The following is a 55814-nucleotide window of genomic DNA, read 5'->3' as shown; positions in this document are numbered from 1 at the left end:
GGGCGCGTCGGACAGGGGGCCGATCTCGCGCATCAGCCGGTTGACGATGCCGCGCGCGGGGCGGCCGGTGAACAGGTTGGTCAGGGCGGTGCCGTCATCCGTGGCGCTCTCCAGCGCCTGGCGGTGCACCTCGGGTATCTTGATCTCGGGACAGAACAGGTAGGCGGTGCCGATCTGCACGGCGGAGGCGCCCAGGGCCAGGGCGGCCACGATGCCGCGCGCGTCCGCGATGCCGCCGGTGGCGATGACGGGGACCGAGACGGCGTCCACCACCTGAGGCACCAGGGCGAAGGTGCCGACTTGCGTCGCCATGTCGTCCGACAGGAAGTTGCCCCGGTGGCCGCCGGCCTCCAGCCCCATGGCGATGACGGCGTCGACGCCGTGATGTTCCAGCCAGCGCGCCTCCGCCACCGTGGTGGCCGAGGCAATGACCTTGGCGCCGGTGGCCTTCACCCGCTCCACCAGCAGCTTGCCGGGCAGGCCGAAATGGAAGCTGACCACCGCCGGCTTCACCTCCTCGATCAGGGCGCAGAAATCGGCGTCGAAGGGGGTGCGGCCGCCGACCGGAGGCGTGTCGGCGGGATCAAGGCCCAACTCGACATAATAGGGCGCCAGCCGGGCGCGCCAGGCCATCAGGCGGGCCGGGTCCGGCACCGGCGGGGTGTGGCAGAAGAAGTTGAGGTTGAAGGGCCGGCTGGTGCCATGCCGCACCTCGGCCACCGCGGCCTTCAGGCCGTCCAGGGTGTATTGGGCGCCGGGCAGGGCCCCCAGCCCGCCCGCCGCACTAACCGCCATCGCCATGGCCGGCGTGCTGGCGTTGGCCATGGGCGCCTGCAGGATGGGATGGTCGATACCGAACAGGTCCAGGATGCGGCGGTCGGGCCAGGCGGTCATGGGGCACGTTCCCTCAGTCGGTGGCGACATGCCCCGGATGTGGGGGGCGCGCCGCTGGTATAACACCCCCCTAGTAATGCGGCGGCGGCTTTTCATCCTGGGGGGAGGGGCGCCAGCCGCCCTCCGCTTCCTGCAGACGGGCCAGCAGCCGGCGCACGCGGGCGGTCAGCATGTCGATCATCTGGCCCTGGTCCGCCACCACCTGCGACAGTTCCTCCGCCATGCGTTCATGGTGGGTGATGCGCATCTCCAGGTCGATAAGGCGCTGTTCGACGGAATCCATGGGGGCGGTCCTAAGGGGGTGATGGCGCCTCTATAGCACCATGGGCCCCGGACCCCTCGTGATTATTTTGCCGACGCCGGATGGGCCCGTCAGGCGGCCTGCGGCTCGCCGGTGGCCGCCGTGTCGCCCCGCGAACGGGCGCGCTGATCAGGGTATTCCTGCTGCATGCGTCGCCGCCAAGCTGCCGGTGTCACCCCCATGGTCTGCCGGAACAGCCGCGTGAGGTGCGCCTGGTCGGCCAAGCCGCAGGTTAGCGCGATGTGGGAAAGCGGCTCCGCCGTGGTCGTCATCAGGTGCCTGGCCTGCTCCATGCGCCGATGGATGACATATTGGGTGAAAGGCATACCGAAGCTGATGCGGAAGGCGCGTGAGAAATAGCTGGTGCTGAGGCGGACCAGCACCGCCACGTCACGGATGCGGATGGGCGCCGCCAAATGGTCATGGATATACGTTTCGACCCGGCGCACCTGCCAAGGTACCAGTCCGCCCGTGAGCGGCGGCGCATCGACCGTCAGGTCGCGCAGCATGTCGGCCGCCCGCTGCAGGCAGGTGGCCGCGGCGGCGCCGTCATTGTCCAGGAGGGCCAAGGCGTTGCGCAGCAAGGTGGTAATCTCATCCCGGCGCCGCGCGCAAGCGGTGACGGGCCCCGGTACGACGGTCAACATGATTTCATCCCCGGATTGATCCCGGGGCATTGTCGACGCCTTGGCCGGGCGGTGTCGAATAAATGAGTGCAAATTGATGCAAGCCGGCAGCCAGCCGGCTTAGCTATTTATTTCCATAATCTTCCTTATCGGTTTTCCCTGTGTAGGCAAAGTTAAAATGTCAGGCCTGTGCAAAGTAGAACTATCAGTCTTCCGGTTAGCCAAGGGCGCCGGCCCGCATGACCGGCGTCCTTCTTCGCTCGCAGGGCTGGCACCGTCAGTGTTTGCCGTCGTCCTTGGAAGCGCTGGGGCGCGGCAGCCTGTCTTCTTCCCGGGCGTGGGCTTTGCCGCGCGCCTCGGCCCGTTCCAGGTCTTGGCCTTCAGGGCCATCGAGGGCATCGGCCGCCTCGCGGGCCTTTTCCGCCACCTGGCCCGTCGCCACGAAATCGCGGGCGTGCTTGTCGTAGGCACGGGTCGCGGTGCGGTTGCCCTCGCCTTCATTGCGGTTGGCCATGGGACTGATCTTTCCTTGATGAGGTCCTTGATAAGGTGGTGTCAGCCCACCTTGGCCGGCCCTGACGGTACGGACACGTTGCCCAGCGCCACCAGGGCCGACTTAACCTCGGACAATTGATGGGCGGTCGTCGGCGGCAGGTCGGTGGTCATGTTCTCCTCGCTCGCCACCATCAGCAGCTGCAGGTCATGTTCCCAATGGCGCAGCAGCAGGATCTTTTCCGCCCGGCTCAGGCGGTCGGTGACGACCAGGTCGTGCGGCGTCTCGAAATACCGGGACACGTCGCCCAGCAGCGTGTCGATGTCCGGAAGGGCCTCATGTACGGCGGTCATGATGCGTCTCCTTGTAAGGCCTTTAAGGATAGCTCCGGCTGGCTACACCCTGCCGGTCAGAACCAGCACCAGGACGACAATGAGCACGATGCTCAACAGGCCGCTGGGGCCGTAGCCCCAGCCGCGGCTGTACGGCCAGCTGGGAATGGCCCCCAGCAGCAACAGGACCAGGACAACAAGCAGGATGGTGCCGAGCATGGGGTGATCCTCCGTTAAGGACGGACTGTTTTTGCCCTTCTTGCCGTGGGCATGTCCGTCAGGCGGCGATAGGGGGTGCCGAGGCTTGATGGGGGGGCAAGACCTCTAGTGAAACGGCTTCCAGGGAACGCGCTGGACGCGGAGAGGGCGCCCAACCGCCCTCCCCGGCCCTGTCCCCAACCGGTTCGGCAGGCGCACGGCGCTCGGCCAGGCGGATGGGGGCATATCGCTGGGCCGCCAGCCATTGGGTGGACATGCGTTTCCACTGGTTGGCGTCCCGTGACCAAGGTTTCCTGTCAGGCACTTCACCTAAATCCTTATGCCAAGTGATTGGTTTCGCTTCGTCACGTCAGTGGCTGCTCACCGGATGGCTGGCATCCCAGGCGCTGGAGGTGGCCATGCCCGTGGGGGCGCCGAGGCCGGTGTCGCCCGGGTCCATGCCCATGATGTCGGCCAGCCGGGCCCGGCCGCGGTTCACGCGGCTTTTGATAGTCCCCAGGGCGCAGCCGCAAATCTCGGCCGCCTCCTCGTAGCTGGCGCCGGCGCCGCCCACCAGGACCAGCGCCTCGCGCTGTTCCACGGGCAGCTTCATCAGTGCCGCCTTGAGCTCGCGGCCGGCTATGCCCCATTCCTGCGCGGGGCTGATGGTCAGCCGCGCGGTATGTACACCGTCCGGGTCGCCCACCTCGCGCTGCTGGTGTTTGGCGACGGAGTAGTACCGGTTGCGCAGGATGGTGAAGAGCCAAGCGCGCAAATTGGTGCCTGGGGTGAATTGGCCCGCATGGGACCAGGCGCGGACGATGGCATCCTGCACCAAGTCGTCGGTGTCGGCGGCGTTGTTGGTCAGCGATCGTGCAAAGGCCCGCATGGCGGGGATCAGCTTGACCAAGTCGTCACGAAAGGTGGGCGATGTCTCAGCGGATGGCATGGGTCACACCTTTTTGTGAAAGCCCGCTGCGATTTTATTTTTCTTAAAGAAATCGCATGTGGATGCGGGCGATAATGGGTTCTGTAATCCCCCGAACTCGTCTGTCTTCTAAGATCACTATAAGCAAACACCACCGCCAGCGTCTCTCCGTATTTCGGGAAGAACGCTAGGTTTATCGCTGTATTTATTCGGTCTATTTAACGGATGGACTATGACCATCCGATTATCCGGCATGCCGCTTTGATGAACGCTGGGATAGTCTGTTCAAAGCAGGGGAAGGGAAATTTTGCGGTACCGGCCGGCCCCTGCCCTACGCCCATCGCGGCAGTCCCCTGCCGGCCGGCTTACACGGGAAGGGCGGCTATCCCGTTGCCGCCGTGGAACAAAGCCGCCGCTGGCCGCTTTAGTCATGGTGCGAAGGGCATAGGCCCGGGTTTTTGGGAAGGATGTCATGACCAAGCGGCAGAAAAGTATTGAGTTTCAGCGCACTCCGGCTCTGACGCCCATTGTGGCGGCGGGATATTCGACGGCGGCGGCCTATGCCACCCCCTTCGACATCGTCCAAGACGCGGTGGATGAACGGATCCGGGAGATGTTCTGTGACGCCGTTGCCGAGCCCCTGCCGCCCGAGATCCATGTCCTGCTGGCCCGCCTGCAGGGGAAAACCCTGCTGAATTAAGCCGTCCCTCACTCCTGGTGACCGTCGCCCCGGTGGCGCCTGAAAATCGAAAGGCCGGTCCCGTTGCCGGGGCCGGCCTTTTCATATTGGGGTGTCGGGCGGGGCTCAGCGCGTGTGCCGGCCCTCGCCCACCTCCTCGATGATCTTGGCGACGAAGGCCGGCAGGTCGTCTGGGGAACGGCTGGTGATGACGCCGTTGTCCACCACAACCTCTTCGTCCACCCAGTCGCCGCCCGCGTTCTCGACGTCCTTGCGTATGGATTTGTAAGAGGTGACGCGGCGGCCGCGCAGGGCGTCGGCCTCCACCAGCAGCCAAGGGCCGTGACAAATGGCGGCCACCACCTTGCCACTGTCCAGAAAGCCCGTGACGCGGCGCATGGCGTCCGGGTTCACCCGCAGCAGGTCGGGATTGATCTGGCCGCCCACGGCCTGGTAATCCTCCACCTTGGTGTCGGCGATGCGCAGGTCGGCCTCCACCGTCTCACCCCAGTCGGTGTGGTTCCAGCCGCGGATGGGCTTGCCATCCGGGGTGGCCACGTCAACCTTGGCGCCGGCTTTGCGCAACTCATCCCGGGGGACGGTCAGTTCGGATTGTTCAAAGCCGTTGGCGGCCAGGATCAGGATGCGGGCGTCGTGGATGTCGGCCATGACCGGCGTTCCTTATCTTGATGGGCGGGGAAGTCGTCCGAACAACCCCGGCCCATCCGCACCGGTTCCCCGACTATCAGGACGTCGCCAGTTGGTGAAACGGACGTCAGGCGGCCGGCTGCGCCCGCGCCAGATAGTCGTCCAACTGGTCCAGCGTGCCGTTCCATCCCTGGCGCATGCTCTCGGCCCCAGCGGCGAAGGTCGCCTCCTCCTCCGTCGTGGCGTTGACCGGCACGGCGGTGCAGTCCAGGCGGGTGCCGCCCTTGTCCGCGATGAAGGCCGTGGTGCTCAGCATCTCCAGGGGCCAGGTGGGGCTCATGGGATGGCGCACCGGCGTGCCGTCGGCGTCGGTGAAGGAGACGAGGAAGGACATCAAGCCGGGCGTCGACGGTGTGGGCGGCGTGATGTCGCGGAAGGTCCACTTGCCCCACATGGTGAAACCGCCGGCCTCCGCCGGCGGCTTCATGCCATAGAAGAAGGTCCCGCCGGGCCGCAGGTCCAGGTCGCCGCGCACCCAGGTGAAGCCCTTGGGCCCCCACCACAGGCGCAGCCGCTCCGGCTCCGTATAGGCGGACCACAGCAGGCAGGGGGTGGCGACGAAGCGGCGGGAAATACGGAATTCTGGCGTTTCGGTCATGGTGCCGGGTCCTTCCTTTGTTGGTTCGATGTCGGGCCGCCTTAGGGAGCCGCCTGGCCGGCGGCCAGCGGGCATGGCTCGCCGGGGGCGCCCAGCGGGTGGGCGAAGCTCCACAGGTGGCCGAAGGGATCGGCCACCTGGCCATAGCGGGCGCCCCAGAAGGCGTCGATGGCCGGCATGGTGACCGTGGCGCCGGCGGCGACCGCCCTTTCCATGGCGGCGTCGCAGTTGGGCACCTCCAGGTGCATCACCACGCTGGTGCCCTTCAGCAGGCCCGGCGGGGCGCTGGTGCCGCCGTGCTCCGCCCGGTACTCGGGGAAATCATCACGCAGGAACAGGCGGGCGCCGTTCACGCGGATCTCAGCGTGCAATAGTCGGTCGCCGTCCTGGGCCGGCATGCGGAACACCTCCTCCGCACCCAGGGCCTGGGCGTAGAAGGCCAGCGCCGCCTTGGCATCGCCAACCACCAGGTGGGGAATGATGCCCTGCTGCATGGGCTGCATGGGCTGCGTGGGCTGGACGGCATCGGACATGGTCGTGCTCTCCCGTTTGTGACTGGTTGGGCCACGCCGGACGCGGGCCTGTCCCAAGGACGAGGGCCATGGTCCCGTCCCGACAGGGGGGAGAATTTATTTCTCAAGTCGGCGCCGCGTCGCGTACCAGCCGGTCCAGATGCTGGCGGATGTGCGCGGCCTCCGCCGGGGTATGGGCCAGGGCGATGGCGCGGTCGAAGGCCACCCGCGCCTCGGCCGTGCGGCCCAACTGGGTCAGATAGGCGCCCTTCACCCCGAAGAAGTGGAAGTAACCCGCCAGCCGCTCACCCAAGGGCTCGATCATGGCCAGGGCCGCCGCCGGCCCCCGCACCTTGGCCGTGGCAACCGAACGGTTCAGTGTCACCACCGGCGAGGGCTGGATGTGTTCCAGTGTGGCGTACAGCAGGTCGATCTGCGTCCAGTCCGTTTCGGCCGCCGTGGCCGCCCGGGCGTGCAGGGCGGAGATGGCCGCCTGCACCAGGTAGGGGGTGGGCTGGCCGTGGCGCATGGCCTTGTCGATCAGGGCCAGGCCCTCCGCGATCATCGGGGCGTTCCAGCGGCCGCGGTCCTGGTCCTCCAGCAGCACCAGGTTGCCCTCGCCGTCGAAGCGGGCGGCGGATCGCGCCTGTTGCAGCAGCATCAGCGCCAGCAGGCCCATGATCTCCGGTTCCGACGGGAACAGGCGCAGCAGCAGGCGGGCCAGACGGATGGCCTCATGCGCCAGGGGCGCCCGGCGTTCCGTCGTGTCGCCGCCGGCGGAATAGCCCTCGTTGAACAGCAGGTACAGCATGGCGGCGACGGCGCCCAGCCGCGCCGCCCGCTCCGGCGCGCCGGGGGTTTCGAACGGCACGCCGGACCGGGTGATGCGCGCCTTGGCCCGGGTGATGCGCTGTTCCATGGCGCTGTCGCTGACCAGGAAGGCCCGCGCGATCTCCGCCACGCTGAGGCCGGAGACGATGCGCAAGGCCACGGCGATCTGCTGCGTGGCCGGCAGGTCCGGCGGGCAGCAGATGAACAGCAGGCGCAGGATGTCGTCGCGGTAGCCGGCGCCGTCCAGGCGCTCCGCCAGTTCGGCCTCGGTATCCCCCTCGCCGCCGTCGCCGTCGGCCAGCGTATCCTCGTCCGGCAGGGGCTGCTGGCGCGCCAGGCGGCGCACGGTGTCCAGGGTGGCGTTCCGTCCGACGAAGATCAGCCAGGCGGCGGGATCGCGCGGCGGACCGTTGCGCGGCCAGGCCTTCAGGGCGCGCAGGGAGGCTTCCTGGAAGGCCTCCTCCGCCGTGTCCAGGTCGCGGAAATAGCGCAGCAGGGCACCCATCGCCTGGGGCCGGGCGGCCGTCAGCGCGGTGTTGATCCAGGCCATGTCGGCGGCCTCGGCCATGATCTCATGCCCCGGTGGAAACAGGGGCCGGTGCCGGGTGGTAGAGCCCCACCGGGCGGATCTCATAGCTGCCGCCCGGGTTGGCGCGGCCCAGCTCGCGGGCGGTGTCCAGGATCTGCTCCAGCGTCTCGCCCTCCACCAGGTAGAAGCCCAGCAGCTGCTCCTTGGTTTCGGCGAAGGGCCCGTCGATCACCAGCGGCGGGTCGCTGTCCTTGCGCAGCGTGGTGGCGGCCGTGGTGGGCAGCAGCCGGGCCACGGGGCCCAGGCGGCCCTCGCGCGCCAGCTTCTCATGCACCACCGACAGCTTGGCCATGACGGCGTCATCCTCCTCCTTGGTCCAGGAACCGACGACGTCTTCGCGGTGATAGCACAGGATGGCGTACAGCATGGGTGATCCTCCAGCGGCGGGACGGCCGGTTTGCAACCGGTTCTTCCCCAGGACGGCCGAGTATGCCCGGATCCGACACCGCCGCCGGAAAATCTTCGGTGTAGTCCCGACTTCAGGCCCCATGCCGGTCAGGATTGCCCGCGCAGGTAGGCCAGGAAGGTGGGGCTGGCGCCCAACGTCTCGAACACCGGCAGCACCAGTTGGAAGCCGTTGTCGCTGTTGGTCAGGAACACCGCCCCCTTGCGGGTGGTCGGGCTGTACCACGCGAAGGTGGCCACCCCCTCGTCCCGGCCGGTGTGCATCATCACGGTTTCGCCGTTGAACTCCAGTACCTGCCAGCCCAGGCCGAAGCCGGCCTCTGCCGGGCAGGTGGCGGCCTTGGCGCCGGCGCACATCTCCGTCCTCTGGCTGACCTGGATGTGGCGGCGGTCCGCGGCCAGGCTTGGGGTCACATCCTGGTCCTTCATCACGCTGGTGATGAAACGGGCGTAGTCGCCGGCGGTGGTATAGATCAGGTCGGCGGCGTTGTACGTGGTGGCGTAGCCCGGCTGCAGCGCTTTGCCGGACGCGTCCGTGGGCACGGCGACGCGGCCATCGAACCAGGGCTTGTGCCCGCTGGCGGTGTCGTTCATGCCCGCCGGCTTGAACAGGACGGCCTGGGCCAGGGCCTCGAAATCCTGCCCCGTCTTCTTCTCCACATAGCGGGCGACGTACTGGTAGCCCTCGCCCGAATAGCCGTAGGAGGTGCCCGGCGTGAACTGGAAGGCCAGCGGCTTGCCCGGCGCGCGCCAGTTGGGGAATCCCGTCTGGTGGCTGAGCGCCAGGCGTGGGGTCAGCAACTGCCGGCGGTCGTCATTGGCGATGTCGGGATCGGTCCAGTAGTCGGCCATGGACGCGTCCAGCGACACGGTCTTCCGCGCGGCCAGGCGCAGCACCACTTCCGCCGTGATGGGCTTGGTCAGCGAGGCGATGTTGTACAGCGTGGCCGGCGTGGCGCGCACACCGGGACTTTGCTCGCCATAGGCCGCCGTCAGCGTGACCTTGCCATCCCCGATCTCGGCGATGGAAACGCTGGGTACCTTGGCGCTGGCCAACAAGCCTGGAACCGCCTGGTCCAGCGCCGCCCGAACCTCCTTGGGCTCCGCCGCCAGGGCGCCGCCGCCCAGGGCCAAGGCGGCGGCTATCACCGGCATCCCCCACATCGTCCGTCTCATGGTCACTCCCCACCTCAAGAAAAGGCCGTGTGAGGACAAGACACCATGAGGCGGCGGGACCGGGAAGCCCAAGAAACGCAAGCGTTGCAATACCGTAGCAATTTTCCCTGGCCCAGCAACAAAGGCCGCCGCCGGTTACGGGCGGTTACTTGGCGAAGATCAGGGACTCGTCACGAAACGCCTTGAATTCCAAGGCGTTGCCGCTGGGGTCGTACAGGAACATGGTGCCTTGCTCCCCCACCTGGCCCTTGAAGCGGACATAGGGCTCGATGACGAAGGCCTGCCCGCCGCCGCGCAGGCGATCGGCCAGGGCGACCCAGTCGTCCCAGGCCAGGATCAGGCCGAAGTGGGGCACCGGCACCTCGTGGCCATCCACCGGGTTGTGATCGTCGCTGGGCGCCGCCGCCTTGCCCGGCACCAGATGGGCCACGATCTGATGGCCATAGAGGTCGAAATCCACCCATTCCGGCGAGCTGCGCCCCTCGGGGCAGCCCAGCAGCTCCCCATAGAAGGCGCGGGCGGAGGCCAGGTCATGAACCGGGAAGGCCAGGTGGAAACGCGGGCGCTGGGTCATCTTCATCTACTTTCTTAAGATTGGGTATTCTGCAGATAAATCAGTGAATTGGCCGATTAGTCTCAGGTGAGAATTCACATTAGCTGCGACCGGCTGTCGACATGATCCACGCTCATCAGGCCGGTCTGGCCGGTCAGGCCCAAGGCGCGGGCGAACCAGCGCTGGTCGCGGGCCCGGCGGAACACGACGGCCACGGTGCCATCGGCGAGGGTGGCGACCGCCGGGAAGGAGGCGGAGTAGCGGTCGTCCCGGTACAAGGTCAGATGGCGCATCCGCAACCCCTTGATACTGTGCCCTGCCAGGGACGGGTTCACTTATCCGATAGGACGTATACGACAGGCAGTCGGAAAACCGGTAGAACTCGCCCCCTGTTCCCTGCCATTACCTGGCCCCTGACTACTGGGATAGACGCCGCTTTGGTCATCATGCCTGACGCCCCCCGCCCCACCTTGCTGTTCGTCGTGACGGAGGACTGGTATTTCCGGTCCCACCGCCTGCCCACGGCGCGGGCGGCACGCGACGCCGGATTCGACGTCGCCGTGGCCTGCCGGGTGGCCAAGGATGGGCCGGCCATCGCGGCGGAGGGGTTCCGCGTCATCCCCCTGCCCTGGCGGCGCGGCAGCTTCAACCCCTTGAGCGCCCTGGGCGACATCCGCCGCCTGGCGCGGCTCTACCGCCGGGAACGGCCCACCATCATCCACCATATCGCGGTGAAGCCCACGGTGCTCGGCGGCTTCGCGCTGTTCCTGGCCGGCCTGCGCGACACCCGGGTGGTCGCCACCCTGGCCGGGCTGGGCTTGGGCCTGTCGGGCACGGGAACCAAGGCTGCCCTGGGCCGGGTTTTCCTGCGCCTGGCGCTGAACGCCGCCGGTTGGCACCGGGGCCAGGCCCTGGTGGTGCAGAACGGCGATGACGCCGCCCTGCTGGCCGCCGGTTGGCCACGGTCGCCGGCGTCGCGCCTGATCCGCGGCTCTGGCGTGGATCTCACCCACTATGAGGAACTGGCGGAACCCATGGGGCCGGTCACTTGCGCCCAGGTCTCGCGCATGCTGACCCTGAAGGGGGTGGAGGATCTGGTGGCCGCCGTGCGTCTCGTGCGCGCCCAAGGCACCGACCTGCGCCTGATCCTGGCGGGCGCGCCCGACACCGACAGCCCGGCCGCCATCCCTGAAGCGACCCTGAACGCCTGGGCGGCGGAGCCCGGCATCGAATGGCTGGGCACCGTCAGCGACGTGCGCACCGTCTGGGCGCGCGCCGGCATCGCCGTGCTGGCCTCGCGCGGCGGTGAAGGCGTGCCCAAGAGTCTGCTGGAGGCGGCGGCCTGCGGCCGCGCCATCGTGGCGACCGACGTGCCGGGCAGCCGCGAGGTGGCGGTGGAGGGACGCAACGCCCTGCTGGCCCCGCCCCGCGATCCGGTGGCGCTGGCGGCCGTGCTGGCCCGCCTGGCGCAGGACGCGGCCCTGCGCCGCCGTTTGGGCCTGGCCAGCCGTGGGGTGGTGGATCCGGAGTTCGGCGAGGCCGAGGTGGGCCGGCGCATGCGCGACCTCTACCTGGGCCTGGTGACCCCGGTGCCGGTCCCGCGCCGGGATGGCGGACGGTAGGCGGAGGACGGATGATGCGGGCACGGCATTGGAAACGGGTTCTGCTGCTGGTCGCCTTGCTCACCACGGGCCGGGCCGGCGCCATGGAGCAGGAGGTCACGATCAACGGCGGCCCCGGCCCTTTGGCCGGCACGCTGCAGATGCCGGACGCGGCGCCACCCGGGCCCATCCCCGCCGTGCTGATGGTGCCCGCCTCCGGTCCGGTGGACCGCAACGGCAACGGCCCCTCGCTGCGCACCGACGCCCTGCGGCAGCTGGCCCAATCCCTGGCCCTGAAGGGCATCGCCAGCCTGCGCATCGACAAGCGCGGCGTGGGCGCCAGCAAGGCCGCCCTGACGCGGGAGGAGGACCTGCGGCTGAACACCTATGTGCAGGACACCGGCCAGTGGCTGGCCTTCCTGCGCGCCCAGCCCGGCATCGGTCCCGTCTTCCTGCTGGGCCATAGCGAGGGCGGGCTGACGGCCATCCTGCTGGCCGAACAGGCGCCGGTGTCGGGCCTGATCCTGGTGGCCGCCCCCGGACGCACGTACGGCGACATGATGCGCCAGCAACTGCCGCGTACGGATTTGCCCCTGGACATACAACGGGCGGCGCTGGACGCCATCACCCAGCTGGAACAGGGCCGGCCGGTGGCCAAGGTGCCGCCGCCCCTGATGAGCCTGTTCCGCCCCAGCATACAGCCCTACCTGATTTCGGAGCTGACCATCGATCCGGCGGCGGAACTGGCCCGCACCAGCCCGCCCGTACTGGTGTTGCAGGGAACCAACGACATCCAGATCGACATGTCGGACGCCGTCCGCCTGTCCCAGGCCCGCCAGGGCGTGCGGCTGGAGCGGCTGGAGGGTGTGAACCACATGATGAAGAACGCGCCCCTGAACGACCGCGCCGCCAACCTGGCCACCTACACCGACCCCGGCCTGGCCATCAACCCCGGCATCACCACCGCCATCGTCCGCTTCATGCGGGGGAATGGGACCGTTGGTCAATGATTTAACTCGAAGGAGTGGGTTTCCCTTCCCGAAGGATAGGGCGGAATGCCGCAGGCCTTGACGGTTCCGGCGTAGCCGCCACTTCGTTCGCACCATGCACGAGCACGAGTCCTAAAGGCTCCAAGGGAGGGTAAGGATGTCTACCGCTGTTGTTTCATCCGAACGCCTTTTCGTTTTCGATGAGAAAAATACACTGCGCCTCTGGCTTGAGGAAAAGGTCGCCAGTCATGACCTGACTCCGACAGAAGCCGATCAGATGCTTAGGGAGTATGAGACACAGGGAAAACTATGGACCGGCCCCTTTAAGGATACATTTGGCGGCGTTAAACTGATCTATAAGCTGGCCAAGGACATGAAATCCTGGAAAGGCGCCCGAGTGTATTTCACCCAGGGGAAAACGGGTGATCTTGTCACTATTAAGGGGTGGCCCGGGGGACGGAATATTCTGAGCGGCACTCGATATAAAGTTGATAATCCAAAGATTGTAGAACTTCAGATCGGCAAGCCAGGAATTCGCGCGGCGGCCAAGGAATCCGCCCGGTTCGGTGTTTATCTGGTGGTCGCAGTCGATGTGGCCGATTACATCCTGCGCGACAACGCGACGCTGGGGCAGTTGCTGGGCAGCCTTACGGTGGATATTCCTTCCGTGGTGCTTGCTTCGGTCGCGGGCGCTGCCGCAGGTAGCTATGTCGCCGGCAGTTCGGTGGCAGGTCTTGCCGTTATTGGCAGTTTTGCCTGCGGGCCGTTCCTTGTGGCCCTGGCGGTTGGGGTGGTGGTCGGCTATGGCCTCTATAAGCTTGACGAGTATTTCCATCTGACAGACAGGCTCAGTGACGCGTATGACCGAGGCTTGACGAAATTGAGCCAAGCTTTCCAGCAGTTGGGAGAGGAAGCGGAGCAGCGCTTCCATCAGTTGGCCACCAGCAAGATGGTTCATGATCTGTCACAGGACGCGCATGACATCGCTACAAAACTGGCGCGCCAGGCGGACTGGGTACGATGGGAGTTGGCGCATTGGTAATGGAAACCCCCGCCTTGCGGGAACGGCTTCGGGCGATTCCGGTGTTTCTGGGTTTCGCTGTTGTCGGCGGCGGTGTGCTGTGTCTAGCCCTGTTCAGCCTGCTTCCCCTTATTCATGACATTGGTGCTGGCGCCCCGTTGATCACATTGGCGCCCCGGGATGCTATTGGGCTGCCCTTGGCCGTAACCCTCTTCGCATTCGCGGCGATGACGCTGTTCCGCGCGCCGGAGGTTGGACCCGCCAAACGCACCAAGACACGGGCCAAGCGCTCAGCCGGTCGGGTCAGCGGTCCGGTTGTTTGTTTGGGCGTGGCGCTGTTGGGGATCGTATTCGCGTTTTTGGCATCGCCTATAACCACGGTCATTGTGGAAATGGCGGTGAGCAGCCGGGGCTATGTGGCCTGCCCAGCCCTGCTAGGAGAACGTCCGGCCCATTTGCGCTGGACGCACGACACATTGGACCGCTGCCCTTTGCCGGCGAAGAAGGGAGCGCCGGAAGACCGGGGCTAGCGGCCCTCACCCCTCCAGCAGCTCCGCCTTGTAGCGCCGGCTGGCGGTGACGGTCAGGCCGGTGGTCAGGGTGATGTCCAGGTCGCCGGAGGGACGGCTGTCCACGCGCTGGATGGTGGCGCGGTTCAACAGGCGGGAACGGTGGACGCGCACGAACAGGTGGGGCGGCAGGTCGGACTGGATGTCGGCCAGGGAGCGGCGCACCAGGTGCACCCGCTCCGCCGTCATGATCTCCACATATTTGCCGGCGGCGCTGACCTGAATGATCTCCTCCGGCGCCACGAATACCCGGCGGGTGCCGACCTTCAGTTCCAGGCGGGCCGGCGGTTCCACCACGGCCGGCGCGGCCGACGGCGCTGGAACGGGGGCGGCCTGCTGCGCCTCCACCAGCGCGACCACGCGCGACAGCCGCACCAATTGCCGGCCCATGGTCAGGATGGCGGCTGCGATCAGGTACGTCAGCGCGTCCTTGCGAAACTCATAGAGGAAGATGTCGGCCCAGCTGCCGGCGCTATGATAATGGCCGCCCACCAGGGCGTACACGAGGACACGAAGGCCCATCATCAGGCTGATGTGCACCACGCCATAGGCGATCATCAGCAGCAGATGCAGGCCCAAGGTGCGCAGCGGCGCCCGCGCCCAGCCCGGCGCCCGCCTGATCCCGAGATAGACAAGCGGCAGCGCCGCCAGGCCGCCCAGGGCGCTGGAGTATTCCCAGCACATCGGTTCCCAAGCGGCGATAGGGCGGCCGTCGCGCTTATGCTCTGACAGGACCGACAGCACGTTGATGGTGGTGGGCAGGAAATAGAAAACCAGCCACACCAGCGCCCAGGTGGCGCGCGCCGACAGCCGCCATCCCGGCAGCATCACCGCCTGCGCCGTCCCTTCCGCCGCTGGTACCGTGGACATCGCCGTTCAATCCCCATCCGCGCCCTTTATCCCGCCGCCCGCGCCCTCGCCTCTTGGGGGTACCGGCGGCCGGATGCCAGCGTAGCGCCATCGCCGGTGCCCCGGCCAGCCTGATCATGAGGATGCGACGCCGATGTCCGTTTCCGCCCCTTCCCCCCTCTCGACGCGCCGGTATGACCTGGACTGGATCCGCGTCATCGCCTTCTTCCTGCTGATCCTCTATCACGTCGGCATGTTCTACGTGCCGTGGGATTGGCATGTGAAAAGCCCCCACACGGTTCCGGCGCTGGAACCCATCATGATGCTGACCAGCCCATGGCGGTTGACGCTGCTGTTTCTGGTTTCGGGCGCCGCGACGCGACTCATGGCGGACAAGATGGTCATGGCCGACAAGATGGCGGTGGGGGCGCTGACCCGTGCCCGGGTGGCCCGGCTGCTGCCGCCCCTGCTGCTGGCCATCTTCGTCATCGTTCCGCCGCAGAGCTTTTTCGAGATCGTGGAGAAGGTGCCGGATCAGGCCCTGCCCTATGCGGCCTTTTACCTGAAATACGTCACCGGCAGCGGCCACTGGTGCCGTGGGACGGACTGCCTGGCGACCCCGACCTACAACCACATGTGGTTCGTGGCATATCTGCTGGCCTACACTCTGGTGCTATGCGGCCTGCTGGCTGTCGCGGGGGCTCTGCTGAAGCGGTTGGAGCGCGGCATGGAATGGGCCTTGGACGGCTGGCGCCTGCTGGTGCTGCCCCTCCTGTTCCTGGGCCTGATCCGCTACGTCCTGTTGGATCGCTTTCCCATGACGCATTGGATCGTCAACGACTGGTACGACCACGCCCTGTCGTTCAGCGCCTTCCTGTTCGGTTTCCTGATGGCGAAGTCGGAAACGCTGCGCCAGGGCTTCCTGCGCCTGCGCTGGCCGGCGCTGCTGGTGGCCCTGCCCGCCTACGCCGTCTTCGCCACCTACGCCTGGGCCTACCGCGCCGACGACGCCGTGCCGCCCGAGGCCTTGCGCGCCGTCATGCGCTTCGTCTACGCGGCGGACCAATGGGCCGCCATCGCCGCCGTGCTGGGTTTTGGCGCCCGCCATTTGACCCGCGACAGCGCCGCCCTGCGCTATCTGGTGCCGGCCGTGTTCCCCTTCTACCTAGTGCACCAGACGGCGACCGTCGTCCTGGGGCATTACCTGGCCAAGGCGGGACTGCCTCAAGGGCTGGAGGCGCCATTGCTGATCCTGGGCACCTTCGCCACCTGCCTCGCGGTCTATGAGGCGGTGCGCCGGGTGAACCCGCTGCGGCCCTGGTTCGGGCTGAAGCCCCGGCCGGCGGCGCACTTGGAGACACAGGCGCAGCCGGCGTGAATGTATCAGATTTCCCTCAAGTGCAGCGGCATGGGCGGATGCTCATGCCGCCGGCATAACCGGCGGGTGTCAGTTCATCAGGTTGGCGCGCGGCAGGCTGATGCCCAAGGCCAGACCGCCCTCCTGCCAGTCGAAGTCCAAACGCCCGCCCAACTGCCCCGCCAGCAGCAGCTGGCACACGGTCAGGCCGAAGCCCTTGCGCATCGGCGGGCGGATGTCGTGCAGGCCCCACTCGCGCCAGTTGACCGAGAGGGCGCTATCGTCGCTCTGCCACGACAGGTCGACATGGCCGTCCGGGTGGTTCAGGGCGCCATAGCGGGCGGCGTTGCCCGCCAGCTCATACAGCGCCAGGCCCAGCGCCTGCGAGGCCTGGGGGCCCAGCACCGTCTGCGGTCCGCTGCGGGTGACGCGGGCGCCGCTGGGGTCGAAGGGATCGAAGGAGATGTGGGCCAGGCTGTCCATGTCGGTGCCCACCCACTGGCGGCTGGCCACCTGGCTGTGGATGGCGGCGAGGGCGGAGATGCGTCCCTCCACCAGGGCGACGAAGTCGTCTACCGAGTCCGCCCGCGTCAGGCGCAGGATGGATTGCACCACCGCCAGCGCGTTCTTGGCGCGGTGGTCGACCTCCTGCATCAGGAAGGAGATCTGGCGTTCGGAGCGGCGATTCTGCGAGATGTCGCGGGCGATCTTGGACGCGCCGATCAGGTTGCCGTCACTGTCGCGCACGGGCGAAACGGACAGCGAGATTTCCAGCGTGTGGCCATCCTTGTGACGGCGCAGCGTCTCAAAATGGCTGACGCGCTCCCCCTGTTTCAGGCGGTCGAGGATGCTGGGCATCTCCGCCTCGCGCCCAGGGGGGGCCAGCACCGCAATGTTGCGGCCGATCATTTCATCGGCGGTGTAGCCGAACAGACGCTCCGCCGCCGCGTTCCAACTGGTGACGGTGCCATCCAGCGACTTGCTGATGATGGCGTCGTCCGACGAGTCGACGATCGCGGCCAGAATGGCGTGCGGGGACAAGGCTTCCATCGGTCGGCAGTGCCTCCAACCAACCAAAAAACAAGGTTAACGCCGACCAACGCCGGCTGGGCCGGATTTCGGGCGCATGTCGCCGTGGACACTTTGGAGGAAGGTGTGAAACCCGCTAGAAAAGTGAGGTCCCCGTCGACGTCGCCAGTCTGGCCCAATGCATGGCCGCACTTCAAACGGACCTTAGACCTATACCCCCGGCAGGTGCCGTATCGGGGCAGATAATCGCTTGGACATACGTCTATTCTAGAACAGCTCTGATTTATAGCGGCGGCTGGCTGGGACGGTGGCGCCGTTGGTCAACGTCAAGTCCATGTCGCCGGAGGGCCGGTTATCGATACGGACGATGGCGCCCCGGTTCACCACATGCGAGCGATGGACCCGCGCGAAGCTTGGCGGCGGCAATTCCGCCTGGAAATCCGCCAGTGTGCGGCGTACCAGGTGGACGGCCCCGGCGGTCACCACCTCGATATAATTGCCGGCGGAGCGCACCAGCAGGATGTCCGCCGGCGCCAGGTAGACCCGTCGCGATCCCACCTTCAGTTCTATGCGCGCCGGTTCCGCCGCCATTGCCGGTGGGGCCTGTCCCTCGATGGCGTGGGTCGCCGCGCTTGCCGCCGCCGCCTCGACCAGGGCCAGCGACCGCGACAGGCGAATGAGGTGCCGCACGCCCACCACCACCAGCACGATCAGCAGGTAGGTCAGCAGGTCCTTGCGGAATTCATACGGCAGGTCGTCCCGCAGGTCGTCTATGGCGTAGCTTTGCCCCAGCGCGCCATAGGCGGCCATGCGCAGCACGGTCATCGCCGCCAGGTGCAGCGTGCTGAAGGCCAGGGCCGTACCCAGGAACTGGGCGACACAGCGCAGCGGCGCCTCCGCCCAGCCCGGCATGTGGTTGATGGACCAGCGCACCAGGGGCAGCACCAGCAGCAGGGCCACGCCGCTGGAATACTCCCGCAGGAAGGGTTCCCAAGCCGGGATGTCCTGGTTGGTCCGCTGATATTCCGTCAGCAGCGCGAAGGCGTTGATGGTGGTGGGAAGAAAAGCGAAACCCAGCCACACAAGGGCCCAGGCCTTCAGGCTGGGCGTACTCCAGAAGACTGACAAACGATCCACCGCCGGTCTCATTTTTTCATCCGCTTGACCCTGCCGACCCGCCATCCGTCCCCATCGGCCTCGGAAAACCCGCCGTTCGCGTCAGGGAAATGGCCAGCTCTCCTCCTTAAGGTCAGCCTAGGGCAGTGGCGCGGCCAGTCGCCACATGTCTTACGACCAGGGGCCGAAAGATCATGATGCCTTCCCGTCCTGCGCCAGCCGTCACCCGCCGCCCCGACTTGGACTGGATCCGGGTTCTGGCGTTCTTCACCCTGATCGTGTTCCACGTGGGCATGTTCTACGGGCCGTGGGAATGGCATGTGAAAAGCCCGCACGAGGTGCCGGCCATGGCGCCGGTGCTGATGGCGACCAGCCCCTGGCGGCTCAGCCTTTTGTTTCTGGTGTCGGGTGCCGCGACCCGTTTCATGGCCGACAAGATGACGGTGGCCGCCCTGACCAAGGCGCGGCTGGCCCGCCTTGTGCCGCCCCTGGCGTTCGCCGTGCTGGTCCTGGTGCCGCCGCAGACCTACTACCAGGTGATCGAGCAGGCGGTGACGCCGGTGGAGACCTACTATCCGGCCTTTTACCTGAAGTACCTCAGCGGCACGGGCCACTGGTGCCGGGTGAATGATTGCCTGACGACCCCCACCTATAACCACATGTGGTTCGTGTCCTATCTGTTGGCCTACAGCATGGCGCTGTCGGTGCTGCTGGGGCTGGCGGGGGATCGGATGCGGGCGGCCGGGGCCCGGCTGGAGGCGCGGCTGGCGGGCTGGCGGCTGATGGCCCTGCCCTTCCTGGCGCTGTGCGCGCTGGACATGCTGCAGCTGCGCTTCCCCATCACCCACTGGATGCTGCACGACTGGTACAACCATGTTCTGTCGTTCACCGCCTTCCTCTTCGGCTTCCTGATCGCCAAGTCCCTGCCCCTGCGGGACGGCTTCATCCGCTGGCGCTGGTGGGGGCTGGCCCTGGCCGTGCCCGCCTACGCCGTGGTGGCCTATTACACCTGGGCCTACCCCTTCGGCGCGCCACCCGCCCCGCTGGGCATCCGCGCCGCGATGCGCCTCGTCTATGCCGCCCAGCAGTGGGGCGCCATCGTCGCCGCGCTGGGGTTTGGCGCCCGCCACCTGAATCGTGACGGTCCGGTGCTGCGGTACCTGGTGCAGGCGGTCTTCCCCTTCTACCTGGTCCACCAGACCATCACCGTGGTGGCGGGGCATAACCTGGCGCCCCTGGGCCTGCCCCAGGGGGTGGAGGCGGCCATCCTGGTCGTCATCACCTTCGCCGGCTGCTTCGCCACGTACGAGGTTGTTCGGCGGGTGAATTTCTTGCGGCCTTGGTTCGGTCTCAAGCGTCTCGCCCGACCGGTGAAGACAGAGACGGTGCAGCCGCAAAGCCAGACGCAACCGGCGCAGGCGTGAGCATTGGATACCCTATCCTGAAGATAGGATTGCATTTTATGGAAACTGTTGGGTGTTGTCGCAAAGTTTAAACCCAAATTTAACACGGCTGTGATTATTCGGTGGCCGGGCCGGTTTGTAAGGTGGGTCCGCCCCGGCCGCCCGCCGGCCTTAGGGGCCCTCCGCCCCTGCCAGGATGGCCGCCCCCCATGCGCCAGACGCCCCCCGCCCGCCTTGCCTTTCCCGCCGCCCGCTTCTCGGCCCTCCGGACCGCCCTGCGCACCCGCCTGTCCCCCGCGCTGAACAGCCGCGCCGGTGCCGCCGTTGGGCGGTTCCTGGCGCGCCTTGGGCGCGTGCTGGGCCGCTTGGTGCCGCATCCCACGCGGCTGCGGTCCAAGTTCATGGCCGTGGGCGGCACGCTGCTGTTCCTGGTCCTGCTGCAAAGCGCCATCGGCATCGGCATCGCCCGTCAGTCCCGCGCCATCCTGGAAGGCACCACCGCCCAGACCGACGGCGCCATGGCCGACCTAGGGCTGGCGGCCACCTTGAAGAACATGCAGGTGCAGGTGCTGCTGACCCAGACGCTGATGGGTACCCTGTCCGTGGCGGAACCGGCGGAGCTGAACAACTCCCTGCGGGCCATCGCCACCACCTATGCCGCCGGTATGGAGGAGGTGCGCCGCGTCGCCGCGCGGGAGCGCGCGGGTGGCAGCACCGAGAACAGCCCGTTGGGAGACGTGGCCACCAAGGTGCAGATGGCCAAGACCCAGTTCGACGCCCTGCAGGAAACCGCCATGGCGCTTAAGCCGCTGGCGGGCAAAAGCGCCGCTCCGGCGGATCAGCTGCTGAAGCTGTCGGCCCAGGTCGACGGCCTGAACGACCATCTGGACCGCATGGCGGAAGCCATGAAGCTGGTGGCCAAGGGCGACCAGGCCCAGGTGCGCGCGGGCAACCAGACGGCCCTGGGCGTCATCGACGACCTGAACCATGGCATCCAGGCCAGCACGGCGCTGGGCTTGATCTTGTGTGGCCTGGCGGCCCTGTTCCTGATGCGCGGCGTGCTCTCGCCCCTGCTGGCCGTGGCCGGGGCCACCCGTGACCTGGCCGGCGGGCGGCTGGACGTGGCCCTGCCCGCCGCCCGCAAGGATGAGATCGGGGAGATGGTGGACAGCCTGTCCGTCTTCCGCGACAACGCCCGCGCCGTGGAGCGCCTGAACGTGGAGCGGGACCAGGAGCGTGCGCGGGCCGAGGAAATGCGCCGTCGCGCCCTGGAGGATACGGCCCATAGCTTCGAGACCAAGGCCGGCCGCATCCTGGGCTCGGTCACCGAAGCCGCCCATGGCCTGGTGGAGACGGCGCGGGCCGTGTCGCGCACCGCCGCCGGCGCCTCTACGGCCGCCAGCGCCGCCGAGACGGCCGCCCAGTCGGCCAACGGCACCATCCAGGGGGCCGTCAGCGCGGCGGAGCAGCTGCGCGCAACCACGGCCGATGTGCTGGAAAGCGTGGCCGAGGCCGCCAAGCTGGCCCGTACCACCGCCGACAGCACCAAGGGCACCAGCGAGTTGATCGAGCGGCTGACGGTTGCCTCGCGCCGCATCACCGATGTGGTCGCCCTGATCCAGACCATCGCTGGTCAGACCAACCTGTTGGCGCTGAACGCCACCATCGAGGCGGCGCGTGCCGGCGAGGCCGGCCGCGGCTTCGCCGTGGTGGCCAGCGAGGTCAAGGGCCTGGCCGGCCAGACGGCCCAGGCCACACAGGACATCCAGCAGGAGATCGCCGCCATGCAGGCCGCCATCGCCCAGGCGGTGCAGGCTTTCCGTGAGATCGTGGCGGCGGTGATGCGCATCGACCAGGTGAATGACGGTATCGCCCGCACCATCACCGACCAGGCGCGGGCCACCCAGGCCATCGCCGTCACCATGACGGACGCGGCGCAGGGTGTCACCCGGGTCGGCGGCGACATCGGCACCGTGGCCCGCGCCGCGAACGACACGGGCCTCGCCACCAACCAGGTGTTCACCGCCAGCAGCGACCTGTCGGTGCAGGCCAAGGAACTGCAGCGCGCCGTATCCGACTTCCTGTCGGCCATCGTCGCGGCCTGAGCCACGGCCGTCCCCCGGGGCGGCATCACCTCATATCTTGCGAGTCGGGACGGGGCGCGGCGAAGGTCGCGCCCCGTTGGCGTTTTGGGACCGTTCGGCGCCCAGCGCGTTCGGCGGGGCCTATACCCTTTGCCCGCGCACGCGCGGCGATGTGCTGCACCTTTTTGGTGGGGGCGGCGCCATGGGACCCCGCAGCCGGCGGGGGAAAGAACTACCTCTGCAGGACAGGGATGCCGGCAGCGCCCCTATCCCCTACTTTGTAGTCTATCAGGAATAAGGGAATTCACTTATTTACCGTATGTAAACTTGTTTACGATGTCCTTATATGGACTGCCCCGGTCGGCCCTCCTTTCTTTATTCGCGGCGTCGCCTTCCCTGATGGCTGAGCGCGGATACCAGAGTCGGGTGGCGGACCCGGGCGGCGGAATTGGCGACGATCCCGTGCTGGGGGTGCCGTGTATCGGCCCTTGATGGCGGTGGTCAGAGAGGCCAAGTCCCTAAGATGGCCACAATTCGCGTGGATATCCTGGGGAGACTGCCTTGCCCCCTCACGAGCGATAGGATTTAGGAAATGACGACGACGGACAAGCCGAACACCGGCCGGGGCAAGACCCGCAAGCGCACCATGCTGGCGGCCGAGGAAGAGAGCGGCACCAGCGTGGATAGTTATGTCGGCGGGCGTGTGCGCCTGCGCCGTACCCTCATTGGCATGAGCCAGGAGAAGCTGGGCGAGGCCATCGGTCTGACCTTCCAACAGGTGCAGAAGTACGAGCGTGGCGCCAACCGCATCTCCGCCTCCATGCTGCACAAGATCGCCCAGGTGCTGGACGTTCCCATCAGCTTCTTCTTCGACGGCCTGGGCCCCCAGGGCCAAATCCCGGCGCCGGCCATCGAGGCGGCGGTGGAAGGCGGCCGCCCGCCCAGCGAGCGGCGCGAGACCCTGGAACTGGTACGGGCCTATTCCCGTATCACCGAAAGCTCGGTGCGCGACAGCATCATGGCCTTGGCCAAGTCGCTGGCCAACCATAACGGCTGATGCCAAAGGCGGCCTTCAGAGGCCGTTAAGCCTATCCGTTTTGCGTTGCGGCATGGTTCGGAACCATCCACGGCGCGGATCGATTGAAAAAGCCGGACGATGACAGGACTGTCATCGTCCGGCTTTTTGTTTGGGGTCGCCGTGTTGGCCGCATGTCTTTACGCTCTTGGTGCAAAAGGTTGACCAAGGCCAGCGATCATTGTCCGCTCTGCAACGCGCGCGCAGCGGACATGCAGGCAGAAAGCGGGAAGACTGCGGGGGCCTGCCGTTACACGTGAGCCTTGTAAAACTTTCCTTAACCGCTGGGGCAGATAGTGATGCTCATGGGGCACGACGATACCGAACAGGGGTCGCTACCAGCCACTTCCATGCCATTACTCGTTTCGCTTCCGGTTTCTTAACGTTTTTCGTTCGTCACCGCCCTTGCGGTGGGGGCGGAATTTGACCGGTTGGCACGGCCTTGGCGTGCGAAGGCTCGGGTCATGCACGCTGGTTAAATCAAGGCTGCATCAAACGAGGGCTTGGAACTGACTTTCTGGTTGCGGCACCGCAGCAAAAAGCTGGTATCGTTGCCTTGAGCCGGGATGGATGCCATGACAACTTTATCTCTCAAGAAGCCGCTGGGCTTTGAAACTAAACTAACTCTCGACGCCGCGCAGCGCGGCACCGTCGGTGACCGCGGCGCAACAAAACGCGTCGTCGTCCTGGAGCGGGCCCCTGCGCCGGTACGCAGCCGCAGCGGCGGCCACGCCGATCGTGACACCGGTCGCTTCGACCGGGGCGACCGCCAGCCGGACCAGGAGTTCGGGGAGCGCCGCCAGTCTCGCGGTGACGCGCCCTATCGCCCGGCGCATCACGATTATGAGCGTCCGGACAGCGATTTCCGCCCCAACTACCGGGCCCTGGAAAACCGTTTCCAGGACAACCGCGATGGCCGCCCCCACGGCGGCGAGCAGCGGGGCCGTCCCGGTGGACGCCCCGCCCATGGTGGCCGTGGCCGTGAGGATGACGCCAGCGACCGGCCGCACGTCCTGTGGCCGCCGCACGTCCTGTGGCCGCCGCGCGTGGTGGTGAACGATTTCGACGGCGCCACCATCTCCCTGCCCCGCGTCGCGGGCACGGCGCTGGAACTGCCGGAAGAGCTGGCCAAGGTCCATGCCCAGCTGAGCCGCCGCTTCCCCGAGGCCTTTCCCCAGGATCCGGTGCCGCTGAGCCTGACGGTGGAAAAGGAATTGGCCCGCGCCCTAGGCGACGCCGAGCTGATCGCCACCGCCGAGTCCTTCCTGTTCGTCTACCGCGCCCACCCGGCCTATCTGGCCGCCGTGGTGCGCAACACCCGACGCGTCACCCTGGATGGCGGCCGGGCGGAACGCATCGAGCCCGAGGAGCGTGAGCAGGCCCTGTGGACCCTGCGCGCCCTGGACACCACGTTCCAGTAAGCATCGTCCTTCAAGGCATCCCGGCCTCATGAACCGGCCTCCCCAACCACCGGGGAGGCCGTTCTTGTTTGTTGCCCCCGTTTTGTTGCCCCGGCGTCGTCAACCCGCGCCGTCAGCTCACGTCGGCGGCGGGGGCGGTTCATCGACATCGGAGAGGAAGCGTTCGCGCAGCAACTCCCAATCCTGCCGCCCGAACTCCACCGCCGACTGGGCGACGGCCACCGCACGGTCCAGGTCCGCCGCCACGCAGGCCTCATGCAGGGCCATGGCCAGATCCTGCAGGCGGATCAGGCCGCAGGTGCCGGCGGTGGCCATCAGGTCGTGCGACTCCGCGCGCAGGGCCTTCAGGTCGCGGTTGCGCGCCGCCTCCGCCAGCGTTTCCACCCGCTGTTTGCCCAAGGTGAGGAAGCCGCTGACGATGCGGATGAAGTCCGGGCGTGCCGCCATGGCGGCCAACTCACCCAGCCTGTCCTCTGCCAAGATGCCGAACAAGGGCGGCACGGAGGCCACGGGTTCCGGCGGAGTCTCCGGTTCGGCGGCCTGGCCACAGGCCCAGTGCACCACCTTACCGATGAAATGGCCCCGGTCGAAGGGCTTGGCGACATAGTCGTCCATGCCGGCGGCCAGGTATTCCTCGCGCATGCCCGCCATGGCGTTGGCGGTGATGGCGATGATAGGCATGCGGGCACCCATGGCGCGCATGCGCCGGGTGGCCTCGATGCCGTCCATGCGCGGCATCTGGATGTCCATCAGCACCAAGTCGAAGCGGCGGCAGCGCACCGCCTCCAGCGCATCGACCCCGTCCTGCACCAGCACCGCCTCGAACCCCTCCTTGGCCAGCATCAGGCTGGCGACCTCCTGGTTCACGGGATTGTCCTCCACCAGCAGGACACAACGCCCTACGCCGCGGCCTTCCGTCGGCGTGGGCGGGGCGCCGCTACCGCCCCAGACCGCGGGGGACGGGCGGCTGGCGGGCAAGGGTGCCGTGAACCCCTCCTGGAAGGGCTGTTCCGCCGGTTCCAGCGGTACCGTGAACCAGAAGGTGCTGCCGGTGCCGGGCTGGCTGGACACGCCGATGGTGCCGCCCATCAGTTCCACCAGTTGGCGGCAAATGGCCAGCCCCAGGCCCGTGCCGCCGAAGCGCCGGGTGATGGAGGTGTCGGCCTGGCTGAAGCTTTCGAACAGGCGGGCCGCCTGTTCGGCATTGATGCCGATGCCGGTGTCCCTCACCTCCCCCCGCAGGCTGAGGCCGGCGCGGCCGTTGGTGCGCGTCTGCGGCGTCAGCGCAAGGCTGACGTTGACCTCGCCGCGCAGGGTGAACTTGATGGCGTTGCCCACCAGGTTGACCAGGACCTGGCGCAGGCGGGTGGGATCCCCCCGCACCAGCACCAGCCGGCCGCCGGTGTCCAGATCGCCACCCTGGTCATCGCCCCCCAGCAGTTCCGTGCGGAAGGCCAGGCCCTTTTCCCGCGCCCGGGGCGCCAGGATGGTGGCGACACCGTCCAGCAGGCCGCCCAGGGAGAAGTCGACGATGTCCAGGTCGACCTTGCCCGCCTCCAGCTTCGAGATGTCCAGGATGTCGTCGATGACCCCCAGCAGGGCCTCGGCGCTTTCGCGGATGGCCTGGGTGAATCCCCGCTGCTCTTCGCTCAGCGGCGTATCCAGCAGCAGTTGCACCATGCCCATGACACCGTTCATGGGCGTCCGGATCTCATGGCTCATATTGGCCAGGAATTCCGATTTGCTCTGGCTGGCCGCTTGGGCCTGGACGCGCGCGCGGTCCAGGTCGCGGGCCAGCACCGCCAGATCATGGGCCTGACGCTCCAGCCGCTCCTGCTTCTCCGTCAGCATGGCGTTGGTGGCCTTCAGGTCCCGCGTGCGGCGGGCCACGTCGCCCTCCAGCCCTTCCAGCAGGCTGACATTGTCGAAGCCGGCCGGAATCTTGGTGGCGAACAGCTCCAGCAGCCGCTGGTCCATGTTGGAGGGCGGGTCCTGCGCCTTGATCAGTACCACCGTGCGCCCCACCTCGCGGCTGGAGATGTGCAGCACGCTGAGGTCGTTCACGAACAGGGACCGTTTGGTGCCGAGCGCCTGCTCGATCAGGTCGGCGCCGGGTATCGGCGCGTTCACCTGGTCGTTCAGGTAGGCGTAGACGCCGCTGGCGGCCAGCACGCCCAGCGGCTGCCCCTCCAGCGCGTGCACGCAGACCACCCCCACGGGACCGCAACTGAGAAAGCTGCCCACCTGGGTCAGGACGCCGGTGGCGAAGTCGCGCATGGACCGGATTTGGAACAGGGTGGCGGCGCTGTCGATGATGCGTTCCAGCCCGCGCTTGTTCTCCTCCAGCGCCATGATGTGGCCATAGGACCGCAGGGCGGTGATGATGGTGGTGGTGAGGCGCGCGGCGCTGAGATCCGCCTTGGGGCGGTAATCGTCGATGTCGTAGTCGACGATGACCTGCTCCTCCGGCGCCATGCCCGGCTGCCCGGTGCGCAGGATGATGCGCGTCGCCTCATTGCCCAGGTCGCGGCGGATGCGGCGGGCCAGCACCAGGCCGGCGTCGTCGGTTTCCATCACCACGTCCAGCAGCACGACGGCGATGTCCGGCACCTCCGCCAGTATCCGGAACCCCTCTGCCCCGGAATGGGCGGACAGGATCTCCACCTTGCGGTCGCGGAAGCGCAGGCGGTTCAGGACCATGCGGGTCAGGGCGTGGACTTCGTCATCATCATCGATGACAAGGATCTTCCAGGGGGGCAAGACGTCCGGCCGCCGTGGGTTGGCTCCGCCGTCATCCTCGTCCCGCCACATGGGCTCCTCGTCCATACCCTGCATCGGCCCTCTTCCCCTTGGGGAAACACGCCTTTCTGCCGGCGGTCCCCCCTATGCGCCACCTCTGTATCGCGAAGCGGCTTGTCACATCAGACTAACGCAGATACCCCAATCGGGACATTCCTCTTAAGGTTTCATCAGCGTTCGGCGACAGTTTTTCCACGTTGGCCCGTATATCCGCTTAGCCGGTTCTAGAACGGCGAAGACGAACCTGACGAGGCTTGTAGATCCATGTCCCGCTTCCGTACCCAACTCCTTTCGACCTTGGCGGTCGGTGTCTTTGCCGTCGGTGTGGCGGCAGGCGCTTTCGCCCAGGACACGTCCCATCCGGCCCCGCCCCATCCGGCACCGATGGCGATGATGCATGAGCACCATCGCGGCGGCCCGTGGGAACATGTGGATGGCCGACTGGCCTTCTTGAAGGCCGAACTGAAAATCACTGCCGCCCAGGAAGGGCAGTGGAAGAAGTTCGAGGCCGTCGTTCGCGCCAATGCCGAGGAAATGAAGCAGAAGGCCGAGAAGTTCGAGGCCGAGCACAAGGCGCGCTGGGAGCAGATCGAGGCCGCCCGCAAGGCCGGCCAGCCGGTCGAGCGCCCCGCCCCGCCCTCGCTGACCGAACGCCTGGACCGCGCCGAGAAGATGGCGGCCGAACACGCCAAGCACATCAGCGAGATGAAGGCCGTGCTGGCGCCGTTGTACGCCAGCTTCACCCCGGAGCAGAAGGAAAAGGCCGACACCATGCTGGCGCGGGCCATCGGCCCGCATCATGGTCCGCACGGCTTCGGCGGCCATCACGGCTTCGGCGGCGGTCGCTTCGGTGGCCCCGGTCCCGGTGACCAGGGCATGCACGGCGGCCCCGGCCGTCCGGGCCCGGACGGCGATGACGACGGCGACATGCCGCCCCCGCCGAACCTGCCGGACGATGCCGACTGATCCTGACCGGATGGTTGGGACACTGTGAATGAAGGCGGCGGCGGATCGTTGGGATCAGCCGCCGCTTTTATTTGTGTGCGGATCACCTAGGCGCGGTTGGGCACCAGCGACACCAGGCAGGCGATGGCGCCGGGCACCGCCATCAACAGGAACAGCCAGTGGGCGGCCGACTGGCTGCCGGCGATGCCGCCGGGGTCGACCAGGCCGGCGCTGTTGGCGATGACGCCGGACAAGGCGGCGCCGAGAGCCCCGCCCAGCGACTGCATGGTGGCGATGGCGGCCGATGCCTTGTCCTGCTCCGCCTCCCCCGCCCGCTTCAGGACGCCCGCCACCAGGTGGGCCCAGCACAGGCCCACGCCGCCGCCCATGGCCAGCATGGCCAGGATCGCGGGCAGCAGGGTCATCGGGCCGTCCCAGGCCTCGGAACCACCCAGCACGGGGGCCAGGGCCAGCGTCGCGCCCGCTTCCAGCGCGCAGCCGGCGCTGATGGCCAGCACAGCCCGGCCGCCGCTGAGCGTGCCGGTGAAAAAGGCGGTCAGCGTCCAGCCCAGCGCCACCAGCGCCACCAGATACCCTGAGGCCAGCGGCGCCACACCGTGCAGGGTCTGCAGGAAATAGGGGATGTAGACATCGCTGGAGACGGTGACGATCAGGCTGAACATGACGAAGTACAGCCGGGCGATGGGCTGGCCCAGCAGCGCCGCGCCCTGGGGCAGCAGGCGGAGGGGGGCGCGGCGTTCCACCACCAGCATGGCGGCGAACAGCGCCAGCGACCCTGCCAGCAGCCCGGCCTTCAGATCCCCGCGCTCCTCCGTTCCCGCCGTGCTGACCAGCAGCACCGCCGCCAGCAGCAGGCCGATCTGCATCAGGGGCGCGCGGGCGTCGGCACGCTCATCCGCCACCCGGGGCAGCAGGCGCGGGGCGGAGAGCGCCATGATCAAGGCCGGCGGCAGCAGGATGAAAAAGCCCCAGCGCCAGGCGGATCCATCGGCGAACAGGCCGCCGGCGGTGGGGCCGAGGAAGGTAGCCACCCCCCAGATGGCGGCATAGAGGGTCGAGGCCTTGCGCCACAGCGGCTCAGGATAGACATGCCGGATGAAGGCGTAGGCGAGCCCCGACAGCATGCCGGCCCCCAGGCCCTGCACCGTGCGCCCCAGCAGCACCACGGGCATGGACGGCGCCAGGCCGCAGACCAGGCTGCCGGCGCTGAACACCAGGGCGCCCACGGTATAGACGCCGCGCAGGCCCAGCGCCCGCGGCCGCAAGGCCACGAACAAGGACCCCAGCACCGCCGCCGCGACATACAGCGTGGTGACCCAGGCGAACAGCTCCAGCCCGCCGATGTCGCGCACGACGGAGGGCGCCACCGTGGCGGTGACATAGGTCTCCACCGCGAACAGGGTGACGCCGCCGCCCAGCATGAGGGTGCCGGGCAACAGCCTGGGGGAGAACAGCTGGAAGACCGAGATGGCCGGGGGCTGGGGCGTCTCGGCGGGGTCGGGTCGGGGGTTCACGGACATGGGGTGGCTTTCCTCGCGGGCTTATCCTTGACCTGCCGGATAATTTTTTCCAAGTTATTAATTGGAAAATATGCCCGGCCCGGATTTAAGCAAGCTGAAACTTGGAATATGACCCGCCAGTCGCCCGTGAACCGCATCCTGCTGCTGTTGAAGACGGAAGGGCCCCAGCCCACCGCGACCTTGGCCGCCGCGCTGGGCATCACCGGCGAGGCGGCGCGGCAGCAGCTGTCGCGCATGGCCGAGGATGGCCTGGTGGTCAGCGTCGGCGAAGGGCCGGCCGGCCGGGGCCGCCCCCGCCAGCTATGGCGCCTGACGGCGGCGGGCCATAACCAGTTTCCGGATGGCCACGCCGCGCTGACCACCACCCTGCTGTCCACCCTGGTGGCGCAGCTGGGCGCTGGCGCCCTGGATGCCGTCATCGCCGCACGGGAGGCGGAGACCCTCGCCCGCTATCGCGCAGAGTTGGCGGATGCGCCGGACCTGCCCGAGCGCGTCCGCCGCCTGGCCGCCATCCGCTCGGCGGAAGGCTATATGGCTGACAGCTGGATGATGGATGACGGCAGCTGGCTGCTGGTGGAGAACCACTGCCCCATCTGCGCCGCCGCCACAGCGTGCGCCGGCTTCTGCCGGTCGGAACTGGAAACCTTCCGCGCCCTGCTGGGTGCCCAGGTGGAACGGACGGAACACATCCCACAGGGCGCGCGACGGTGCGCCTATCGCATCATTGAGGCATGAGGACGTGAGACGGCTACAGGCCACTGAACTGAATGATTTGAACGTCAACGCCAGCCCGTATCTTCAAGTCATTTGTCAAAAGTGAATCGCACCCCGCTTCGATGGCGGTGGCGACATGAAGCGCATCCATAAGCTTTATCTGATGGTGGGCGCCAAGACGGGCGGCGGCTTCGATTGTTTGGAGTTTGATTGGGACGAGCTGGAATATGCCCAGTTCGTGAAAGAGCTGTCTGTATCCCTCGACCAGAGCTTGATTCCCCGCTTTGTGGGGGCCGAACAGGCACTCCGCGACGGTCAACTCGCTGGTGATGAGAGGGATGCGATTGGCCTGTGCGTAGGAGAACGCCTCAATCGCCTTCTGCTGAAGGACGCCGCCGGCCTTGAAGAAATAGATGATGATGTTGGCATCAACGTAGAGACGTCGGGCTGTGAGCATGGTCAGCGGTCGTCTCTGAAATCCCGGATACCGGCGTCGATGTCCGCCTGGGTTCGCGCACCCGCCGTTCGTACGCCCAATCCGGCCAGTGCCAGGAAACGGTTCATTCGTTCCCGCTCATCACCAATGACCGTGGATGGAGATGGGGGCGCCTCGGGCGGATCGGTGATCACGATGGCGAAGGGTTGATCAGGCGCCAAGCCGGCAGCGTGCGCGACCTGCGGAAAGGTTCGCACCGTAACCCCCTCCATCACGCGTTTCATGCCCGACCCCTTGGTCATGGTCACTCCGATCTCCTAGACGTGATTCTGGGCATCACTCCCCAGGGTGTCACCTTCTTAACGTTTTCCGGCAAACCCGGAGAACGTCCGGGCATAGGCGTTTGGCGCTTGCTCCTGCCCGCTGCAATCGTTGCGCGCCTTGCCGTCGCCGGGGCAGGTGCCAGTGTCCCGGCCGATTTGCCAGAACGACAGGCCGGCCAGGCCATGCTGGTCGGCGAAGGCGCGCAGCAGGGCGGCGTCGGTCAGGGTGAAGACCTCGTCGCCGGCGTCGTTCTGGCCGATCATGGGCGTGGCCGCGATCATGGCCCAGTATTGGGCGTCGGTTCGGCCAGGCAGCAGGCTTTCCAATTGCCGGCGAACATGGACCAGCCCTTCCACGGACCGGGGGCCCATGCGGCCGGCGGACTTGCCATCGCGGTAGTCCATAGTCATGAGGTTGACGACATCGAAGCGCACGCCAGCCGCCACCGCTGACCGCAGCACCGCCAGATCAATGGGGCGCATGCCCAGGTCCGGGCGCACCGCCAGGGTGAAGGACAGGTGCAGGGCCTTGCCCCTGGCATCCCAGCGGTCTTGAAGGCGGCGTAGACCCTGGGTGCGCGCCGCGACGACGGCGGGACGCAAATTGTCGTGTACGTCGCCATCCTCGGCATCGATGTCGAGATGGTCGATGCCCAGGCGGGCCAGCGCCGCGTCATACTGGTCGGCGATGGCGTCGGCGCCGGTGCAGCGCTCCGCCAGGTCGTCGGCGTTCCAGCCGCCGCTGGACAGGATCACCGCGCCCCCGGCGGCGCGGAAGGCGGCCACCCGCTCCATCAGTCGCGCCTCGGGGATGGGCCAGCCGCCCTGGCAGGCGCCCTGGGCGTTGAAGAAGGCCAGCGTCAGGCCCTTCTGGCCGGTGGTCTTGGCCCAGGCGGCCAGGTCAGGGTCGTTGGTGAGGTCGACATAGGGCGCGAAGGCCAAGCGGGTGTCGGCGGCGTGCGCCGTTCCCGCTGCGAACGCCAAGACGGGCAGCGCCAGCAGGATGGGCGGCATCCGCCCCGCGCGCCGCAAGAAATGCCCCAGGCCCATGCCTCATCCCCCCTTTTATCCCTACCCGTCGGCCGTGGCCGTCGGGCAACCGTAGTGGAGGGGGTGCTGTCCTATGCACCGGATATTCCGGCAATATCGTCATTTGAAGGAAATTGGGGGAAGGCTAGCCCGCCCTCCCCCTTCTCGGTGGTCCTTACTTCGCCCCGGGCGCGCGGAAGGTGCCGCCGGCCTGCATGGCCAGCCACAGCACGCTGGCGTAGGCCGCCGTGGACTGGTCGATGGTGGGGCGGTCGATCCGGTCCAGGGTGTCGTCGGCGGTGTGATGGATGTCGAAGTAGGTAGTGGCGTCCAGCGACAGTTCCGCCACCGGCATGCCGGCCTCGGCCATGGGGCCCAGGTCGGAGCTTTCGCCCTCTCCATCGGCACCCTGGATGACGCGCAGGGGCTTCAGCGCCGCGGCCATGGCGGCGATGGCGCCCTCGGCATTGGCGTTGGACTTCAGCTTGAACTGCCAGACGGGGCCGATGCCCAGGTCGGCCTCGGTGCCGAGAACATAATGCGCGGCGTCGGCTGCGTGGGCCTTGCCATAGGCGACGGCGCCGTAGGTGCCCTCTTCCTCCGCTGCGAACAGCACGACGCGCAGGGTGCGCTTGGGCTTTTCCGGCAGGCCCTTGATCAGCCTGGCGGAGGCCAGGGCGATGGCCACGCCGGCACCGTCGTCGATGGCGCCTGTGCCCAGGTCCCAACTGTCCAGATGCGCGCCCATCACCACGATCTCATCCGGCTTTTCCGTGCCCTTCAGATCACCCACGACGCTGTAGGTGGTGATGGGATCCAGCGGGCCCACATCCAGCACCAGCTTCATCTTCACCGGCCCCCGCTCGAGCAGGCGGTCCAACTGGCCGGCGTCGATGGTGGAGATGGCGCCGGCCGGGATCTTGGCCACGCCGTCCTCATACCGCGTCATGCCGGTGTGGGGTGTGCGGTGGGCGTCGGTGCCGACGGAACGGATGATGACCGCCGCCGCACCCTTCTTGGCCGCCGCCGCCGGGCCGGCCAGGCGCATGGCCACGGCCTCGCCATAGCCGCTGCCGTCCTGGGTGCGGGCCATGGGCAGGGCGATGTAGGCGATCTTGCCGGTCAGCGAGCCGGCCGGCGCGGCCTTCAGGTCCGCCAGGCTGGCGAAGCGCACCACCTCGGCCTCGATGCCCTCCGGCCCGGTGCCGACGCTGGCACCCAACGCCGCCACGGCCACCGGCTGCGGCATGGGGGCGATGATGCTGGCGCGTTCCAGGCCGCGCCGCCAGCCGGGCATGGGCACGGCCTCGGTGTGCACGTCCTGCAGGCCCATGTCCTTCATGGCCTTGACCGCCCAGGCCACGGCCGCCGCGTCATTGGGCGTGCCGGGTAGACGCGGTCCCACCTGGGTGGTCAGCGATTCCACCACCTCATAGGCGCCGCTGCCGGCCAGCGCGCGCTTCTGCAATTCCTTCACGCTGCTGAGCGCCGAGGCCGGAATGGTGGCCGGGCCGGCATCGGCGGCCCACGCCGCGGTGGCGAGCAAACCCGCGATCCCGCCCAGGGCCACGCCCAGGGCAACGCCCGTGCCCAAGGTCTTGTTCTTCAATCCCAACACGCCCTTGTCTCCCATCCATCGCATTGTCCCGGGCGCGGCCCCCGCCATCGCCCCGGTCCCCGTCATTAAATAGAAAACTGCCACGGCGTGAGCCTGAAAGGCCACCACCCAGTTGTAACGATGACATGTGTTTTTACAGGCTGGGTTCCAGCACCGGCGGCGCCTCGCTGGGCTGGAAACTGCCCAGGGCGATGTGGATGCGCGTCCCCTCACCCGGCAGGCTGTCCAGGGTCAGTTCTCCGCGCAAGGGCCCGGTCACCAGGTTGTGCACGATATGCAGGCCCAGGCCGGACCCGCCCGCCCCCTGCTTGGTGGTGAAGAAGGGTTCGAACGCCTGGGCCGCCAGGTCGGCCGTCATGCCCCGCCCGTTGTCGGACACGGTGACGGTGGCTTGGCCGCCCGGCGTGCCCGCCACCTGGATATGGATGGCCGGCCGGTCCACCCCGTCGAAGGCATGGACCACGGCGTTCTGCACCAGGTTGGTCAGCACCTGGGCCAATTGCCCCGGCCGGGTGGGCACGATCAGGCCGGCGGGCCCCTCCACCGTGGCCGTCACCCCGTGGCCCTTCAGCAGTGGATCCAGGCTGACCAGCGTCTCGCGCAGGTATTCCGTCAGGGGGATGGCGCGCGCCCGCTCGCTGGTCTGGTCCACCGACAGCTGCTTGAAGCTCTGCACCAGGTCGGCGGCGCGGCGCAGGTTGCGGTTCAGGATCTCGCACTCATCCCGGGCCTGGGACAGGAATTCGTCCAGGTCGCCCCGCCGCAGGCGCTTCTCCGCCACGGCGTCGGCAAGGGACTCGACTTCCCCTTGCAACTGCGAGCCCAGGGTGACGGAGACGCCCAACGGCGTGTTGATCTCATGCGCCACCACCGCCACCAGGTTGCCCAGCGAGGCCAGCTTTTCCTGCTGCACCAGGCGGGTCAGGGCGTTTTCCAGGTTGGCCAGGGTCTGCGCCGTTTCCTCCCGCGCCTGCTCCACCTCGCGGAAAGCGGCGGCGTTGGTGATGGCCACGGCGGCGAAGGCGGCCATGGAGCGCAAGGCCTCGACATGGCGGGGCAGCGCCGCTTCCGGCCGGCTGATGCGCACCTCCACCACGCCCAGGCGGCGGCCGCCGACGCGCAAGGGGGCGTAGAGCGCGGTATCGTCGGGGCCGCTGCTGGTGGAGGCGCCCTCCGCCGCCCGCTGGTACAGCGGATCCCCCGGTGACAGGGGCCCCAGGCCCGTATCCGCCGTGCCGGCGGCGTAGACCAGGGAGAGGCTGGAGGCCTCAGGCTCGGTGAACAGGGCCACGCGCAGGGCCGCGGCCGGCATCAGCTCCGCCACATGGGCATGCAGGGCGCGGCAGATGGCCTCGCGCTCCAGCGAGGCGGACAGGTCGCGGCCCGCGTCGCCCACGCGGCGCAAGGTGGCGGCGGAGGCCGCCAGATCGGCCGTGCGCGCGTCCACCAGTTCCTCCAGCTCACGCTGGCGGCGGCGGTGCCAGGCCAGGCGGGCCCAGACCGCCAGGGCCACGGCGCCGATGACGCTGGCCCCCGCCAGGATGCGGAACCACCAGGTTTGGTACCAGGCGGGCAGCACCGTCACGGGCAGCGACAGGGTTTGCGGGTTCCACTGCCCGTCCTTGTTGCTGCCCCGCACCAGCAGGCGGTAATGGCCCGGGGCCAGGTTGGTGTAGACGGCGCGGCGCCGCTGCGCGTCCTTGTCCAGCCAGCCGCTGTCGAAGCCTTCCAGCATCACGGCATAGCGGTTGCGATCAGGGGCGGAGAAGTCCAGCGCCGTGAATTCCACCTCGAATCCCCGGTCGCCGGGATGCAGGATCAGGGGAACGCCCTCGATGGCGGCGGGCGGCACGCTCTGCGTTCCCACCCGCACGTCGGTCACCGCCAGGGGCGGGGCGAAGCGCCAGTCGGTGATGGCGTCGGGCGACACGATGGTCATGCCGCCATCACCGGCGAACAGCAGCTTTCCGTCCGGCGTGACGGCCGAGGCGTTTTCCCAATATCGACGGATCAGGGCGTTTTCCGCCGGGCCCAGCACGCGTACCGCCAAGCTGCCCACGTCGATGCTCACCAGCTCATCCGCGGTGGTGGCCCAGACATGGCCGTGACCGTCATAGGTCAGGTTGTTGACGCGCAGGCTGGGCAGGCCGTTTTCCCGGTCCAGGGTATGGAAACGCGGTTTGCCGCTGTCATCACGCCCCTCCAGGATGGCGATGCCGCCCTGGGCAGTCCCCACCCACAGCCGGCCCCGCCCATCCTCGGCCAGGCTGTTGATGTAATCATGCGGCAGGGAACTGGGATCGTTCTTGTCATGGGCCAGGCGCTCCACCGTGCCGGTGGCCGGATCCAGGCGGTTCAGCCCGTGTTCCGTGCCGGCCCACACCGCCCCGGTATGGTCGATCGTCAAGGCGATGATGCGGTCGTCCACCAGGCTGGCGGGATTGGCCGGGTCGCGCCGGTATAGCGTCTTGGCGCCATCGGCATCGACGCGCACCAGGCCGGAGAAGGTGCCCACCCAGGTGGCCCCGCCCGCGGTCACCACGCGGGAGATGTAGGGATAGGGGTTGGGGGTGGGCAGCGCCTCCCGAGCCACCGCCCCCGTCGCCTCGGCGACGCGGTAGAGGCCGCGGGGCGTGCCCGCCCAGATGTGTCCTGGCGCGGCGCCGTCCCCGCCCGCGTGCCGGGCCATGGCCAGCACGTCCAGTTGCGGCAGGCTGTGTTCCGGATCGGCTTGCGCGCCGCCGGCCAGGATGCGGCGCACCTGGCGGGTCGTGGGATCGAACACCAGCACGGCGCCATCGCCGCCCAGCCACAGCGTGCCTTGGGGGGCCACGGCCACGCTCTTGATGGTGGGCAGATCGCCGAGCGGCGGCCGTCCGTTGCCGGTGAACAGCGTCACCAGGGCGGCGTTGGTGGGATTGTGTATGTCCAGGCCGGAGTCGCCGCCCGTCCAGATCAGGCCGGAGCGGTCCTTGAGGATGGCGCGCAGGGCGTTGCTGGACAGGGTGGCGGGGATGTCCGGCTCATGCCGGATGGTGTGGTAGACGCCCTTGGCGACATCCACCTCGGCGATGCCGTTGCCCAGTGTCGCCACCCACAGCACACCCGGCCGCACCTCCACGGCACCCCGCATGGTGATGGCCGCCAGCGGTGGCTCCCCCTCGCCTTGCGGTCGGATGATGGTCAGGGAATGGTCGCGCGGGTCGTAGACGCCCAGGCCGCTGCGGTCGCCGCCCAGCCATAGGCGGCCGTCCGCCCCCTCCTCGATCTGCCAGACGCTGTCGGCCAGCAGGGCGCCGGCGGCGGGGGACAGCGTCGCCACCGGCGGCGGGGCGAAGCGGTCGCCGCGCGCCGCGCGTACCACCAGCCCCTTGGCGGTTCCGGCCCACAGGGCGCCGGTGCGGTCCTGGTGCACGGTGAAGACGGTACTATGGGGCAGCGCGTCGTCGCCGGGGCCCTTGTCCTTCACGTCCTTGTCGGCGTGGCGGAAGCGTTCCAGCACCCGACCGTCGCCGTTCAGATGATCCATGCCGCCGCGGGTGGCCACCCAGACGCCGCCGTCGCCGTCGTCGCTGATGTCATAGATGGTGGCGGCGCTGACGCCCGCAGGGCCGGGGGCGATGGTGCGGAAGCGTTCCGTCACCGGATCATAGAGGGCCAGGCCGCCCACATGGGTGCCGATCCACAGCCGGCCGGCGGGATCGACGTGCAGCGCGCGGATGACGCCGTCCGGCAGCGAGCCCGGCACCTCAGGATCCGGCTGGAACACCCGCATGTGATAGCCGTCGAAGCGGGCCAGGCCGTTGGTGGTGCCGATCCAGATGAAGCCGCGCTGGTCCTGCGCCAGGGAGAAGATGGTATCGCTGGGTAAACCCCGGCTGCGGTCGATATGCTCGAACGCCGTCTGCCCCAGCGCCTGCCATGGTCCAGGCTCCGCCCGCGCCACGCCCCACGGGACGCAAGCGGCCCCCAGGGCGGCCAGCCACACCACAACGAACAAGGACACTACGCGCATCAGCACAACCACCAGGGTGACGGCAATCGCCGGAGTCACCGATACGGGTGGCCCGAACAATCCTGGATTTTATAGGAAAGGTGGCGCGGCGCCACAAAATCAACGATACCGGTTCCAATGGGTCCTGCGGCAAAGGGACTGTCCGAGGGTGGTGAACAAGCCTATTGTGGCGGCAACACAGGCTTGCGCCCCAGGGCGCGCCTCCTGCGAGGAGCCGAGGGACTAACCGTAATGAGTATCCAAAATACCGGCGCCGAAGACCCCGCCCCCGGCCTCCGCGTCCTGGTGGCGGAGGACAACCGGGTGAATCGGGAGTTGGTCCTGGCCGTCCTGTGCCGCCTGGGGTACCAGGCGACGGGCGCCGCCGATGGGGCTGAGGCCATCGCCCTGTTCGACGCCGCCGAAACACCCTTCGACTTGGTGTTGCTGGATCTCAACATGCCCGGCGTCGGCGGGGCCGAGGCCGCGCGGGAGTTGCACGGCCGTCCCGTCCCCGCCGGTCGCGATCGGTCCGTGCCCCTGGTGCTGATGACGGCCGAGACCGACGTCATCGACCATCTGACCACGGGCCTGTTCTCCGGCTACGTCGCCAAGCCGCTGGCCTGGAACGACCTGGATGCCCTGATCAAGCGGCTGGTGGCTTTGTCCTAAGGCGTTCCCTCAAGTGCCGGGGACCTCCGACTCTCTTTGCCACCCCCTATGCAACCGTCCCAAAACAGCACGGGCCCCCAGGAATGTCCTGGATGCCCGCCCGTTTCCAGCGCGGTGGTGAGCGATGGTCAGTTGACCAGTTCCGGCACCTTCTCCTCCGGCTTTTCCGCCTGCGGCGGGCGTGTGCCGCCGGCGGCGTAGTCGAAGGACAGGGCGTCGTCCTTCACGGTGACGCGGACGGCGCCGCCCTTTACCAGCTTGCCGAACAGCAGCTCCTCCGCCAGGGGCTTCTTGATGTACTCCTGGATCGTGCGTCCCAGGGGGCGCGCACCGTACAGGGGATCGTAGCCCTTCTTAGACAGCCACTCCCGGGCCTCGTCCGTCAGTTCGATGGTGACGCCGCGATCACTCAGCTGCGCCTCCAGCTCCATGACGAACTTGTCCACCACCCGGCCGATGATCTCCGGCGACAGGCCGGAGAACGCGATGATGGCGTCCAGGCGGTTGCGGAATTCCGGGGTGAACAGGCGGTTGATCGCCTCCTCGTCCTCGCCCAGGCGCTGCTCCCGCCCGAAGCCGAAGGCGGGCTTGGCCAGGTCGGCGGCACCGGCATTGGTGGTCATGATCAGGATGACGTTGCGGAAATCGACCGTCTTGCCGTTGTGGTCGGTCAGCTTGCCGTGGTCCATCACCTGCAGCAGGATGTTGTACAGATCCGGGTGCGCCTTCTCGATCTCGTCCAGCAGCAGCACGCAATGCGGATGCTGGTCGATGGCGTCGGTCAGCAGACCACCCTGGTCGAAGCCGACATAGCCCGGGGGGGCGCCGATCAGGCGGCTCACCGTGTGCCGCTCCATATACTCCGACATGTCGAAGCGGGTGAGCTCGATGCCCAGGGTGCGCGACAGCTGGCGCGCCACTTCGGTCTTGCCCACGCCGGTGGGGCCGGAGAACAGGTAGTTGCCGATGGGCTTTTCCGGATCGCGCAAGCCGGCGCGCGCCAGCTTGATGGCGCTGACCAGGGTGTCGATGGCCTTGTCCTGGCCGAACACCATGGTCTTCAGGTCGCGCTCCAGATTCAGCAACACCTCGCGGTCATCGCGGCTGACGCTCTTCGGCGGGATGCGGGCGATCTTGGCGACCACCGCTTCCACATCCTTGACCTGGATGGTCTTCTTGCGCTTGCCCGGCGGCAGCAGCATCTGGGCGGCGCCCACCTCGTCGATGATGTCGATGGCCTTGTCCGGCAGCTTGCGGTCGCCGATGTACTTGGCCGACAGCTCCACCGCCGAGCGGATGGCCTCGCGGGTGTAGCGGACGTTGTGGTGCTTCTCGTAATAGCTCTTGATCCCTTCCAGGATTTTCACGGCGTCGTCCAGCGAGGGCTCGTTGACGTCGATCTTCTGGAAGCGGCGGACCAGGGCGCGGTCCTTCTCGAAGTAGCTGCGGTATTCCTTATAGGTGGTGGAGCCGATGCAGCGCAGGGCGCCGCTGGCCAGGGCCGGCTTCAGCAGGTTGCTGGCGTCCATGGCGCCGCCCGAGGTGGCGCCGGCGCCGATCACCGTGTGGATCTCGTCGATGAACAGGACGGAGCCCTCGACCGCCTCCAGCTCCGACAGCACGGACTTCAGCCGTTCCTCGAAGTCGCCGCGATAGCGGGTGCCGGCCAGCAGGGCGCCCATGTCCAGCGCGAAGATGGTGGCGTTCTGCAGCACCTCCGGCACCTCGCCGTGGACGATGCGGCGGGCCAGGCCCTCGGCGATGGCGGTCTTGCCCACGCCGGGGTCGCCCACGTACAGGGGGTTGTTCTTGGAGCGGCGGCAGAGGATCTGAATGGTGCGGTCGACCTCCTGCGCGCGGCCGATCAGGGGATCGATCTTGCCGCTGAGCGCCTTCTTGTTGAGGTTGACGCAATAGGCCTCCAGCGCCTCGGTGCCCTTCTTGGGCGCCTTTTCGCCGGCGGGCGTTTCCTCCTCCGCGCCACTGACGCGCTTCGTCTCCGACCGGCCGGGGGACTTGGCGATGCCGTGGGAGATGTAGTTGACCGCGTCGAACCGCGTCATCTCCTGCTCCTGCAGGAAATAGACGGCGTGGCTTTCCCGTTCGGAGAACAGGGCGACCAGCACGTTGGCGCCGGTCACCTCCTCCCGCCCGGAACTCTGGACGTGGATGGCGGCGCGCTGCAGCACCCGCTGGAAGCCGGCGGTGGGCTTGGCGTCCTCGGACCGGCTGGAGATCAGGTTGCTCAGCTCGTTATCCAGGTACTCGCCCAGTTCGACGCGCAGCTTTTCCACGGTCACGCCGCAGGCGCGCAACACGGCCAGGGCGTCCTGGTCTTCGGTGAGGGCCAGCAGAAGGTGTTCCAGGGTCGCGTACTCGTGCCGACGCTCATTGGCGTAAGCTAGGGCCCGGTGCAGCGTCTGCTCGAGGTTACGCGAGAGCATGCCTACTAATCCTTCTCCAAGGTGCATTGCAGGGGATGCTGGTTCTGGCGCGCGAAATCCATCACCTGGGTCACTTTCGTTTCCGCCACCTCGTAGGTGAACACGCCGCACACGCCGACGCCGCGGCGATGGACATGCAGCATGATCCGCGTCGCTTCCTCTCGGTTCTTCGAGAAGAAACGCTCCAGGATGTGAACGACGAACTCCATGGGGGTGTAGTCGTCATTCAACATCAAGACCTTGTACATGGAGGGCTTCTTGGTCTTGGGCTTGGCTTTGACCACGACACCGGTGTTGGTGCCGTCGCCGCCAGTGCCGCCCTCATTTCCCTGACTATCGAACTCCGTCATGGCCTTCCAGGTACGTGTCTCTCGGGGTGGTCATCCCAGGAATAATATGAGATCGCGGCGGGCCGTTGGAAGACCCCTGGTAACCTTATTCATGCCTGGAGTGCGATTGCCGCACGGAAATCACCCGGGCGCAAGCGAACCTTGCGCCATGCAACGGTGGCCGTCACAGCGGGCAAAACAAAACCCGGCAGGCGCGGGCCTACCGGGTTCGTCAGCATCGGCGATGTCGCCGGGCCGCATGGCGCGGCCCAGGCCGTCACTCAGGCCGCCAGGCGCGGCTTGCCGAACTTGGTCACGACCGCGTTGACGCGGGCGGAAATGGGCTCGATCGCCTCGTTGGCCAGCTTCACCGACAACTCGGAGGTCTTGGTGGCCTCGCTAACCAGGGTATCGAAGCTGGTCTTGGCAAATTCGGACTGCAGGTCCACGGCCTCGCGCAAGGTCTTCACGGCCAGCAGGGCCTTGGTGGCCGACACGCTGCTCTCCAGCGAGGACTGGGCGTAGGCGACGAAGGACTTGGACAGGCTTTCCAGGCCCTTGGCCAGGACGGTGGAGGACAGGACCAGGGCGTCGACCGTCTCCTTGTTGAAGGCGGTCAGCTCCTCATAAGCCTCGAAAGCCTTCTTGCTGGCCTTTTCGACCTGCTCCTTGGTGAGGGCGACGGCCTGCTCGTAATTCTTGGTCACGGTGCCCTGCGCGGCGGCCGCGGTGGTCTCGGCCGTCTGCTTCGTGGCGGCGGCGGTGTTCACGACGGCGTCGGTGACGACCTTCTTGGCGCGCGCAACGGTAGCGGTGGGGGCGGTAGTATTCGCGGTGGTCATATCAGTGCTCCTTCCAATGATCGCTAATGATCCATCGGCCGCCCGATGCGGCCCGTACCCGGGTCAGGCAAACCGGCATCGGCCGGGTGGCGTGCCTGCGGCGAACGGCCCATTTCGCGGCACCGTCATGTTGCGTCGCAGCACAATGCCTTATCTGGACCCGCAAAAGGGGATTGTCAACCGATTTTTGTGCACCGCAAAAATTTGGTCACATGGGATTTAGGCGTTGCATACGAGTGTAATTCGCGGCGTTTCGGCGTAAAATCGGCTTTCATAGATCAAACCGCCTAGCCACCGATGCCTCGGAAGGGGCGCCTATGTTGCGGCGCAATATGTCATACGAATGAGCATGACCACCCCGGTGGGGGTAGCGGATGTGCCGGAGTCGCGGCGCATCATGTAAAGGCCGCAGTCAAAATCCATGCATCCTTCGCCCTTAACCGTATTTTCAATACTGGACAGCGAATCATCGTGCCTTTACTTTTGTCGCCACCAACGACATGGCATCGGCGGAAGGGGCAGTTCACCGTGACCCATTGGAATCGCACACACCTGGCGCGACGCCCGGGTTTCGCCGCCCGGCGCTTGCGCTGGGCCGCCCTGGTCCTGATGGCCTGCTGGGCCCTGGCGCCGGTGAGCGCTTTCGCCAAATACGCCGCCATTGTCGTGGATGCGGAAACCGGCCAGGTGCTGCACGCCGCCGGTGCCGACACCCAAAATTATCCGGCGTCCCTGACCAAGATGATGACGCTGTATTTACTGTTCGACGCGCTGGACGCCGGCCGCGTCACGTTGGATACACCCTTCAAGGTTTCCGCCCACGCGGCCGCCCAGGCGCCGAGCAAGCTGGGCCTGGACGCGGGCGACACCATCCGCGTGCGCGACGCCATCCTTGCGTTGGTCACCAAGTCCGCGAACGACGTGGCGGTGACGGTGGGCGAGAACCTGGGGGGCAGCGAGCCGCGCTTCGCCCAGATGATGACGGCCAAGGCCCGGGCCCTGGGCATGAGCCGCACCACCTTCCGCAACGCCTCGGGCCTGCCCAACACCGGCCAGGTCACCACGGCCCGCGACCTGGCCCGCCTGGCCCAGGCGCTGATCCACGACCACGCCAAGCAGTACACCTATTTCAAGACGGCCAGCTTCACCTACAACGGTGAGACCATGGCCAATCATAATCACCTGATGTCCCGCTACCCGGGTATGGACGGCATCAAGACCGGCTTTATCAACGCATCCGGCTTCAACCTCGTGGGGTCCGCCGTGCAGGACGGCCGTCGCCTGATCGCCGTGGTCATGGGCGGCAGCAGCGCCGTGTGGCGCGACAACCGCATGGCCGACCTTCTGGACGAAGGCTTCGCCACCAAGCCCGGCGAGGTGCTGACGGCCGAGGCCCCCATCCGCGCCCCGCGTGGCCGCGACGCCGTGCAGGTGGCCAGCGCCGATACGGCCGGCAGCCAGGACGGCGCCACCTCCGAAGGCGATGAGGACGAGGCCGACGAGACCCCGGCGCCCAAGGCCACGAAGGCCGGCACGGGCGTCCGGCTGGCGAGCGCCGCCGGCAAGGCCGCCAAGGCCGTGGGCAAGGCGGCCGAAAGCGTGGCCGACCATACGCTGCTGGCCGCCCCGGCCGAGGCCGCGCCCGCCGTCGCCACCGGCGCCAAGGGCAAGACCATTCCGGCGGGGTGGAGCATCCAGGTGGGCGCCTACAACGACCGCGCCGCCACCCAGGCCGCCATCGCCCGCGCCACGCAGAAGGGCAAGGGCCTGCTGAACGCCGCCGTGCCCAACGTGGTGGAGATATCGTCCGCCAAGTCCACGCTGTACCGCGCTCGCCTGGCGGGCTTGAGCGAGAAGAACGCCCGCGCCGCCTGCGTCCAGCTGCGCCGCCAGGGGCAGGGATGCATCACCATCGCTCCGGGCGCCAGCTGATCCCTTCCCCGGTGTCGCGAGCCCATCACGCGGTGGCCCCTTTCGCGGCAGGCGGTGAGGCCGCCGTACCCTCCCTCCTGGCCCTGGCCCGCCAACGGCGCGAGCCGTGGTGGGCCTTTCTCGGCGGCTTGGTCATCGTGATCCTGGGCGCCATCCTCATCGCCGTGGTGCTGGTGAAGGTGCCGCAGTGGGCCCATCTGGACCGGGCGATGAAACGGGACGACGGGCTGCGCGCCATCGTCGACCTGTTGACGATGCTGGGCAGCGTCGCCGCCGCCCTGCTTCCCCTGGCCTTGGCGGTGCGCTGGTTGCACGGGCGCCCGCTGCGCAGCCTGTTGTCGCCCCTGCCCGGACTGGATGTGGGCCTGGCCCTGCGCTCCGCCCTGCTGTGGGGCGGGCTGGTGCTGCTGGCCGTCGTGGCCAGCGGCTTGGTGGATGTCTGGAACGGGGAGCCCTTTGCCCCCGGCGGCCAGCCCTGGCCCCAGGTGCTGGCCTTCGCGGTCGCCACCGGCTGGATGGTCGTGCTGCAGGTCACGGCGGAGGAGGCGCTGTTCCGGGGCTACATCAGCCAGGGCCTGTACGCCGTGACCGGCAGCGCCTGGGTCACCGCCCTGCCCGTTGCCCTGATGTTCGCCGGCCTGCACACCCAATCCTGGGGCAACGCCGTGTGGGACCAGCGCGCGCTGTATTTCACCATCTCGCTGCTGCTGTCGGCGGTGACGGCCCGCGCCGGCCGGCTGGAGGCCGCCATCGGCATCCACCTGGGCCAGAACCTGACGGCCATCTATGTCATGGGTGTGCTGGGTCCTCCCTTCCCTTCCCTGCTGGGTGTGGGCGCGCCGGAGAACAAGCCAGCGGGCCTGGAGGACGTGGCCGGCGTCCTGATGACCATGGGCGCGCTGACGGGCCTTTACTGGTATTTGGGCGTGCGCCGGGGCTGGGTGGTGCGCCCATGAAAAAGGACCGCGATCCGGTTGGATCGCGGCCCTTTTCTAAACACGGATACCTGGGATCAGAAGCCTTCCGGCGCCTGGATGCCGCTCTGGCTCAGCTGGTCACGGATGCTGCCCTTCAGGCGTTCCAGGCCGGCCTCGCTGAAGGCCTCGGCGCGGGCCACCAGCACGTCCTGGGTGTTGGAGGCGCGCAGCAGCCACCAACCGTCCTCGGTCTTCACGCGGACGCCGTCGATGTCGTTGACTTCGATGCCCTTGCCCGCCAGGGCCTTGGCGCGGGCCACGATCTCGTCCACCGCCTTGAACTTGCGTTCCTCATCCACCTGGAAGCGGACTTCCGGGGTGTTGAACACGGGCGGCAGCACTGACTTCAGCTTGGCCAGGCTGCCTTCGCGGCTGACCAGGCCGGCCAGGCGCACGCCGCAATAGGGCGCGTCGTCGAAGCCATAGTACTTGTCGGCAAAGAAGATGTGACCGCTCATCTCGCCGGCGAGGGGGGAGCCCGTCTCAGCCATCTTGGCCTTAAGCAGGCTGTGGCCGGTCTTCCACATCAGGGGCTTGCCGCCATTCTTGGCGATGTCGTCGTACAGCGTCTGGCTGGACTTGACGTCGGCGATGATGGTGGCGCCCGGGTGGGTTTTCAGCACGTCGGCGGCGTAGATGGCCAACAACTGGTCACCCCAGATGATATCGCCGTGCTCGTCCACGGCGCCAATGCGGTCGCCGTCGCCGTCGAAGCCGATGCCGATGTCCGCCTTGTGGGTGTGGACGGCATGGATGAGGTCTTCAAGGTTCTCCGGCACGGTCGGGTCGGGGTGGTGGTTGGGGAAATTGCCGTCCACCTCCTCGAACAGCAGGATGTGCTTGCCCGGCAGCTTGTCGGTCAGGCGACGCAGGACATGGCCCACGGCGCCGTTGCCGGCGTCCCACACGATGGTCAGGTCGCGGGTGCCGTCATAGTCGGCCGCCAGGCGGTTGATATAATCGTCGCTGACGTCCAGCTGGCGGGAGGAGCCGGCGCCCGTCGCCAGGTCCTGGCCGTGCACCAGGCGGCCGATCTCCTGGATCTGCTCGCCATACACCGGGCCTTTGCCCAGCATCATCTTGAAGCCGTTGTAGTCCGGCGGATTGTGTGAGCCGGTGATCATCACCCCGGCATCCAGCTCCAGGTGCCGCACGGTGAAGTACAGCATGGGCGTGGGGCCGAGCCCGATGCGGATGACCTCCAGGCCGGTGGACATCAGGCCCTCGACGCAAGCCTGCTCCAGTTCCGGCGAGGACAGGCGGCCGTCATAGCCGATGGCCACGCGGGTGCCGCCGGCGCGCACCACCAGGGTGCCGAAACCTTGGCCGATGGCGCGGGCGTCGTCCGGGCCCAGGGTCTTGCCGATGACGCCGCGGATGTCGTACTCGCGCAGCACCGTGGGGTGGAACCGATGATTAGCGGTCATGACTTGCACCTGCTCCCTTGCTGCTTTGACTTATCGACGCGCCGGACGGCCGATGGACGTGTAGGTGAAGCCGGCGGCGCTCATATCGTCAGGATTGTAGATGTTGCGTAGGTCGACCAGGACCGGCGCCTTCATGGACCGGCGCACCCGGTCCAGATCCAGCGCGCGGAATTCGTTCCATTCGGTGATGATGGCCAGGACGTCGGCGTCCTGGATGGCGGCATAGGCGTCGGCGCACCAGACCACCCCCGGCAGCAGATGCTCCGCCTCCTGCATGCCGGCGGGATCGTAGGCCTGGACGGTGGCGCCCAGACGCTGCAGTTCCGGGACGATGTCCAGCGACGGCGCGTCGCGCATGTCGTCGGTGTTCGGCTTGAAGGTCACGCCCAGGATGCCGATGCGCTTGCCCTCCACGGTGCCGTTGGCGGCGGCCACGATGCGGCCGGCCATGGACTTCTTGCGCTTGTCGTTGATGTCGATGACCGTCTCGACGATGCGCAGGGGCGATCCCACGTCGGCCGCCGTGCGGGCCAGGGCCAGCGTGTCCTTGGGGAAGCACGAGCCGCCGTAGCCGGCGCCGGCGTGCAGGAACTTGCGGCCGATGCGGCCGTCCAGGCCGATGCCCTTGGCCACGTCGTGGACGTTGGCGCCCACCTTCTCGCACAGATCCGCCACCTCGTTGATGAAGGTGATCTTGGTGGCGAGGAAGGTGTTGGCCGCGTACTTGATCAGCTCGGACGTTTCCAGGCTGGTCATGACGATGGGCGTCTCGATGAGGTAGAGCGGCCGGTACAGGGCCTTCATCACCGCTCGGGCGCGGTCCGATTCGGCCCCGATCACCACGCGATCGGGGCGCATGAAGTCCGCGATGGCGGCACCCTCGCGCAGGAACTCGGGGTTGGAACAGACGTCGAAGTCCAGGCCGGACCGCGTCTCCCCGATAATGCGCGCCACCTCGCGACCAGTGCCCACGGGCACCGTCGACTTGGTCACGATGACCGTGTAGCGGTCGGGATCCAGCGCCAGCGCCACTTCCTGGGCGGCGGCGTAGACATAGGACAGGTCGGCGTGGCCGTCGCCCCGGCGCGACGGCGTGCCCACGGCGATGAACACGGCGTCCACGCCCTTGACGGCGGCGGCCAGATCCGTGGTGAAGCTGAGGCGTCCAGCCTTGGCGTTCTTGGCCACCAGATCATCCAGCCCCGGCTCGAAGATCGGGATTTCGCCCCGGTTCAGGCGCTCGATCTTGCTGGCGTCCTTGTCGACGCAGACCGTGGTCACGCCGAACTCGGAAAAACAGGCGCCCGAGACCAAGCCGACATAGCCTGTTCCGATCACCGCAATGCGCATACCGATCCCCTATCGTCACGTAGTCCCGTTTCCCGCGCCCAGTATAGGCCGTGTGGGCACGCCACAGGCAGGGGGCATCGGGATCAGGGGCGGCGCCGGCGACTGGACCGGACCGCGCCCTTATTTAAGGCGACATGGCTGTGCCGCGCATGTGACCTTTTAGGGTCTTTCCTATTGGAATTAAAGCCCCGGGACAGCCCCCAAATTTCTGTCGGGGCGCGTGAAGCGGCGGCCCGGGCGATTAACCCGGGCCTGCCCCCGCTCAGAGCATTTCCTTGAGGGCGGCGCGCACCTTGGCCGCCATGTCGGGGCGCTCCAGGGCATAGGCCACGTTGGCCAGGACGAAGCCCAGCTTGTCGCCGCAGTCGAAGCGCTTGCCCTCGAAGCGGAAGCCATGGAAGGGCTGCGTGCCAATCAGCTTGGCCATGGCGTCGGTCAGCTGGATCTCGCCGCCGGCGCCGGTCTCGAACCGTTCCAGGTGATGGAAGATCTCCGGCTGCAGGATGTAGCGGCCCTGGATCGACAGGGTGGACGGGGCGGCGGCCGGATCCGGCTTTTCCACCAGACCCTTCACCTCGGCCAGGCGGCCATCGTCCTTGCCGATGTCCAGGATGCCGTATTTGTTGGTCTGCTCGCGCGGGACCTCGAACACCGACAGCAGGTTGCCGCCGACCTGGCTGTAGGCATCCATCATCTGCGCCAGGCAGGGACGATCGCCCAGCACCTGCTCGTCGGGTAGCAGCACGGCGAAGGGCTCGTCGCCGATGAATTCGCGGGCGCACCATACGGCATGGCCCAAACCCAGCGGTTCGGACTGGCGGACGTAGGCGATCTTGCCGCTGTCGATCTGGATTTCCTCGACCACCTTCAGGAGGTCGAGCTTGCCGCGATTCTTCAGCGTCTGGTTCAACTCGTAGTTCAGGTCGAAATGGTCCTCCAGCGGGGTCTTGCCCCGGCTGGTGACGAAGCAGAACATTTCGATGCCGGCCGCCTTCGCCTCATCCACCGCGTGCTGGATCAACGGCTTGTCGGCCAGCGGCAGCATTTCCTTCGGTATGGCCTTGGTCGCGGGCAGGAATCGCGTGCCCAGACCAGCAACCGGAAACACCGCTTTGCGTACGCGCTTGACCATAGACCGACCCCTGGAGTTCAAGCCCCGGATTACCCGGGGGATTATTGGAATTGGTGGGTGGGACGCCCGATTCCGGACAGCCCCGTCCGTTGGGCCCTTCTGCCACATCGACATCCAGGCACGCAATCAAGCTGACGAGACTTTCTGACGCTTTCGTGGCAAGAAAAACCGCCATTCCGGCCCATGATGGCCTATGCCGGTGTCTATATCCATGGTCGGGGGCGGCGCCCGTTGGTTGGATGAATCTCCCCTCCAAACGATAACTTTCGCCTCAATCACACCTAAATCCGTTGCTTAAATTAACCAACCCAAGTCAAATCAGCGTGACAGGGCCGGGCGGAATTTGTAGTAGTTTAGCTTAAAGTTTTGCGCCCCAATATTCCCGAACCGGGTCTGTTCATCCATACGGCGGCTGGTTTCTGCCACCAGGCAGACGCTAAAGCCGCCGCAGACGTGCCTACCGCACGTAAACAACATAATCGTCTGGGTTCGCTGGCAACCTTGGTTCCCTACTACCTCTGAACGAGAGTCGGACATGAACATCCTGATCGGTGACGACCACCTGCTGTTCCGCGAAGGCCTTTGCCGGCTGCTGACCCAACTCAGCGCCGATGCCACCTTTACCGAAGCGGGCACGTTCAACGAGGCGCTGGAGTTCGCGCAGGGCGAGCAGGAATTCGATCTGATCCTTCTGGACCTGCAAATGCCCAACTGGCCGGGCTTCTCCGGCATACAGGAAATCTGTGAAATCCAGGCCGGCACGCCGGTGGTGATCGTCTCCGCCTCCGAAAGCCAGGCGGACGTGCGCGCGGCGCTGGACGCCGGCGCATCCGGTTACATCCCCAAGTCCTCCAGCGTGAAGATCATGCTGAGCGCCTTGAACCTGGTGTTCTCCGGCGGCATCTACGTGCCCCCGGCCGCCATCCACGGTGAGGGCTCGGCCCCGGCGAGCGGTGGCGGCGGCGTGTCCAGCGGCGGCGGCGGCGGTGGCAACACCCCCGCCCTGACCCAGCGCCAGCGCGATGTCCTGCGCTGCCTGCGCGAGGGCAAGTCCAACAAGCAGATCGCCTATGAGCTGGGCCTGTCGGAAGGCACCGTGAAGATCCACGTGACCGCCGTCATGCGCTCCCTGGGCGTGCGCAACCGCACCCAGGCGGTTATTGCGTCGGCCGACATTCTGCCCTAAAGGCAGGGTATCGCTTTCCGACCTTTCAGAAGTACCGACATGACCGGTCATCCGGATGGAACCAACGCCCCGGCGAGCGCAGCTCCCGGGGCGCCGTCTTTTGACGGCGGCGAGTCGCCTGTTCCCGGCGCCGCCTACCTCGCCGCCGACGGCTTCCTTGAGCCCTTGCTGGAGGAACTGGCCGATTCGACGGCCACGGTGCATGGCCGCCTGGTGATCACCCAGGCGCCGCCGCGGCCGGCCGCCTGGTCCATCAACACCTGGCTACAGCCCCGCCGCATCGCCATCGCGTCCATCAAGGACGGCGCCCGCAGCCTGCGGGCCATCCAGCGCAATTGGGCGGTCTATGAGCATGGCCACCATCGCCGGGCCAAGCTGATCCAGGAGCAATTGCCGCACGTCTCGGCCAAGCCGCTGGTCTTCCCCGCTCCCGCCCCCACCGCCCCCCTGGGCGCCTGGACGCTGCTGGATGAGGGCACCATCCTGGCCAGCCCGCTGTGCAGCAGCGCCTTCGCCAATGGCGAGGTGGCGTTCGTGGAGGACAAGGCGACGCCGCCCAACCGCGCCTACCTCAAGCTGTGGGAGGCGCTGACCCTGGCCGGCCGCATGCCGGGCCCGGGCGACCGCTGCCTGGATTTGGGCGCCTGCCCCGGCGGCTGGACCTGGGTGCTGCAGTCCCTGGGCGCGGACGTCACCGCCATCGACAAGGCGCCGTTGGATCCGCGCATCGCCAGCCTGCCCCGCGTCACCGTGCGGCGGGAAAGCGCCTTCGGCCTGGAACCGGCCACGATGGGGCCGGTCGACTGGCTGTGCAGCGATGTCATTTGCTATCCGGAACGATTGCTGCGCCTGGTCCATCAGTGGAAGGACGGGGGCCACGCCCGCAACTTCATCTGCACCCTGAAGTTCCAGGGGGAGACGGATCACACCAGCGCCCGCGCCTTCGCCGCCATCCCCGGTTCGCGCCTGCTGCATCTGTCGCACAACAAGCATGAGTTGACCTGGATTTATTTGGCGCCCGAAACATCAGCGAATTAGCCGTTCCCGCTGTGACGCAGACCCTTGCGCCGGGTGCCGGTCTAAGCGCAGAACGATAGCGGGGCGGTCCTGGTCGTATGGGGGATCGGTCTTAAACTGGGTCACACCAGAGGCTGGTTTTCACCAGGCCCCGCCGCCGTTCCGCGTCCCCGACGATCATCGGGGCGCCTTGCGATGGGTGACGAATGCGCCGGGTGTTTTCTTGGATCGCGTGGCCAGGGCTGCTGGCCCTGTGCATTGCCGGTTATGCCTATGGGAACGCGCTGGGCCATCCCATCCTGACCTACAACATCACCTATTTCGGCATGGCCGCCGCCCTGCTGCTGCTGGAACGCCTGATGCCCTATGAGACGGCGTGGGCCAAGAGCGACGGCCAGACGCGCCAGGACATCAGCCACACGGCCCTGAACAAGGGCATCGGCCAGTTCCTGGCCAGCCTCGCCGCCGTGATCGGCGCCAATGAGGTGGCGCCGGCGGCGGCCGGGGGCATCTGGCCCGCCCACTGGCCCATGGCCGCCCAGGTGGTTCTGGGCCTGGTGGTGGCGGAGTTCGGCCTCTATTGGGCGCACCGCCTGTGCCATGAGGTGTCGTGGCTGTGGCCCTATCACGCCGTGCACCACAGCGTCACCCGCCTGTGGGTGGTGAACACCGGCCGCTTCCATTTCGTGGACAGCCTGCTCAGCAGCGGGTTCGCCCTGGCGCTGGGCATGCTGGTGGGCGCCCCCAAGGAGGTCATCGTCTGGGTGCTGGTCATCACCACCTACATCGGCTTCCTGACCCACTGCAATGTGGACATGGATTGCCGCGGCCTGAACTGGCTGTTCAACACGCCGGATCTGCACCGCTGGCACCACAGCCGCATTCCGGCCGAGGGCAACACCAACTACGGTGAAAACCTGCTGCTGTGGGACGTGATCTTCCGCACCCGCTACCTGCCCTTGGACCGCCGCCCGCCGGCGGACATCGGCACCGCCGACGCCGTGCCGCTGACCTTCCTGGGCCAGCTGGCCTTCCCCTTCCGCCGCCACAGGGCCGCCCCCATCCTGGAGGCGCCGGTGATGGAAGCGCGGGCCGAGGCCGGGGGAGACTGATTCTTTTAACCTATCAGGCGCCGGGCCCCATCAGGCGCCGGCGTCGCCGCCTCAAACGCTCTGGCCGGCGACCCAGCCTGAGGACCAGGCCCACTGGAAATTATAGCCGCCCAGCCAGCCGGTGACGTCCACGGCCTCGCCCACGAAGTGCAGGCCGGGCACGGCCTTGGCCTCCAGCGTCTTGGACGACAGGTCGTTGGTGTCGATGCCGCCCACCGTCACCTCTGCCGTGCGATACCCCTCGGTGCCGGCCGGCACCACGCTCCAGCGCCGCAATTGCTCCCCCACCGCCGCCAGGGCCTTGTCCGACAGGTCCCGCAAGGGGCGGCTTTCCACCTCTCCCGCCTTTTCCCCCGTGGTGGCGCCCTCCCCGCACAGCCGCTCGGCGAAGCGGCGGGGCAGGACATCGCCCAGGATGGTCTTCAGCTCGGCATTGGGACGCGTCCGCTTGGCCGCCTTCAGATGCTCGGCCAGATCCAGGTCGGGCGTGAGGTCCACGGTGATCGGCTGGCCCGGCTGCCAATAGCTGGACGCCTGCAGGATGCTGGGACCCGACAGGCCGCGATGGGTGATCAGCAAGGCCTCGCGGAAGGCGGCCTTGCCCGCCTTCACCACCGCGTCCAGCGCCACGCCGGACAGGCCCTGCGTCCGCGCCAGATCCTGCGGCGTGAAGGTGAAAGGCACCAGGCCGGGCCGCGGGGTCACCACGTTCAGGCCGAATTGCTTCGCCAGGCGATAGGCGAAATCGGTGGCGCCCATCTTGGGAATGGACAGGCCGCCCGTGGCCACCACCAGCTTGGGCGCCACCATCCGCCCCCGTGCCGTTTCCAGAACGAAGCCTTCATCCATACGCTGGACAGCCCGCACCGCGCAGTCCAGCCGCAGGTCCACACCGGCGTCCGCCGCCTCGGTCAGCAGCATGCCCAGGATGTCCCGGGCGGAGTTGTCGCAGAACAGCTGGCCCAGCTTCTTCTCATGCCAGGCGATGCCGTGGCGCTCCACCAGGTCCAGGAAGTCGCGCGGCGTGTACCGGCGCAGCGCCGAGATGCAGAAGTGCGGATTGGCCGACAGGTAGCGCGCCGGCTGTGCATCCACGTTGGTGAAGTTGCAGCGTCCACCCCCGGAGATCAGGATCTTGGCGCCAGCCTCGGGCGCGTGGTCGACCACCACCACCCGGCGGCCGCGCTTGCCGGCGGCGATGGCGGTGAACAGGCCGGCGGCGCCGGCGCCGATGACGATGACGTCGGGGCTGCTGGAAACGGTCATGCGGGTTTCTTAATCGATGTCGACGGAACCGCGCAGGCGCTTCACGCCGCCGCGGGTGGCCTTGGCGTCCAGCCGCCGCTTCTGTGAGCCCAGGGTGGGCCGGGTGGCGCGGCGCACGGCCTGGCGCACCGTGGCCTCGCGTATCAGCTCGAACAGCCGCTCGCGCGCGTCCTCACGGTTGCGCTCCTGGGTGCGGTGCCGCTGGGCGGTGATGACGATGACGCCATCACCCGTCCACCGGCGTCCAGCCAGGGTCTTCAGCTTGTCCTTCACCCATTGCGGCAGATTGGGCGAGGCCGCCGCGTCGAAGCGCAGCTGCACCGCCGTTTCCACCTTGTTCACGTTTTGCCCGCCGGGGCCGCCGGCCCTCAGGAAGCTTTCCTGCAACTCCGTCTCGGCCAGGCGAATCCCCGGCGCGACCAGCACGGTCGGGCCCTGAAATGGCGGTGGGGAGGATGGTGGCAACATGCGACGGAATGAAAGCAAGGGAATGAAGGCCCGTGATTTTAAACGGCCCCGCCCCACTTGTCTAACGACGGCCCCGTATGGCTGAGGCGCCGTCTTGCCCGTCACGGGCCGCCGTCAGGGAAGGGCGCGTCCACGTCCCACATGGCTACGGGCCATTCCCCCGCCTGGCGACGACGCAGCGGGCCGGGGGTGGCAAGGGCACGCAGGGCGTCGAAATCCCTGAGCACGGCCGTGGTGCCCTCCAGCACCACGCCGTGGCGGCGCAGGTCGGTGAAGGTCCAGGCCACATCCTCCGGCGTGGCGGCCAGGGCGGCGGCGACGGCCCCCATGTCCAGGTCCAGCCGGCCGCCGGCGCGGCGGTCGTTGTGTTCCTTCAGCAAATGGGCAGCCAGGCGCTGGGGCAGCGACAGGTCCTGCAAGGCGGCCACGGTTTCCACCAGAACCCGTTCCCGTGCCGCCTGCCCCGCCATCAGCGACAGGGCCAGGTCGGCCCCATCGCCCAGACGCGCGCGTAACGCCATCAGCGGCAAGACCAGCAGGCGGACCGCACCCGCCGCGCGCATGGTGAGGGGGGCGGCCACCCCGGTCAGGGCCTCCGCCAGCAGGAAAGTGGTCTCCGGTCCCCGACGCTGCCCGACATCGGCATTGCCGGCGACCAGCGTCAGGGTGCCGGACAGCAGGATGTGAATGTCGGTGAGGCGTGTTCCCTGCCGGACGGCCAAGTCGCCCGTTCCCAGATCCTGGATGTGGCACGCCGCCGCCAAGGCGGACAGCACGTCGGGCGCCAGGTGGGCGAAGGCCGGCACCGACGCCAGTTCATTCACGATCCCCCGGGCCGCCGCACCACCCACGGCACCGCCCTTTGTCACATCCACAGTCATCCACCCAACCCCATCTTGCCTGTCGGGCCCATCTTGCCTGTCGGGCGCCCCACAGGCGGGCGGCCACCTTATGCCCTATGGCAGACCCCCAATAGTCGAGCCTTTGCCTTAGGTCTTTTGGATACGCACCGTTCGGAAACGCTCCAATATCCTATCCGCCGCGACGATAACGGCGGCGTTCGCGGGCCAGGGCCGCCGACCGCGCCGCCTGGCGCCAGGCGGCGGACAGTACCGGCGCCAGGATCGCCCGTATCCCTTTGGCCAAGGCCACGACAGCCCGCCAGGCGGGCAGCGCCTTCAGCCGGTCTATCCACCCGACGATCCAGCCATGCACCCGCGCGAACCAGCGGATGGTCAGCAGCTTGTGCCGGCTGCGCTGGAACAGGCGTTCCACCGTCAGCAGCTTCAGCACCTCCGCCGCCACGATCAGCAGGATGCCCAGGCGCGTCTTGCCTTGGGCGATCAGGAAGGCGCCCAGCGGCTTGGCTGGTTCCAGCACCACCAGCGGCACCAGGAACAGTACCAGGGTGGTCCGCGGCCCCAGGCGATCAATGAAGCGGCCCAGCGCCTGGAAGGGCGACCACCGCCCCATGCGGTTGGCGAATGGCCGCACGAGGGGCAGGAAACAGACGTCGACCAGCACGTAAGCCAAGGCCGCGGCCACCGCCAGCGGGGTCAGCAGCCGTCGCAGCCACAGGCGGGCCTGCGGGCTGGGCCGCCATCCCAAGGCGCGGCGCACGCGGCCGTGCGGCTTCTGATCCGGCATCCGTTATCCTTCCTTGGGCGCCAGGCCCAGAATCTGGAATGGACCCATGACCCCGCGACGGTGGGCCGGAGCCCACCAGATGCGCAAGGTCCACTTGGCGGCATTTTTGTAGAGCCTTCTCGCACGAATGCGCGAGACACCAAAAGGAAAAGGCGCCTTCCCCGGGGGGAAGACGCCTTTCCGTCGGTGCGCCAGGCATGGCGCGAGGTGCGTAAGCACCGAGAGCCGGGTTGGTAACCGGCTTGTGACTTGGAGGTGGAAGTCCTCTACGGACCCT

Annotated in this window: 53 protein-coding genes (1 of these 53 running past the window's edge); 18 read left to right on the top strand and 35 right to left on the bottom strand. The window is 67.5% G+C overall.

Annotated features, from left to right (window positions below; translation table 11 throughout):
* The 7 genes from FBZ89_RS17530 to FBZ89_RS17500 all read right to left on the bottom strand — a co-directional run.
* A protein-coding gene (locus tag FBZ89_RS17530) for an NAD(P)H-dependent flavin oxidoreductase (protein WP_145751178.1) crosses the window boundary here: on the bottom strand, positions 1–894 show its 5' portion. 198 nt of this gene lie to the left of the window's left edge; the window shows 894 of its 1092 coding nt (coding positions 1–894); its start codon is at positions 892–894; its stop codon lies beyond the left edge, outside the window.
* A 70-nt stretch (positions 895–964) separates the two neighbouring features.
* On the bottom strand, positions 965–1177 hold the full coding sequence (locus FBZ89_RS17525) for a SlyX family protein (RefSeq protein ID WP_004274585.1): 213 nt from the start codon (positions 1175–1177) through the stop codon (positions 965–967).
* 89 nt (positions 1178–1266) lie between these two features.
* The gene (locus FBZ89_RS17520; RefSeq protein ID WP_186457416.1) at positions 1267–1842 is read right to left on the bottom strand and encodes a helix-turn-helix transcriptional regulator; all 576 of its coding nucleotides are present in this window, start codon (positions 1840–1842) and stop codon (positions 1267–1269) included.
* A gap of 256 nt (positions 1843–2098) precedes the next feature.
* Positions 2099–2335 (bottom strand): hypothetical protein, encoded by a 237-nt coding sequence (locus FBZ89_RS17515; RefSeq protein WP_145751176.1) that lies wholly within the window; start codon positions 2333–2335, stop codon positions 2099–2101.
* Between the two features lie 41 nt (positions 2336–2376).
* A complete protein-coding gene (locus tag FBZ89_RS17510; protein ID WP_145751175.1) occupies positions 2377–2667 on the bottom strand; it encodes a hypothetical protein in 291 nt (96 codons plus the stop codon).
* Positions 2668–2709: 42 nt separating this feature from the next.
* Positions 2710–2865, bottom strand: a complete 156-nt coding sequence (locus FBZ89_RS17505; protein ID WP_004274473.1) for a DUF3309 family protein — start codon at positions 2863–2865, stop codon at positions 2710–2712.
* A gap of 349 nt (positions 2866–3214) precedes the next feature.
* Positions 3215–3793, bottom strand: a complete 579-nt coding sequence (locus FBZ89_RS17500; RefSeq protein ID WP_145751174.1) for a sigma-70 family RNA polymerase sigma factor — start codon at positions 3791–3793, stop codon at positions 3215–3217.
* Between the two features lie 451 nt (positions 3794–4244).
* On the opposite strand from FBZ89_RS17500, the gene FBZ89_RS17495 reads away from it, so the two are divergent.
* Positions 4245–4472, top strand: coding sequence for a hypothetical protein (locus tag FBZ89_RS17495; RefSeq protein WP_145751173.1), 228 nt, complete (start codon positions 4245–4247; stop codon positions 4470–4472).
* Between the two features lie 105 nt (positions 4473–4577).
* Here FBZ89_RS17495 and FBZ89_RS17490 read toward each other — a convergent pair whose 3' ends face one another.
* The 8 genes from FBZ89_RS17490 to FBZ89_RS17455 form a co-directional block, all read right to left on the bottom strand.
* Positions 4578–5120, bottom strand: coding sequence for a type 1 glutamine amidotransferase domain-containing protein (locus tag FBZ89_RS17490; RefSeq protein ID WP_145751172.1), 543 nt, complete (start codon positions 5118–5120; stop codon positions 4578–4580).
* 106 nt (positions 5121–5226) lie between these two features.
* A complete protein-coding gene (locus tag FBZ89_RS17485) occupies positions 5227–5757 on the bottom strand; it encodes an SRPBCC family protein (protein WP_145751171.1) in 531 nt (176 codons plus the stop codon).
* A 41-nt stretch (positions 5758–5798) separates the two neighbouring features.
* Positions 5799–6290, bottom strand: a complete 492-nt coding sequence (locus FBZ89_RS17480) for a VOC family protein (protein ID WP_145751170.1) — start codon at positions 6288–6290, stop codon at positions 5799–5801.
* 103 nt (positions 6291–6393) lie between these two features.
* Positions 6394–7668 (bottom strand): RNA polymerase sigma factor, encoded by a 1275-nt coding sequence (locus tag FBZ89_RS17475; RefSeq protein WP_145751169.1) that lies wholly within the window; start codon positions 7666–7668, stop codon positions 6394–6396.
* A gap of 4 nt (positions 7669–7672) precedes the next feature.
* Entirely contained in the window at positions 7673–8056 is a 384-nt protein-coding gene (locus FBZ89_RS17470; protein WP_145751168.1) for a YciI family protein, read from the bottom strand.
* A gap of 128 nt (positions 8057–8184) precedes the next feature.
* The gene (locus FBZ89_RS17465) at positions 8185–9270 is read right to left on the bottom strand and encodes a serine hydrolase domain-containing protein (RefSeq protein ID WP_211115272.1); all 1086 of its coding nucleotides are present in this window, start codon (positions 9268–9270) and stop codon (positions 8185–8187) included.
* Positions 9271–9415: 145 nt separating this feature from the next.
* Entirely contained in the window at positions 9416–9844 is a 429-nt protein-coding gene (locus FBZ89_RS17460) for a VOC family protein (protein WP_186457415.1), read from the bottom strand.
* A gap of 74 nt (positions 9845–9918) precedes the next feature.
* Entirely contained in the window at positions 9919–10116 is a 198-nt protein-coding gene (locus tag FBZ89_RS17455; RefSeq protein WP_145751166.1) for a hypothetical protein, read from the bottom strand.
* 153 nt (positions 10117–10269) lie between these two features.
* On the opposite strand from FBZ89_RS17455, the gene FBZ89_RS17450 reads away from it, so the two are divergent.
* The 4 genes from FBZ89_RS17450 to FBZ89_RS17435 all read left to right on the top strand — a co-directional run bounded on the left by FBZ89_RS17450 (position 10270) and on the right by FBZ89_RS17435 (position 13964).
* A complete protein-coding gene (locus FBZ89_RS17450; RefSeq protein WP_145751165.1) occupies positions 10270–11445 on the top strand; it encodes a glycosyltransferase family 4 protein in 1176 nt (391 codons plus the stop codon).
* 11 nt (positions 11446–11456) lie between these two features.
* On the top strand, positions 11457–12434 hold the full coding sequence (locus tag FBZ89_RS17445; protein ID WP_145751164.1) for an alpha/beta hydrolase: 978 nt from the start codon (positions 11457–11459) through the stop codon (positions 12432–12434).
* A 136-nt stretch (positions 12435–12570) separates the two neighbouring features.
* On the top strand, positions 12571–13455 hold the full coding sequence (locus FBZ89_RS17440) for a hypothetical protein (RefSeq protein ID WP_145751163.1): 885 nt from the start codon (positions 12571–12573) through the stop codon (positions 13453–13455).
* Positions 13455–13964: a hypothetical protein gene (locus FBZ89_RS17435; RefSeq protein ID WP_145751162.1), complete on the top strand. Its 510-nt coding sequence runs from the start codon at positions 13455–13457 to the stop codon at positions 13962–13964. Before FBZ89_RS17440 ends, FBZ89_RS17435 begins: the two co-directional genes overlap by 1 nt.
* 6 nt (positions 13965–13970) lie before the next feature.
* On the opposite strand, the gene FBZ89_RS17430 is transcribed toward FBZ89_RS17435, so the two are convergent.
* Positions 13971–14873 (bottom strand): LytTR family DNA-binding domain-containing protein, encoded by a 903-nt coding sequence (locus FBZ89_RS17430; protein WP_145751161.1) that lies wholly within the window; start codon positions 14871–14873, stop codon positions 13971–13973.
* Between the two features lie 133 nt (positions 14874–15006).
* Between FBZ89_RS17430 and FBZ89_RS17425 the strand changes: the two genes are divergently transcribed.
* The gene (locus FBZ89_RS17425; protein WP_145751160.1) at positions 15007–16230 is read left to right on the top strand and encodes an acyltransferase family protein; all 1224 of its coding nucleotides are present in this window, start codon (positions 15007–15009) and stop codon (positions 16228–16230) included.
* Between the two features lie 69 nt (positions 16231–16299).
* Here FBZ89_RS17425 and FBZ89_RS17420 read toward each other — a convergent pair whose 3' ends face one another.
* Positions 16300–17259 (bottom strand): PAS domain S-box protein, encoded by a 960-nt coding sequence (locus FBZ89_RS17420; protein WP_145751159.1) that lies wholly within the window; start codon positions 17257–17259, stop codon positions 16300–16302.
* 246 nt (positions 17260–17505) lie between these two features.
* Positions 17506–18375 (bottom strand): LytTR family DNA-binding domain-containing protein, encoded by an 870-nt coding sequence (locus FBZ89_RS17415; RefSeq protein ID WP_186457414.1) that lies wholly within the window; start codon positions 18373–18375, stop codon positions 17506–17508.
* A gap of 173 nt (positions 18376–18548) precedes the next feature.
* Here FBZ89_RS17415 and FBZ89_RS17410 point away from each other — a divergent pair, with 173 nt between their 5' ends.
* From FBZ89_RS17410 to FBZ89_RS17395, 4 genes are all read left to right on the top strand, one after another.
* A complete protein-coding gene (locus tag FBZ89_RS17410; protein WP_211115271.1) occupies positions 18549–19778 on the top strand; it encodes an acyltransferase family protein in 1230 nt (409 codons plus the stop codon).
* 188 nt (positions 19779–19966) lie between these two features.
* Positions 19967–21862, top strand: a complete 1896-nt coding sequence (locus FBZ89_RS17405; RefSeq protein ID WP_145751157.1) for a methyl-accepting chemotaxis protein — start codon at positions 19967–19969, stop codon at positions 21860–21862.
* 625 nt (positions 21863–22487) lie between these two features.
* Entirely contained in the window at positions 22488–22898 is a 411-nt protein-coding gene (locus tag FBZ89_RS17400; RefSeq protein ID WP_246172307.1) for a helix-turn-helix domain-containing protein, read from the top strand.
* 593 nt (positions 22899–23491) lie between these two features.
* Complete coding sequence (locus FBZ89_RS17395; protein WP_186457413.1) at positions 23492–24337, top strand: ProQ/FINO family protein; 846 nt, start codon at positions 23492–23494, stop codon at positions 24335–24337.
* Between the two features lie 117 nt (positions 24338–24454).
* Here FBZ89_RS17395 and FBZ89_RS17390 read toward each other — a convergent pair whose 3' ends face one another.
* Entirely contained in the window at positions 24455–27172 is a 2718-nt protein-coding gene (locus tag FBZ89_RS17390; RefSeq protein ID WP_145751155.1) for a hybrid sensor histidine kinase/response regulator, read from the bottom strand.
* Positions 27173–27400: 228 nt separating this feature from the next.
* Between FBZ89_RS17390 and FBZ89_RS17385 the strand changes: the two genes are divergently transcribed.
* Positions 27401–28102, top strand: coding sequence for a Spy/CpxP family protein refolding chaperone (locus FBZ89_RS17385; RefSeq protein ID WP_145751154.1), 702 nt, complete (start codon positions 27401–27403; stop codon positions 28100–28102).
* An 86-nt stretch (positions 28103–28188) separates the two neighbouring features.
* Here the strand turns inward: FBZ89_RS17385 and FBZ89_RS17380 are convergent, their stop codons facing one another.
* Positions 28189–29622, bottom strand: coding sequence for an MFS transporter (locus FBZ89_RS17380; protein WP_145751153.1), 1434 nt, complete (start codon positions 29620–29622; stop codon positions 28189–28191).
* 108 nt (positions 29623–29730) lie between these two features.
* Here FBZ89_RS17380 and FBZ89_RS17375 point away from each other — a divergent pair, with 108 nt between their 5' ends.
* Complete coding sequence (locus tag FBZ89_RS17375) at positions 29731–30357, top strand: helix-turn-helix transcriptional regulator (RefSeq protein WP_145751152.1); 627 nt, start codon at positions 29731–29733, stop codon at positions 30355–30357.
* 13 nt (positions 30358–30370) lie between these two features.
* Here FBZ89_RS17375 and FBZ89_RS17370 read toward each other — a convergent pair whose 3' ends face one another.
* The 5 genes from FBZ89_RS17370 to FBZ89_RS17350 all read right to left on the bottom strand — a co-directional run bounded on the left by FBZ89_RS17370 (position 30371) and on the right by FBZ89_RS17350 (position 37796).
* The gene (locus FBZ89_RS17370) at positions 30371–30793 is read right to left on the bottom strand and encodes a type II toxin-antitoxin system VapC family toxin (RefSeq protein WP_145751151.1); all 423 of its coding nucleotides are present in this window, start codon (positions 30791–30793) and stop codon (positions 30371–30373) included.
* 2 nt (positions 30794–30795) lie between these two features.
* Complete coding sequence (locus tag FBZ89_RS17365; RefSeq protein WP_145751150.1) at positions 30796–31080, bottom strand: hypothetical protein; 285 nt, start codon at positions 31078–31080, stop codon at positions 30796–30798.
* Positions 31081–31131: 51 nt separating this feature from the next.
* Positions 31132–32145: a glycoside hydrolase family 18 protein gene (locus tag FBZ89_RS17360; RefSeq protein WP_145751149.1), complete on the bottom strand. Its 1014-nt coding sequence runs from the start codon at positions 32143–32145 to the stop codon at positions 31132–31134.
* Positions 32146–32299: 154 nt separating this feature from the next.
* Positions 32300–33757, bottom strand: coding sequence for a M20/M25/M40 family metallo-hydrolase (locus tag FBZ89_RS17355; protein ID WP_186457412.1), 1458 nt, complete (start codon positions 33755–33757; stop codon positions 32300–32302).
* A 118-nt stretch (positions 33758–33875) separates the two neighbouring features.
* Positions 33876–37796 carry a two-component regulator propeller domain-containing protein gene (locus FBZ89_RS17350; protein ID WP_145751147.1) on the bottom strand — a complete coding sequence of 1307 codons (3921 nt, stop codon included), beginning with the start codon at positions 37794–37796 and terminating at the stop codon, positions 33876–33878.
* A gap of 192 nt (positions 37797–37988) precedes the next feature.
* Between FBZ89_RS17350 and FBZ89_RS17345 the strand changes: the two genes are divergently transcribed.
* On the top strand, positions 37989–38408 hold the full coding sequence (locus FBZ89_RS17345; protein WP_186457411.1) for a response regulator: 420 nt from the start codon (positions 37989–37991) through the stop codon (positions 38406–38408).
* A 128-nt stretch (positions 38409–38536) separates the two neighbouring features.
* Here FBZ89_RS17345 and clpA read toward each other — a convergent pair whose 3' ends face one another.
* From clpA to FBZ89_RS17330, 3 genes are all read right to left on the bottom strand, one after another.
* Positions 38537–40852 carry an ATP-dependent Clp protease ATP-binding subunit ClpA gene (gene clpA, locus FBZ89_RS17340; RefSeq protein WP_145751145.1) on the bottom strand — a complete coding sequence of 772 codons (2316 nt, stop codon included), beginning with the start codon at positions 40850–40852 and terminating at the stop codon, positions 38537–38539.
* Between the two features lie 5 nt (positions 40853–40857).
* Positions 40858–41202: an ATP-dependent Clp protease adapter ClpS gene (clpS, locus tag FBZ89_RS17335; protein ID WP_040843733.1), complete on the bottom strand. Its 345-nt coding sequence runs from the start codon at positions 41200–41202 to the stop codon at positions 40858–40860.
* Between the two features lie 260 nt (positions 41203–41462).
* The gene (locus tag FBZ89_RS17330) at positions 41463–42023 is read right to left on the bottom strand and encodes a phasin family protein (protein WP_145751144.1); all 561 of its coding nucleotides are present in this window, start codon (positions 42021–42023) and stop codon (positions 41463–41465) included.
* 528 nt (positions 42024–42551) lie between these two features.
* On the opposite strand from FBZ89_RS17330, the gene FBZ89_RS17325 reads away from it, so the two are divergent.
* Positions 42552–43955 carry a D-alanyl-D-alanine carboxypeptidase family protein gene (locus tag FBZ89_RS17325; RefSeq protein ID WP_246172293.1) on the top strand — a complete coding sequence of 468 codons (1404 nt, stop codon included), beginning with the start codon at positions 42552–42554 and terminating at the stop codon, positions 43953–43955.
* An 11-nt stretch (positions 43956–43966) separates the two neighbouring features.
* A complete protein-coding gene (locus FBZ89_RS17320) occupies positions 43967–44911 on the top strand; it encodes a CPBP family intramembrane glutamic endopeptidase (RefSeq protein WP_186457410.1) in 945 nt (314 codons plus the stop codon).
* 56 nt (positions 44912–44967) lie between these two features.
* Here the strand turns inward: FBZ89_RS17320 and pgmG are convergent, their stop codons facing one another.
* From pgmG to galU, 3 genes are all read right to left on the bottom strand, one after another.
* Positions 44968–46359 carry a phosphoglucomutase/phosphomannomutase PgmG gene (gene pgmG / locus FBZ89_RS17315; RefSeq protein ID WP_145751142.1) on the bottom strand — a complete coding sequence of 464 codons (1392 nt, stop codon included), beginning with the start codon at positions 46357–46359 and terminating at the stop codon, positions 44968–44970.
* Between the two features lie 30 nt (positions 46360–46389).
* Complete coding sequence (locus tag FBZ89_RS17310; protein WP_145751141.1) at positions 46390–47709, bottom strand: UDP-glucose dehydrogenase family protein; 1320 nt, start codon at positions 47707–47709, stop codon at positions 46390–46392.
* Between the two features lie 262 nt (positions 47710–47971).
* The gene (gene galU, locus FBZ89_RS17305; RefSeq protein ID WP_145751140.1) at positions 47972–48841 is read right to left on the bottom strand and encodes a UTP--glucose-1-phosphate uridylyltransferase GalU; all 870 of its coding nucleotides are present in this window, start codon (positions 48839–48841) and stop codon (positions 47972–47974) included.
* Positions 48842–49376: 535 nt separating this feature from the next.
* On the opposite strand from galU, the gene FBZ89_RS17300 reads away from it, so the two are divergent.
* From FBZ89_RS17300 to FBZ89_RS17290, 3 genes are all read left to right on the top strand, one after another.
* Entirely contained in the window at positions 49377–50027 is a 651-nt protein-coding gene (locus FBZ89_RS17300) for a LuxR C-terminal-related transcriptional regulator (RefSeq protein WP_145751139.1), read from the top strand.
* Between the two features lie 39 nt (positions 50028–50066).
* The gene (locus FBZ89_RS17295) at positions 50067–51065 is read left to right on the top strand and encodes an SAM-dependent methyltransferase (protein WP_145751138.1); all 999 of its coding nucleotides are present in this window, start codon (positions 50067–50069) and stop codon (positions 51063–51065) included.
* Positions 51066–51250: 185 nt separating this feature from the next.
* On the top strand, positions 51251–52156 hold the full coding sequence (locus FBZ89_RS17290) for a sterol desaturase family protein (protein ID WP_145751137.1): 906 nt from the start codon (positions 51251–51253) through the stop codon (positions 52154–52156).
* Between the two features lie 51 nt (positions 52157–52207).
* On the opposite strand, the gene FBZ89_RS17285 is transcribed toward FBZ89_RS17290, so the two are convergent.
* From FBZ89_RS17285 to FBZ89_RS17270, 4 genes are all read right to left on the bottom strand, one after another.
* Entirely contained in the window at positions 52208–53422 is a 1215-nt protein-coding gene (locus tag FBZ89_RS17285) for a BaiN/RdsA family NAD(P)/FAD-dependent oxidoreductase (protein ID WP_145751136.1), read from the bottom strand.
* A 9-nt stretch (positions 53423–53431) separates the two neighbouring features.
* Positions 53432–53848 carry an alternative ribosome rescue aminoacyl-tRNA hydrolase ArfB gene (gene arfB, locus FBZ89_RS17280; RefSeq protein ID WP_425465963.1) on the bottom strand — a complete coding sequence of 139 codons (417 nt, stop codon included), beginning with the start codon at positions 53846–53848 and terminating at the stop codon, positions 53432–53434.
* A gap of 143 nt (positions 53849–53991) precedes the next feature.
* Entirely contained in the window at positions 53992–54771 is a 780-nt protein-coding gene (locus FBZ89_RS17275; protein ID WP_145751135.1) for a Crp/Fnr family transcriptional regulator, read from the bottom strand.
* A gap of 151 nt (positions 54772–54922) precedes the next feature.
* Positions 54923–55537, bottom strand: a complete 615-nt coding sequence (locus tag FBZ89_RS17270) for a hypothetical protein (RefSeq protein WP_145751134.1) — start codon at positions 55535–55537, stop codon at positions 54923–54925.
* Between the last annotated feature and the right edge of the window lie 277 nt (positions 55538–55814).

The organism is Nitrospirillum amazonense (assembly GCF_007828045.1).
Taxonomy (GTDB): domain Bacteria; phylum Pseudomonadota; class Alphaproteobacteria; order Azospirillales; family Azospirillaceae; genus Nitrospirillum; species Nitrospirillum amazonense_C.
Note: the sequence above shows the minus strand (reverse complement) of the source record. Positions and strands in the feature narration are given on the sequence as shown.

Bases quoted from the DNA above. Each gene is read 5' to 3' on its own strand.
- FBZ89_RS17380 (WP_145751153.1), bottom strand. From the start codon at position 29,622: ATGTCCGTGAACCCCCGACCCGACCCCGCCGAGACGCCCCAGCCCCCG.
- FBZ89_RS17295 (WP_145751138.1), top strand. From the start codon at position 50,067: ATGACCGGTCATCCGGATGGAACCAACGCCCCGGCGAGCGCAGCTCCC.
- FBZ89_RS17485 (WP_145751171.1), bottom strand. From the start codon at position 5,757: ATGACCGAAACGCCAGAATTCCGTATTTCCCGCCGCTTCGTCGCCACC.
- FBZ89_RS17400 (WP_246172307.1), top strand. From the start codon at position 22,488: ATGCTGGCGGCCGAGGAAGAGAGCGGCACCAGCGTGGATAGTTATGTC.
- FBZ89_RS17430 (WP_145751161.1), bottom strand. From the start codon at position 14,873: ATGTCCACGGTACCAGCGGCGGAAGGGACGGCGCAGGCGGTGATGCTG.
- FBZ89_RS17470 (WP_145751168.1), bottom strand. From the start codon at position 8,056: ATGCTGTACGCCATCCTGTGCTATCACCGCGAAGACGTCGTCGGTTCC.
- FBZ89_RS17300 (WP_145751139.1), top strand. From the start codon at position 49,377: ATGAACATCCTGATCGGTGACGACCACCTGCTGTTCCGCGAAGGCCTT.
- FBZ89_RS17480 (WP_145751170.1), bottom strand. From the start codon at position 6,290: ATGTCCGATGCCGTCCAGCCCACGCAGCCCATGCAGCCCATGCAGCAG.
- FBZ89_RS17405 (WP_145751157.1), top strand. From the start codon at position 19,967: ATGCGCCAGACGCCCCCCGCCCGCCTTGCCTTTCCCGCCGCCCGCTTC.
- FBZ89_RS17420 (WP_145751159.1), bottom strand. From the start codon at position 17,259: ATGGAAGCCTTGTCCCCGCACGCCATTCTGGCCGCGATCGTCGACTCG.
- galU (WP_145751140.1), bottom strand. From the start codon at position 48,841: ATGGTCAAGCGCGTACGCAAAGCGGTGTTTCCGGTTGCTGGTCTGGGC.
- FBZ89_RS17395 (WP_186457413.1), top strand. From the start codon at position 23,492: ATGACAACTTTATCTCTCAAGAAGCCGCTGGGCTTTGAAACTAAACTA.
- FBZ89_RS17460 (WP_186457415.1), bottom strand. From the start codon at position 9,844: ATGACCCAGCGCCCGCGTTTCCACCTGGCCTTCCCGGTTCATGACCTG.
- FBZ89_RS17450 (WP_145751165.1), top strand. From the start codon at position 10,270: ATGCCTGACGCCCCCCGCCCCACCTTGCTGTTCGTCGTGACGGAGGAC.
- FBZ89_RS17525 (WP_004274585.1), bottom strand. From the start codon at position 1,177: ATGGATTCCGTCGAACAGCGCCTTATCGACCTGGAGATGCGCATCACC.
- FBZ89_RS17345 (WP_186457411.1), top strand. From the start codon at position 37,989: ATGAGTATCCAAAATACCGGCGCCGAAGACCCCGCCCCCGGCCTCCGC.
- FBZ89_RS17500 (WP_145751174.1), bottom strand. From the start codon at position 3,793: ATGCCATCCGCTGAGACATCGCCCACCTTTCGTGACGACTTGGTCAAG.
- FBZ89_RS17490 (WP_145751172.1), bottom strand. From the start codon at position 5,120: ATGGCCGACATCCACGACGCCCGCATCCTGATCCTGGCCGCCAACGGC.
- FBZ89_RS17385 (WP_145751154.1), top strand. From the start codon at position 27,401: ATGTCCCGCTTCCGTACCCAACTCCTTTCGACCTTGGCGGTCGGTGTC.
- FBZ89_RS17440 (WP_145751163.1), top strand. From the start codon at position 12,571: ATGTCTACCGCTGTTGTTTCATCCGAACGCCTTTTCGTTTTCGATGAG.
- FBZ89_RS17505 (WP_004274473.1), bottom strand. From the start codon at position 2,865: ATGCTCGGCACCATCCTGCTTGTTGTCCTGGTCCTGTTGCTGCTGGGG.
- FBZ89_RS17515 (WP_145751176.1), bottom strand. From the start codon at position 2,335: ATGGCCAACCGCAATGAAGGCGAGGGCAACCGCACCGCGACCCGTGCC.
- FBZ89_RS17475 (WP_145751169.1), bottom strand. From the start codon at position 7,668: ATGGCCGAGGCCGCCGACATGGCCTGGATCAACACCGCGCTGACGGCC.
- clpA (WP_145751145.1), bottom strand. From the start codon at position 40,852: ATGCTCTCGCGTAACCTCGAGCAGACGCTGCACCGGGCCCTAGCTTAC.
- FBZ89_RS17270 (WP_145751134.1), bottom strand. From the start codon at position 55,537: ATGCCGGATCAGAAGCCGCACGGCCGCGTGCGCCGCGCCTTGGGATGG.
- FBZ89_RS17275 (WP_145751135.1), bottom strand. From the start codon at position 54,771: ATGACTGTGGATGTGACAAAGGGCGGTGCCGTGGGTGGTGCGGCGGCC.
- clpS (WP_040843733.1), bottom strand. From the start codon at position 41,202: ATGACGGAGTTCGATAGTCAGGGAAATGAGGGCGGCACTGGCGGCGAC.
- FBZ89_RS17370 (WP_145751151.1), bottom strand. From the start codon at position 30,793: ATGCTCACAGCCCGACGTCTCTACGTTGATGCCAACATCATCATCTAT.
- FBZ89_RS17520 (WP_186457416.1), bottom strand. From the start codon at position 1,842: ATGTTGACCGTCGTACCGGGGCCCGTCACCGCTTGCGCGCGGCGCCGG.
- FBZ89_RS17445 (WP_145751164.1), top strand. From the start codon at position 11,457: ATGATGCGGGCACGGCATTGGAAACGGGTTCTGCTGCTGGTCGCCTTG.
- FBZ89_RS17375 (WP_145751152.1), top strand. From the start codon at position 29,731: ATGACCCGCCAGTCGCCCGTGAACCGCATCCTGCTGCTGTTGAAGACG.
- pgmG (WP_145751142.1), bottom strand. From the start codon at position 46,359: ATGACCGCTAATCATCGGTTCCACCCCACGGTGCTGCGCGAGTACGAC.
- FBZ89_RS17495 (WP_145751173.1), top strand. From the start codon at position 4,245: ATGACCAAGCGGCAGAAAAGTATTGAGTTTCAGCGCACTCCGGCTCTG.
- FBZ89_RS17390 (WP_145751155.1), bottom strand. From the start codon at position 27,172: ATGCAGGGTATGGACGAGGAGCCCATGTGGCGGGACGAGGATGACGGC.
- FBZ89_RS17285 (WP_145751136.1), bottom strand. From the start codon at position 53,422: ATGACCGTTTCCAGCAGCCCCGACGTCATCGTCATCGGCGCCGGCGCC.
- FBZ89_RS17355 (WP_186457412.1), bottom strand. From the start codon at position 33,757: ATGGGAGACAAGGGCGTGTTGGGATTGAAGAACAAGACCTTGGGCACG.
- FBZ89_RS17290 (WP_145751137.1), top strand. From the start codon at position 51,251: ATGCGCCGGGTGTTTTCTTGGATCGCGTGGCCAGGGCTGCTGGCCCTG.
- FBZ89_RS17360 (WP_145751149.1), bottom strand. From the start codon at position 32,145: ATGGGCCTGGGGCATTTCTTGCGGCGCGCGGGGCGGATGCCGCCCATC.
- FBZ89_RS17510 (WP_145751175.1), bottom strand. From the start codon at position 2,667: ATGACCGCCGTACATGAGGCCCTTCCGGACATCGACACGCTGCTGGGC.
- FBZ89_RS17330 (WP_145751144.1), bottom strand. From the start codon at position 42,023: ATGACCACCGCGAATACTACCGCCCCCACCGCTACCGTTGCGCGCGCC.
- FBZ89_RS17435 (WP_145751162.1), top strand. From the start codon at position 13,455: ATGGAAACCCCCGCCTTGCGGGAACGGCTTCGGGCGATTCCGGTGTTT.
- FBZ89_RS17465 (WP_211115272.1), bottom strand. From the start codon at position 9,270: ATGAGACGGACGATGTGGGGGATGCCGGTGATAGCCGCCGCCTTGGCC.
- FBZ89_RS17425 (WP_145751160.1), top strand. From the start codon at position 15,007: ATGTCCGTTTCCGCCCCTTCCCCCCTCTCGACGCGCCGGTATGACCTG.
- FBZ89_RS17310 (WP_145751141.1), bottom strand. From the start codon at position 47,709: ATGCGCATTGCGGTGATCGGAACAGGCTATGTCGGCTTGGTCTCGGGC.
- FBZ89_RS17410 (WP_211115271.1), top strand. From the start codon at position 18,549: ATGATGCCTTCCCGTCCTGCGCCAGCCGTCACCCGCCGCCCCGACTTG.
- FBZ89_RS17455 (WP_145751166.1), bottom strand. From the start codon at position 10,116: ATGCGCCATCTGACCTTGTACCGGGACGACCGCTACTCCGCCTCCTTC.